The following is a 55,989-nucleotide window of genomic DNA, read 5'->3' as shown; positions in this document are numbered from 1 at the left end:
GCTGGGCTTTCATGAGCCGGTCGGTCGCCAGATTGTGCTGACCGGTGGTGGCGCCGAATTGGCGGGAATCGCGGATTATGCCCAGCAGGCGCTGGGTGCTGCGGTGCGTGTTGGCAAGCCCAAGGGTCTGGTCGCGCTGCCGAACGCGCATAGTGGCCCGGCCTTTTCAACGCTGGCCGGTCTCGCGCGGTTCGCTGCTGCCGACCCCATCGACCTGCGCGCGCTGGAGCCGAGTCGTCACCAGATGGTGACGAAGGCCAGCGCCGGCGCGCTGATGCAGCGGTTGATGGCAGCGTTTAAGGCAAATTATTAAAGAAATGCGTCTGCCCGGTTGCTTTTGGCTAGAGTCGTGGCCTTGGTTCGTGCAGATAAGGATTGAAGAAGGGGGGCGCGTCGCCGCGGTCGCGTCGCCACGGGAGAATTTAGAATGAGTATCGACTTCCTTCCGCCGGACGTGGACGAACTGACGCCCAAGATCACCGTGATCGGCGTTGGTGGCGCGGGCGGCAACGCCATCGCCAACATGATCCGCGCCGAGGTGCAGGGCGTGGAATTTCTGGTTGCTAACACCGACGCGCAGGCGCTGAAGCAATCGAGCGCTCCGCAGCGCATTCAGCTCGGTGCCAAAATCACCCAGGGTCTCGGTGCAGGCTCGCGTCCCGAAATCGGCCGCGCTGCTGCCGAAGAGACGATCGAGCAGGTGCAGAAGGCGCTGGAAGGCGCGCATATGTGCTTCATCGCGGCCGGCATGGGCGGCGGCACCGGCACCGGCGCGGCGCCGGTAATCGCCAAGGCTGCGCGCGACATGGGCATCCTGACCGTGGGCGTGGTGACCAAGCCGTTCGCCTTTGAAGGCAAGCGCCGCTCGCAATCGGCCGAAGCCGGCATCGACGAGCTGCAGAAGTACGTCGATACGCTGATCGTCATCCCGAACCAGAACCTGTTCCTGATCGCCAATGCGAACACGACCTTCAAGGAAGCGTTCGAAATGGCGGACGAGGTGCTGCAGCAGGGCGTGCGCGGTATCACCGACCTGATGGTCATGCCCGGCCTCATCAACCTGGACTTCGCTGACGTGCGTTCGGTGATGCAGGAGATGGGCAAGGCGATGATGGGCACTGGCGAGGCGGAAGGTGACGACCGCGCGCTGATCGCTGCCCAGAAGGCGATCGCCAACCCGCTGCTCGACGGCGTTTCGATGAACGGCGCCAAGGGCGTGATCGTCTCGATCACCGGCGGCGAAGATATGCGCCTGCTCGAAGTCGACGAAGCGGCAAATCACATCCGCGAACTGGTCGATCCCGATGCCAACATCATCTGGGGTTCGGCGTTCAATCCCGAGCTGGAAGGCCGCATTCGCGTGTCGGTGGTCGCCACCGGTATCGACGCGAATGCAGAGAACCGCGCGACCCCGATCGAGCAGCCGCGCGTCTTCTCCTTTGCAACGCCGCGCCGCACGGCGGCCGATCCCGTGGCACCCGCTGCCCCGGCCGCGCCGCTGCCCGAGCCCGAACCGGCTGCCGTCGCACCGATCGAGGAACCGGTTCTCGCGCCGGAGCCGGAGCCGATTGCGCGCGCGCCCGAGCCGGAAGCCGATCTGGGCGATGACGAACTGCTTCTCGGCAGCGACACGATCATGCCCGAACCGGCCCCTGCACCGGCTCCCGCGCCTGCACCCGAAGCGCCGGCAGGCCGACGTCGTTGGCTGACCGGCGCCGAGGAAGAGCCGGATTCGCGTCCGCGTGGCCGCACCGGTGGTACGCTGTTCGAACGGATGGCTGCTTCACGCGGCGCCAAGAGCAGCGACGATGACGACAAGGATCCGCTGGATATCCCGCGTTTCCTGCGCAGCCAGAATAATCAGTAACAGGTTCGTCGACCGGGTGTCTCGCTTTGGCGAACACCCGGCGGCGGTGCATTGGTGGTTCAGCGCCGCAGTGCGCAAGACTGGACCTGCATGACCCCGATTCGACTTTTGGCGCTCGGCGCCGTCGCCTCCGTTTTGGCCCTGGCCGCAGGGCCTGCCGTCGCCCAGACGGAAATCGTCCAGCAAATCAATCCCGATGCCGATGCGCTGGCGACGCAGATCCGCGTCCTTGCCGAAAATCCACGTGACATCGACGCGCTGCTTGCGGCGGGCCAGCTTTCCAACCAGCTGGGGGACACCGCAGGCGCGCTCGCCTTTTTTCAGCGCGCTGAGAGTGTCGACGCGACCAATCCGCGCATCCTGAACGGTCGCGCATCGGTGCTGGTGCGGATGGAACGGCCCGGTGAGGCGTTGCGGCTTTTCGGCCAGGCGGAGGCGCGCGGCGTCGATCCTCGCGAATATGCCGCGGATCGCGGCTTCGCCTATGATCTGGTCGGCCGGCCCTTGCTGGCCCAGCGTGACTATCGGCTCGCGCTGTCGCAGCGGCGCGAAGACGAAGTGATCCGCCGCTATGCGCTGTCGCTGGGTATAAGCGGCGATGTCGAGGAGTCGGCGCGCCAGCTCGATCCGTTGCTCCGCGCGCAGGATCGTGCGGCATGGCGCGCGCGCGCGTTCGTCCTAGCAATGAATGGCGATCTTGCCGGTGCCGAGAAAATTGCGGCGACGGTGATGCCCGGATCGATGGGCAAGGACATGCTGCCCTTTTTCCGACGGCTGCAGACATTGTCGCCGGCCGATCGTGCCTTTGCAGTGCATTTCGGCGAATTGTCGCCCACCCAGGCGCGGCTGGCCGACGCGCGACTGGCGCCTGCCTTGCCGCCATATGTTCCTGCGCAGCGACCGGTGCAGGTCGCGCAGGCGGCGCCTCACAATGCAGCGCCAACGCGCGGCAGCGAGCGTGAGGTTCGCGAGCGGCGCCGGGCGGCACCGGCGGCAGCGCCGGCGGTCGCTCCCCCGGCTGCGCGCGCGCCTGCGCCTGAGCCAGTTGCGCCGCATGCCCCCGCTCTGGTCGCCGCCGCGCCGCCGCCGGAGCGGAACACGGTGGTGCCGGCGGCAACGCAGGTTGTGGCCGCTCCGGCGCCTGTGACACAAAGCGCACCGCCCCCCGTGGCGATGGCGGCCACCGCACCGGTGCAATCCGCACCCGTTGCCGCTGCGCCTCGCCCGAGCGCGCCGGTCCGCGTCGGCCGCGAAGATGCGCACCTGGCGTCGATCATCGCGGGCATCACCATTCCCGCCAGCGAACTCGACGCGGTCAATCGCCCGAACGAGGAAGTGGCGCCTGCCGCGCCGGTGGCAGAGCCGGTGCATGCGAAGCCAAAGCCGGAGCCGACTACCGAGGCCGAGACGAAGAAGCCCGAGCCGCGCAAACCCGAGCCCAAAAAACCCGAGCCGAAAAAGCCGGAACCGAAGAAGCCCGAGCCCAAAAAACCTGAACCCAAGAAGCCCGATCCGGCCAAGGCCGAGCCCAAGCGCATCTGGGTGCAGGTTGCGGGCGGTGCGAATGAAGAAACGCTGCCGCGCGCGTGGAAGGCGATGGTCGCCAAGGCACCGGCCTTGCTCAAGGGGCATTCGGGCTGGTGGACGCCGCTGCGCGCCACCAACCGGGTGCTGACGGGGCCGTTCAAGACCACCGAGGCGGCGCAGGCGTTCGTCAACAGCCTCGCCAAGGAAGGCGTGTCCGGTTTCGTCTTCACCAGCGAACCCGGCCAGAAGGTGACCAAACTCGCGCCCTAGGCGGGGATTTCATCGATCGGACTTCGACAAGCGATGGCGAAGCGGATAGAGGCGCGCGCGTGAAACTGCATTCCTCCTGGGCCTGTATGCCGGGCCAGACGCGCGGCCGTCGCCATCCTGAAGCGGGTGGCGGTGCGCGTGGCCCCCGCGATGCGTTCCAGCGTGACCGCGACCGTATCATTCATTCGATCAGCTTCCGTCGCCTGCGCCACAAGACTCAGGTCTTCATGGCGCCGGACGGCGACCATTTCCGCGTGCGCCTCACCCACAGCCTGGAAGTCGCCCAGATTGGCCGCGCCGTCGCGCGCGCGCTCGGCCTGAACGAGGATCTAACCGAGGCACTTTGCCTGGCGCACGACATCGGCCATCCGCCCTTCGGCCATGCCGGCGAGGATGCGCTGGAAAAGGCGCTGGCGGGGAAGGGCGGCTTTGATCACAACGGCCATACCCTGCGCACGCTGACGTTTCTGGAACGCCCCTATCCCGGCTGGGACGGGTTGAACCTGACCTGGGACACGCTGGAAGGGCTGGCCAAGCATAACGGACCGATCGCCGAACCCGAATGGGCACTGGCGGAGACCGACGCAGCGTTTCCGCTGGAGCTCGACAGCTGGCCGTCGCTGGAGGCGCAGGTCGCGGCAATCGCCGACGATATCGCCTATGACAATCACGACATCGACGATGGCCTGCGCGCAGGGTTGCTGACGTTCGACCAGCTGATGGAAGTGCCCATGATCGCCGCCGGCTGGCGCGACGTGGAGGCACGCTTTCCGGGCGTCAGCGCGAAGCGGCTGACGGGGGAACTGATCCGCTCGCAGATCGGCGCGATGGTCAACGACCTGATGGCGGAGACGCGCGCGCGGGTGGCCGATGCGGGTGTCGAGACCGTGGCGGATGTGCGCGCGGCAGGGCGTTGTCTTGCGGGCTTCTCCGATGCGATGCGCGAGGCGGAGCGCGGGCTCAAGCGCTTCATGTACGCCAATCTCTATCATCACCCCAGTCAGCTTGCTGCCGCCGGTTCGGCGCGCACCGTTGTTGCAGGGCTATTCGCGGCCTATGCCGCCGATCCGATGCTGATGCCGGCAGAATGGCGAGAAGCGCTGCCTGTCGAGGAGCCGGATCGCAGTCGCCACATCGCCGATTTCATCGCCGGCATGACCGATCGCTATGCGATCGCGCGGTACCGGGAAATCTGCGGGACGATCGATCTGCCCGACGGATTTTGACGGCCCCTGCGGGACATACTTCGTTACCAAAGAGCAAGCGACGCGAAAACTCGACTCTTTATCTGCGGCGGCCATGCAATGCTGATAAAAAGAGAGGACCGTCCGCGATGTTGAAATATCTCGTTGTAGCGCCGGTGCTGCTGATTGCCGCCCCGGCCGCTGCCCAATCCCTTCATGAAACGCATGAGCGCGTCTGGATGCCTTCGGGAAAAAGCCCCGTCGTCACCTGGCGCATACGCGACCGCGCACCGCAGCTGGCGCAGTCGCATCATCAGGCGGGAAAAGGCATGATGCCGGCCCGCCGCGAAGAGGCCCGGGCCGAGGCGCCGCGCCAGCCCGGCGCACAATCACCGGTGGGCAGCGACTGACCTGCCACTTTCGCTGTTCAGCAAAACGTAAAACCCCGCAGCTGCATGGGCAGCTGCGGGGTTTTTTATGCCGGGAAGGCGCGAAGCTTAGCGCTGAGCCAGTTCGACCTGGCTGGTCTTCGGCACGCGGAACGACACGCGCACGCCGCCGGTGTCGCCATCGACCCAGCCGTTGCGCACGACCAGATGGAACTTCTGGTTGGTCTGCTTCACGACGCCTTCGAGAATCTGGGCGTCGCCCTTTACCGTCGACGTATAGACATAGGTCATGCCGTCGCGCGTGAAGCTGCGCTCGGCTTGGTCAGCGGCAATGGCGGGTGCGGCAACAAACAGCGAGGCCGCGAGTGCGATAGTGAAACGGGTCACGATCTTTCTCCTTCGAGTTCGAAAAGAGCCAGATCAGCATCCTTCTTGTGTTCTTGGCGCCAAAATGTTGCATCGCAGCATGAGGCGCAATCGCAAAAATCGAAGTTGCTAATTGCAGTTTTTGCAATCGAGCGGTGAAAGGGCGTTCATCGGCGGTCAACCGAGTCTGTGAAAAATTCTTGCGACAAACGGAAGCTATGCCTGTGTCGCAGGCATGAGGGTCGCCATGACAGACAAGAGCATCGCGCTGAACCGCTTTGGATATGGAGCAAGGCCCGGAGAAGATCCCGGTGGGGATCCGAAGCAATGGCTGCTTCGCCAGCTGGACCATTATGTCGCGCAGCCGCCGGTTATCGCGGCCCTACCAGGGTCTTCGGCGACAGTCGTGCAATTGCTGGAATATCGCGCGCAGGCAGAGGCGCTGCGCAAGGCTGCTGCCTCGGCGGCTGTTGCTGCTAAACCGGCGCAGCCCACGCAGCCGGCTATGTCGCCGGGCGCTCCGGCAGCGCCCGCATCTGCAGGGGCGGTGCCGATGGCGGCTGCGCCGACCCAGCCACCGCCGCCGCCGGCCAATGGCAGCGAGGCGGCCGAGACGCTGCGCAAACAGATCAGCAAGCAGGTAAGTGACGGGCATAGCCAGGCGGTGACCGCCCGCGCCGTTGCCGCCATCGACTCCCCGGCTCCCTTTGCCGAGCGGCTGGTGCATTTCTGGGCCAACCATTTCGCGATCTCAGCCGACAAAATGGAATTGATCGCGCTGGCGGGCACGCTGGAATTCGAAGCGATCCGCCCGAACCTGATGGGCAGTTTTCGTGACATGCTCTTCGCCGTGGAGCGGCATCCGGCGATGCTGCTCTATCTCGACCAGTCGGTGTCGGTGGGACCGAACAGTCCGCTCGCCTCGCGTCAGCGGCCTAACCAGCGTAGGTCGCTGGGCCTCAATGAAAATCTCGCCCGCGAAATCATGGAGCTCCACACGCTCGGCGTGCGCAGCGGCTATACCCAGGCAGATGTCACCGAATTCGCCCGGGCAATGACCGGCTGGACGATAGCCGGCTTCGGTCGCGGCCCGCTCGGCAAATGGACCCCGGCAGACGGGGCGCCCGGCCAGTTCGTCTTCGGTGCCGAGATGCACGAGCCGGGCACGCGTACGATTCTCGGCAAGAAATGGCCCCAGCCGGGCGAGACGCAGGCTAGCGCGGTGCTCGCCACGCTAGCCACGCATCCGGCGACGGCACGGCACATCGCCACCAAACTTGCGCGCCATTTCGCCGGAGACGATCCGCCCCCCAGGCTGGTGGCGCGGCTGGAGGCGTCGTTCCTGAAGACGGGCGGCGACTTGCCCAGCCTGTATCGCACGCTGGTCGCCTCGCCCGAATGCTGGGCGCCGGCACCGGTAAAGTTCAAATCGCCCTGGGAATGGACGGTGTCGGCGCTGCGCGTGCTCGACGCGCAGCAACTGCCGCTCAATTTCGTCCCCGGGCTGATGGTGCAACTGGGGCAGCCGGTGTGGAAACCCGGATCGCCCGCAGGTTGGGACGATATTGCGCCGGCCTGGGCGGCGCCGGACGCAGTGCTGCGCCGTGTGGAAGCCGCGCAGCGGATTGCGCAGCGGGCGCGCGACGTCGTCGATCCCCGCCAGCGTGCCGAACTGATTTTCCCTGCCTCGCTTAGCCAGAGCACCGAGCAGGCCATCGCCCGTGCCGAAAGCCCGGCGCAGGGTGTGGCGCTGATGCTCGTATCGCCCGAATTTCTGCGGAGATAATCCCATGTATCTCAACCGCCGCAATTTTCTGAGCGTCGGCGCTACCGGCCTGATGCTGTCGCCGCTGGGCGCCCGCATGGCCTTTGCCGCCGCGCCGACCGAGCGCCGCTTCATCTTCATCATTCAGCGCGGCGCTGCCGACGGCCTGCATACCGTCGCACCGGTCGGCGACCACGCCTATGCCGGCCAGCGCGGCGATCTCGCCGCCGATTTCGCAACCGCGCCGAAGCTTGATTCGATGTTCGCGCTGCACCCGTCGCTGCAGAATGTCTGGGGCCTGTACCAGGCGAAACAGGCATTGTTCTTCCATGCCGTGGCATCGCCCTATCGCGACCGCTCGCATTTCGACGGCCAGAATGTGCTCGAGACCGGCGGCGTCTCTGCCTATCAGTTACACGATGGCTGGATGAACCGCCTGTTGCGGCTGCTGCCAGCCGACGACAAGGCGATCGCGATTTCGGCGTCGGTGCCGATGGCACTTCGCGGACCGGTGGAAGTGGCGAGCTACGCACCTTCGTCGCTGCCCGGCGCATCGCCCGACCTTATCGCACGGGTTTCGGCAATGTATCAGGCCGACAAGCAGCTCCACCCGCTGTGGCAGGAAGTGATGGCGACTCGCTCGCTCACCGACGAACTCGCCGCCGAGAACGGCAAAAAGGCTGTCGATACCGGCACGCTTGCGGCCAAAATGCTGTCGGCGCCGGGCGGCGCGCGGATCGCGATGATCGAGACCAATGGCTGGGACACGCATTCCGCCCAGCGCGGCCGCCTCGGCAACCAGCTCAAGGCGCTCGACGGCATGATCGCGGCGATGAAGGCCGGCCTCGGGCCGCTCTGGGACAATACGCTGGTCGTGGTGGCGACGGAGTTCGGCCGCACGGTGAAGGCAAATGGCACTGGCGGTACCGACCACGGCACCGGGTCGGTGGCGATGCTGCTCGGGGGGGCCGTGCGCGGCGGGCGCGTGCAGGCCGACTGGCCGGGGCTGGCCGACGCCGCGCTTTATGAGGCGCGGGATCTGAAGCCGACGACGGCGCTGGACACTCTCATCAACAGTGCGGTCTCCCAGCATTTTGCCCTGCCGCCCGAACGCAGCGCGAAGGCGTTGTTCCCGGCGATGGACAAGGTGGCGGTGCTCGACGGGCTGGTGCGGGTGTAGATCGGGGAGGGGCTGCCTCGCATCACGCGACGGCGGTACCCGCCGCGTCGGCACGGCGGAACTGCTTGCGATAGAGGTTCGGCGGTATCCCGACCTGAGCCGTGAAGTGCAGGCGCAGGTTGGCCGCCGTTCCCATACCTGCGTGCTCGGCGAGGCGTTCCATCGGCAGGCTCGTGGTTTCGAGAAGCTCGCGCGCCAGTGCGATCCGCTGCTTGATGAGCCACGCCATCGGACTCTCCCCTGTTTCTTGCTGGAAGCGCCGCGCCAAAGTGCGCTCGCTCATGGCCGCTGCACGCGCCATTTGCTCGATCGTCCAGGGATGGCTGGGATCGCTCCGCAACTGATCGAGCAGTCCCTGAAGCCGGCTGTTCGCTCCCGTGAGCACCGGGCGTTCGATAAACTGGGTCTGCCCCCCGCTGCGGTGCGCCGCAACCACCAGCCGGCGCGCAACGCTGTTGGCTGCATCCGGTCCAAAGTCCATGCGAACGAGGTGGAGCAAAAGGTCTATTCCCGCAGCTGATCCGGCAGAGGTGAAGAGGCCATCAGCTCCCGTGTACAGGGTATCCGCATCGACGAGGATTGTCGGGTATGCGGATTGGAGGCGCTCGGCGTACCGCCAGTGTGTCGTCGCACGACGACCGTCCAGCAGCCCGGTTGCTGCTAGCAGAAAGGCACCCGAGCAGATGGAGACCAGTCGCGTACCGCGCTGATAGGCGGCGACCAAGGCGTCCAGCAATGCTTGCGATGGGGCTGTGCCATCCGATCGCCAGCCGGGAATGACGATCGTTCCGGCTTCGCCCAGCATATCGAGCCCGTTCTCGACGTGCACTGACAGCCCCGAATTTGTCGAAAGCTTGCCTGGGCGTTCCGCACAGACTGCGAATCGATACCAGTCGGCGCCCATCTCCGGTCGAGGGAGCCCGAAAATCTCGCCGGCGATCCCGAGCTCGAACGTGCAAAGCCCTTCATAGGCGAGGGCAATGACAAGGCGGTTCGCTGGTACAGGTGGTGGCATGATTCTTACGATAATCGGCAATTCGGCCGATAGCCACCTTATGACTTCTCCGTCACAAAGCGCCGTCACCAAAGGAGAAGCCCATGTCCAACCCGGTCACCAGCATCGCCGCCGCACCGTCCGCTGAGGCTGAAGCGCGTTTTGCCGACAGCTTCCGGTTTGAAACCGATTGCTGGGACGTGCATGAGGCGATGGCCCATCCGGAACCCGGCTTCGTGCTGCTAGACGTACGTGGCCCCGAGATGTTCGCCAAAGGACATGTGCCTGGCGCGATCAACCTTCCCCATGGCAAGATCATCGAATCCAAACTCGCGAATTGGCCAGCGGATACGCTGTTTGTAACCTATTGCGCAGGGCCACATTGCAACGGTGCGGCCCGCGGGGCGCTTCGACTGGCGCGGCTGTCGCGGCCGGTGAAGATCATGACTGGCGGCATCACCGGCTGGATCGATGAAGGGTTCGTTCTGGAACGCAGTCAGCCAGGTGCCTGATCTCGCGGAGGTTGCCATCGACGGCGTCGGCTTCCGCGTCCGGCCCGCCAGCGGATCGGACGCGGAGGCGATGCTGGCATTGATCCAAAGTCACGCTGCCTATGAAGGCGGTGTGGCTGTTGCTACGCCAGAGGTACTTCGATTTGCACTGGAGCGGCAGCCACCACTTCTAATGGCATGGGTCGCTGAGGAGGGTGGTGCGCTGGTCGGCTACGCAACCGCCACCCTCGACTTCTCTACCTGGTCGTGCCGGCACTTCTTCCACCTCGACTGCCTGTTTGTCGATGCGGGCGCGCGCGGCTGCGGAATCGGATCGGCGCTTTTGGGCGCGGTACGAAGGCGCGCAGCGCAGTTGGGCGTAAACGAACTGCAATGGCAAACCCCCGCCTGGAATGAGCGGGCGATACGCTTCTATCGTCGCGAAGGGGCCTGCGCCCTTCCGAAGACGCGATTCTTCCTTCGAACGATCCCGCCGGATTAGATCGCGAACCTTGTAGTCCCGCCCAACGCACCCCAATAGGGATGACGCCGCCGCGCCGCTGCGCTACAGGCCGCCGTTCCCATTCCCCATTGGATTGCTCAATGACGCTCTACGCACGTTTCGCCGCGCATCTGAACCTTGCCCTGGATGCGCTTGTCCTCGTCGGCGATCTGCCTGCGGGGCTGGAGCGACGTGCGATTACGGTGGAGCCGCCGCGCGATCCGAGCCATGGCGATCTCGCCACCAACGCGGCGATGGTGCTCGCCAAGCCCGCCGGCACCAATCCGCGCGCGCTCGCGGAGAAGCTCGTCGCCGAACTGGAGAAGCTGGACGAGGTAGCAGCCGTGTCGGTCGCCGGGCCAGGCTTCATCAACCTGACGCTCACCGAAGACACGTGGCGCGGCGAAGTCGCCGAGATCCTGTGCGCGGGCGCGGACTATGGCCGCTCGTCGCTGGGCACGGGCACGACCGTCAACGTCGAATATGTCTCGGCGAATCCGACCGGGCCGATGCATATGGGACATTGCCGCGGCGCGGTGGTGGGCGATGCGCTGGCGAGCCTGCTCGAATATGTCGGGCACAAGGTTATCCGCGAATATTATGTCAACGATGCAGGTAGCCAGGTCGATGTGCTCGCGCGGTCGGCGCATCTGCGCTACCGCGAGGCGCTGGGCGCGACGATCGAGATCCCTGAGGGGCTCTATCCGGGCGACTATCTGAAGCCGGTCGGCCAGCAGCTCGCCGCCGAGTTCGGCGACAAATATGTCGACGCGCCCGAGAGCGAATGGCTGGCGCTGTTCCGCAAGACGGCGGTTGCGGCGATGCTCGTCATGATCAAGGACGATCTGGCGCTGCTCGGCATCCATCACGACCTGTTCTCGTCCGAGGCCGAGCTGCAGGCCGCCGGCAAGCCCGAACAGGCCGAGGCATGGCTGCGCGAGCGCGGGCTCGTCTATGACGGCGTGCTGGAAGCCCCGAAAGGCGAGACGCCCGAGGATTGGGAACCGGTCGAACTGCCGCTGTTCCGCTCGACGCAGTTCGGGGATGACCAGGATCGCCCGATCAAGAAGTCGAACGGGCAATGGACCTATTTCGGCGCCGATCTCGCCTATCACTTCCAGAAGGCGCAGTCGGCCGACCAGCTGATCGACATCTGGGGCGCCGACCATGCCGGTACGGTGAAGCGGATCGTCGCTGCCGTGCAGGCGCTTACCGGCGGCAAGACGCGGTTCGACGTCAAGCTGGTCCAGATGGTCCGCCTGCTCCGCGCCGGCGAGCCGGTGAAGATGTCGAAGCGGGCGGGTAATTTCGTCACGCTCGCCGATGTCGTGCGCGAAGTGGGCAAGGACGTGGTGCGCTTCACCATGCTCACCCGCAAGGCCGATGCGCAGATGGACTTCGACTTCGCCAAGGTGCTCGAGACGTCCAAGGAAAACCCTGTCTTCTACGTGCAATACGCCCATGCCCGCGTCGCGTCGGTGCATCGCCGTGCCGCAGAGGCCGGTATTAGCACGGAAGAAGCAGCCGATCTGTCCCTGCTTGATACACGCGAGCTGGCGGTGGCGAAGCTTGCCGCCCAGTTCCCGCGGGTGGTGGAAGCGGCGGCAAGTGCTCGTGAACCGCATAGAATCGCCTTTTATCTCTATGACTTGGCCGCGGAGTTCCACGCGCTCTACAATCTCGGCAACGATTCTGCGGAGCGGCGCTTTCTCATCGTGGAACAGCCGGCGCTTACCCGCGCGCGGCTTTTCCTCGGGCGCGCGATCGGGCAGGTTATCCGAAACGGTCTCGCCCTGATGGGCGTGGAGGCCGTCGAGGAGATGTGAGGCGATGGGCAGCGCTGCCGAAGACGGGTACGATCACGACGAGCGTCTCCCCTGGCTGGAGACGGTGGAGGACGAGTATCACGAGCCGCGCCGCGGCCGTATCGCGTTGCTCGTTCTTCTCGCCCTTATCGTGCTCGCTGCCGTTGCCGGCGCGCTGTATTGGCAGCGCTATCACGGGCTGCAGGGCGGCGATGGCGCGCTGATCAACGCCGAGGAAGGCGATTACAAGGTTCGCCCGGACGACCCCGGCGGCATGAAGGTGGATGGCGAGGGCGATACCGTCTTCCGCACCAGCCAGGGCGCGTCGAGCAACGCCAGCATCAACGTCGCTGCCTTGCCCGAGGCACCGGTGGACGCCAAACATGCGCCCAAGCCTGCCGCCAGCCCGACCGGGGCCAGCAAGGCCGCCACCCTGGCGCTGCCCGCGGCGAGCCCCACGCTTGCGGCAAAGCCCGCCGCACCGGCGGCTGCGGCGGCGGCTTCGGCCAATGGCGGCGCAGGATCGCTGGTTCAGCTGGGTGCCTTCCCCAGCGAAGGCGGTGCGAACGTCGCGTGGCTGCGGCTGTCGAAGCGGTTTGCCTATCTCGCGCCCCTCGGCAAGTCAGTCGAGCGGTTCGTCACGCCCGATGGCAAGACGGTCTATCGCCTGCGCGTCAACGCCGGCAGCAACGGGCAGGCGCGCGAGATTTGCGGCAAGCTGAAGGTGGCGGGCGAGAACTGCTTCGTCGCAAGCTGATACGCTTTCGGCATCCGCGGCTTCCCCGCGCGGGTGGCGTCGGCTAGGCAGGCGGCATGAAGCCCGTCATTTTTGGCGTCTCCGGCCTGCAGCTTACGGCCGAAGAGCGCGATTTCTTCCGCGATGCCGATCCCCTCGGCTATATCCTTTTCAAGCGCAATTGCGAAAGCGTGGCGCAGATGCGCGCGCTGACCGACAGCCTGCGCGATCTTTCCGGCCGAGCCGATCTGCCGATCCTGATCGATCAGGAGGGTGGCCGTGTCGCGCGGATGCAGCCGCCCGTCTGGCCGGCCTTCCCGGCAGGGGCAGCGTTCGACGCACTCTATGAAAAGGCGCCGATCACCGCGATCGAGGCAGCGCGCGCCAATGGCCAGGCGCTGGGCCTGATGCTCGCCGAAGTGGGCGTGAACGTCGATTGCGCGCCGTTGCTCGACGTGCGCCAGCCCGATGTGACGGAGGCGATCGGCGATCGCGCGCTGGGCGGCGAGCCGATACGCGTTGCTGCGCTGGGCCGGGCGATCCTCGACGGCTTGCGACGCGGCGGCGTGGTCGGCGTGGTGAAGCACATGCCGGGCCATGGCCGGGCGCTGGTCGACAGCCACCTGACCCTGCCGCGCGTGACTGCCGATGCGGCGGCCCTGGAAAGCGACATCGCGCCTTTTCTCCGGCTCGCGGACGCGCCGATGGGGATGACCGCGCATGTCGTCTATGAGGCCTGGGATGCCGAGCATCCCGCGACGCTGTCGCCCAAGGTGATCGGCGAAGTCATTCGCGGCCGGATCGGTTTTGACGGGCTGTTGTTCAGCGACGATATCGACATGAAGGCGCTGTCCGGAACGCCGGGCGAAAAGGCGCTGGGGGCGCTGGCAGCGGGCTGCGATGTGGTGCTCGATTGCTGGGCACGCATGCCGGAAATGGTGGAGATCGTCAGCCTGTTGCCCGATGCGGGCGAGGCCTGTCTGCGCCGGCTGGAACGGGCGATGGCCACGATCGCCGGCGGCCCCGAACCCGCCGACCGCGCGGCGCTGATCGCCGAACGGGATGCGTTGCTGGCACTGGTGTGACGCACGGGGACATGACAGCCGCGCGCGGCTCTGCTTAACTCCCGTCGATGGGCGAGGGGGAAGAGATACTCAAGGTGGAGGTCGAGGGTTGGGAAGGCCCGCTCGACCTGTTGCTGGCGCTTGCCCGCAACCAGAAGGTCGATCTGCGCCAGATTTCGATCCTGCAACTGGTCGAGCAATATCTAGCCTATGTGAACGAGGCGCGGGCGCTTCGGCTGGAACTCGCTGCCGATTATCTGGTGATGGCGGCGTGGCTTGCCTATCTGAAGTCCGCTCTTCTTCTGCCGCGCAACCCCGAAGAGACGCCCAGCCCCGAGGAACTGGCGCTGCGGCTGCAATTGCGGCTGGAGCGACTGAACGCGATGCGCGAGGCAGGGGCGCGGCTGGTTGCACGCGACCGGCTGGGCCGCGACGTGTTCTTTCGCGGGGCGCCGGAAGGGCTCCGTGTCGTGCGGCAGGCCCGCTGGGAAGCCGAAATCTATGACCTGATCGCCGCCTATGGCCGGATCAGCGCGCGCACCCGCCCGGTCATGCATGTCGTCGCCCAGCGCGACGTAATGACGCTGGAAGAGGCGATCGAGCGCGTGTCGGAACTGATCGGCACGACGATCGAGTGGAGCACGATCGAGAGTTTTCTGCCAGAGGGGGCCAGCGGCACCTATCGCAAGTCGGCGCTGGCATCGTCCTTTGTCGCGGCGCTCGAACTGGCGCGGCAGGGGCGATTGGAGTTGCGGCAGAAATCGCCCTTCGCACCCTTGTATCTCAAGGCGGCGGAAGCATGAGCGCCATCGCGCCTGACGATCCCGTTCGCGCCGTAGAGGCGGTGTTGTTCGCGGCCGAAGCACCGATGACGGTGGACGAAATCCGCGCCCATGTCGGTCCGGGGCTCGATGTTCGCGCGGCGCTTGCCAGTCTGGAGGAGCATTATGGCGGGCGCGGCGTCGAACTGGTGCGGCGCGGCGAACGCTGGCATTTCCAGACGGCTGCCGATCTTGCCCATCTGCTGCGTCGCGACCGGGAAGAGAGCCGCAAGCTGAGCCGCGCGGGTATCGAGACGCTGGCGATCATCGCCTATCACGAGCCGGTGACACGCGCCGAGATCGAAGCGATTCGCGGCGTACAGATTTCCAAGGGAACGATCGACGTGCTGATGGAGGCAGGCTGGGTGCGGCCCGCCGGGCGGCGCGAAGTGCCTGGGCGGCCGCTGATGTATGCCACGACGCCGGGTTTCCTCAGCCATTTCGGGCTGGCCAGCCGACGCGACCTGCCGGGGATCGACGATCTGAAGGCGGCGGGCCTGCTCGATCCCGTTGATCTGGCGTTCGAGGCGCTGGAGACCGAGGGTGACGAAGAGCGCGGGACCGAACCGGAAGGCGAGGAAGAATAAGTGTTTTCACCGGCAGGGTTCGGCCGGGGGCGATCAAACCGTTGCCGTTGATGCCTGCGGAGCCTAGATAGGCCGGGATACAAGGAGAATTCTCATGGGTAGCTTCAGCCTGATGCACTGGCTGGTGTTCGGCGTCATCGCGATCCTGGTGCTGGGTGGCGGCCGCTTCTCGAACATGATGGGCGACGTCGCCAAGGGCATCAAGAATTTCAAGAAGGGCATGGCGGAGGACGACGACAAGCCCGTCCAGCCGACCCGGATCGAAGGCAAGGCAGCACCCGAACCGGGCTATACTGCCGAGCAGGAACGCGCGCACGAAGAGAAGCGCTGAGCGATAGCCGGCGCGGACCGCAAGGGTACCGCGCCGCTGCATGAACCGGCCGGGATCGGCCGCTGCGCGCCGGCCAGCCGGCAGCATGGTTGCGAATGGGTACGCCGAAGGAATGTTCGACATTGCGCCGAGCGAGCTTCTGCTCGTGGCCATCGTAGCGCTGGTTTTCATTGGTCCGAAGGATCTTCCGCGGGCGATGCAGTTCGTCGGCAAATGGGTCGGCCGGGCGCGGGGCGTCGCGCGTCAGTTCCGTTCGGGTCTCGACGCGGTGGTGCGCGAAGCCGAACTGGCCGAGCTGGAAAAACAGTGGGCGGCCGAGAATGAGCGCATCATGCGCCAATATCCGCCCCAGCCGCTGCCGGCGCCGGAGGAGCATCCGGGCGCGCCCGCTGCCGATGCCGTTACCCATACGGTGCAGCATGACGAGGCCACGCCAGTCATGACGCCCCAGCCCGCGCTGCGCAGCGACCCCGCGCCGCATGATCCTGCGCCGCACGATCCGGTGCCGCATCCCACCGACCCCAAGGCCGCGCCGCTGCCGCCGACCGACGAAGCCAAGCCGTGAACGATATCGACGATACCCAGGCGCCCTTGCTCGAGCATCTTATCGAGCTGCGCCGGCGGCTGATCTGGTCGATTCTGGCGCTGCTCGTGGCGTTCGGCGGTTGCCTTTATTTTGCGCGCCATATTCTTGGTTTCCTGGTCGCGCCGCTGAAGGTCGCGGGACAGGCGAAGATCATCAATACCGATGTGTTCGGCGGCTTTCTGGTCGAAGTGAAGGTGGCGTTCTTCGCCGGGCTGATGATCGCCTTTCCGATCATCGCCAATCAGTTGTGGCGGTTCGTCGCGCCCGGCCTCTATCGCCGCGAGAAACAGGCGCTGCTGCCGTTCCTGCTGGCGACACCGCTGCTGTTCACTGCTGGCGCTGCAATGGCCTATTTCGTTGCGGTGCCGGTAGCACTGAAATTCCTGCTCGGCTTTCAGGGCGATCTGGGCGGCGTGACGCAGGAAGCACTGCCCGATGTGAACAGCTACCTGAAGTTCATCATGCAGTTCATCTTCGGCTTCGGGATTTCGTTCCTGTTGCCGATTTTGTTGATGCTGCTCGAACATGCCGGCATCGTCACCTATGAGCAGCTGAAGGGCGCATGGCGCTATGCGATTGTCGGGGCCGTGGGCATCGGCGCAATTCTGGCGCCGCCCGATGTCGGCTCGCAACTGCTGCTCGCGGGTCCGCTGATCGTGCTCTATTTCCTGTCGCTGGTGGCGATCTGGTTCACCCGCCGCCGGCGTGAAAAGGCGGCTCCGGAAGAAGCCGAAGCCGCCTGATATTCCCTGTGCCTGATCGGGCGTTACTTGGATTCGTTCGCGGCGTTGGCGACGGTATCGCCTGCTGACGCGACGTCCTTGCCGGCGCCTTCAATGGTGTTGCACGCCGCGACCAGGAACACACCCGTCAGCGCTGCACATGCGATGATCTTGCGCATTGGAACTCCTCTATTCTTCGCCCGCTGCGGGGCCGCCGGATCAATGCGCGGCGGCGCAGAAACGTTCCTTGCGCGCTCACGCGGACGGGGCGGTCACGAAGAGAGAAGTCGCTGATTCTGAAAAGATTTAGGCCCGGAAGCGCCACCGGGGGGGGAGGGTTGACGCTTCCGGGCCCATGTCTTGGACAGCGAGAGCGGGGGGGCAAAAGGTCGCTATCCGGGGATGAAAACGCTGGTCACACGGCTGGGTTCCGCCTGCGGGACGAAAATTTTTCGGAATTACGGGCGACCGCTCACCGCGATCGTCGCCTCATAGACGCCGATCAGAGGATCGTGGTGGAGCTGCGTCCGCAACTGTCGCGCGAGGCCCGTCAGAACCCGGCCATAGCGCTTTTCGAGCAGCGCCTCCAGCGCGGGGCCGCCGGTCAGGGCCGGGGAAGAGGCGCGCAGAATCGCCCGGCTCGCATCTTCGGATGCCTTGATCGAAATGCGAATCTGCGCACTTTCATTGCAGGTCATCGCCAGTTCAACGAGCTCGGTAAGCAGGAAGGCGACGGCAATCGCCACGTCCTGCGTCACCAGCAGCGATTCGATTTCCAGCGTGATGCCCAGTCCTGCGGCACGATCGGGCGCCGTCGCGCGGAGGTTGGCAGCAAGTTCGCCGATCACCGAGCGCAGTTCCAGCCCGCGTGTCTCTTCCATTTCGGCATAATGGTGGCGGTGGACGACCGCGAGGGCATCTACGCGGCGCTGGATCGAGGCATAGGCGTCGGCAGCTTCGGCGCCCTTCGCCGCACGGGCGTGGAAGTTGATCAGACTGGAAATGACCTGCAGATTGTTCTTCACTCGGTGGTGCACTTCGCGCGTCAGTTTGGTCTGGCGCACCAGCCCCTGCGCCAGATCTGCCTCGTGAGCCTGGACGGTGCGGCTGATCTGGCTGAACGTGTCGCCCAGCTCGCGGATTTCCTGCGCCGGGATCGCGCCGAAGCGGCGCGTGTCGATCACTTCGCCCGGCCGGTAATTGGCGACGTTGCTGCGCAGCTGGCGGAGTGGCCGGATCAGCAAGATATCGACGACGAACCAGCCGATTGCCGCGGCCGCGATCCACATCAGGACCAGCAGGACGGTGGCGATCATCAGCGGTGAGGTGATCGGCGTGCCGGGCATTGCCATTTCCAGCCGCAGCCCATCGATGCCGAGCGCATTGACGACTGCTTCGCGCCGCTCCAGCGGGCCGCCGTTCGACAGGGTACGCAGCGTCAGCCGCTCGCCGTCGTGCACCAGTGCAGCGCCATAATCGGGCACGAAGCCCCTGGGGCGGGCGACAGTCGCGAGCAGGTCACGCGGATAGAGCGCAATCGCGCGCATGCCGCCGATGCCGTCGATCCGGAGCAGGAGGGCGTCGCCCGCAAAGGCAACCAGTGTCTGCCCGGGCTTGGCGACAATGCGCGGCTCCGGACGGTCGAAGCGCTGGCCGCACAGCGTCTGCCCGCGCGCGTTCAGGATGACGAACCGGGCCTGGGGCTGGGTGGCATAGGTGCCTGCCAGCCGCGTGCAGCTGGGGGCATCGTGCGGATCGCGTTCCAGCGCGACCAGCGCCTCGCCCAGTTGCGACAGATGGTTCGCGAGCAGGTTTTCCAGAACGCTGGTGCTTTCGCGCGCAACCACCTGCAGGCGTTCGCGTGCCTCCGAATCGGCGTTACGGGCAGTCTGCAGCGTCGTGAACAGCGCAATCAGGGCAAGCGGAAGCAGGGCACCGACCAGGATGAGGAAAACCTTGGCACCGGTGGGCATGCGAGCCATCGCAACCGACAAAGCCCGGCTGCGCGGCGCTGAGTCCGTGCTGTCCATGCAGCGTGGATTAGTCGAGCTTTTTCAGCAGGTCGAGCAAATCGTCGGGCACGACTTCATGAAGCGTTTCGTCATAGGCCTGGCGTAAGGCATCGCCGAGGTTGCGGACGGGGCGACCCGCTTCCGCATCTCCGTTCGACTTCGGCGACTTGCGAGGATCGTCTTTTTCGGAACGCACCAATTCCCCCCTGAAGGCCCGGAGTGTCCGGGGCCCCGGACCATGAACGACACATCAACCGCGTTCGCCGAATACCGACAACGCAGCCGAGCGCAAGCGCCCGGCAATTCCCGCGATTGAACGATGAAACAAAAAAGCCGCTCGATTGTTCCACAGCCGATGCGAAATCCGGGGAGGGGTTCCTTCGGGTGACGGAATCGATTGAAACAAGGCTGCGCGGGGGTGAAACAGGTTCCCGCACTCGATGGAGAAAAAACAGGTCATGTCGCTTGGTCAGCAACTCGCGCCCCATCTTCCGCTCCTGCGTCGCTATGCCCGTGCCCTGAACGGCAGCCAGGCAGAAGGCGACCGCTACGTTCGCGCCGCGCTCGAAGCCATCGTCGCGGCGCCCGACCAGTTTCCGCGCGAAGTCGATCCCCGGCTGGGTCTGTACCGCACGTTTCAGGCGATCTGGCAATCCACCCAGGTCGATGAGAGCGCGGGCGCCGACGATTCAGTCAATGAGAGCGAAGCCATTGCCCGCAAGCGGCTGGCGCGGCTGACGCCGCTGTCGCGGCAGGCACTGCTGCTGACCACGGTGGAGGGCTTTACGCCCGAAGATACGGCTTATCTGATCGGCGAGGAGACTGGGCGCGTGACCGAACTGGTGGCGGAAGCCGTGAGCGAAATCGAGCGCCAGACCCGCACCCGCGTGATGATCATCGAAGACGAGCCGCTGATCGCGATGGACCTCGAACAGATCGTCCGCGATCTGGGCCATGATGTTACGGGCGTGGCGGTCACTCGCGACGAGGCAGTGGCGCTGGCGATGGAAGATCGTCCTGGGCTGGTGCTCGCCGACATCCAGCTGGCCGACGACAGTTCGGGCATTGACGCGGTAAAGGACATCCTTGCCGAATTCAGCGTGCCGGTGATCTTCATCACCGCTTTCCCGGAGCGGTTGCTGACCGGCGAACGCCCCGAGCCGACCTTCCTGATTACCAAGCCTTTTCAGCGCGAAACCGTGAAGGCGACCATCAGCCAAGCGCTGTTCTTCGATGAAGCGACAGTTCCCGCCTGAAAAAAGTTCAGGCGGGTTCCACCTGATACGGACCCAAAACGGTACTCAGCTGTTGTTCATGCATGGCTGAGCAAAACGAACCCGCCCCCATCTCCACGGATCGGGCCCGTGCCGGCACTACGCCGCACGTTGCGCGCTATGTGCTGGGGGGCGGTTTGTTGCTCGTGATCGTCGCTTTCGCGATCATTCTGTGGGTTTGATCATTTGTATTCGGGGGGACGCTTGGTTGAAAACTTGGCCGCGGGCCCCAGCTCTGATTCACCTCGCGTATCCGTGCGCGCAAAAGAACGGGACCGCATGACTGACTCCAATCCGTCGGAAGAAGAAGGCGTCGCGACCAGTGCGGTGCCGGCGGAGCATGTTTCGCTGTCGGACCCCGAGTTCAAGACGCAGCTTGCCCAGGTCATTCCGCACCTCCGCGCCTTCGGGCGCTCGCTATCGGGCAGCCGCGATCTCGCGGACGATCTGGTACAGGAAACGCTGCTGAAGGCGTGGGCGGCGCGCAAGCGGTTTCAGGCCGGCACCAATATGCGCGCCTGGACCTTCATCATCCTGCGCAACCTGTATCTCAGCCAGATGCGCCGTGCCCGCTTCAAGGGCGAGTGGGACGATCTGGTGGCCGACCGGCTACTGGCAGCCCCCGCCAGCCAGGATCGTCACGTCGAGCTCTCCGACATGCAGCGCGCGCTGCTCCATTTGCCGCAGCCGCAGCGCGAGGCGCTTATTCTGGTCGGTGCCGGCGGCTTCGCCTATGAGGAAGCAGCGGAAATCTGCCAGGTAGCGGTGGGCACGATCAAGAGCCGCGTGGCACGCGGGCGCGTCGCGCTGGAGGCGTTGCTTTCCGAAGGCCAGCTGCCCTCTCGCCGTGACAGCCATATCAACGAGGACGGCCGCAGCGCGCTCGACACGATCATGGGCGAGGTCGACGATTTGAGCCGCGACCGCTAATTAATCGGTTTCGACCTGTGGCCCTTCGCCGAAGGCGAGGGGCCAATTTTTATAGCGATTTCAGTATCTGCGGTTGCTCGCTTGCGCGCCCAGCTGCGCCAGCAACTGCGCCATGTCCTCGGGCAGTCTCAATTCGCGCGCATAGGCATCGCGGAGCGCCGACCCGATCGCGTCGCCCGCGCGCGGTGCTTCGATGCGGAACATCGTCGCAGCTTGTGCCTCGGGGGCGTCGTTTCGCGCAGGGCGTGTCACATCGCTGAAACGGCCCTGCATTGCTTTCGTTGCCCGTTTCGTCGCAATTGTGCCGCGCCCTGAGACTGATGGAAGGTCGTTTGCCCTTGTCTTCCCCTTCGCTGGACGCAGCGCTGGCGCGCGCAGATGCGCATTCGCCCTTCCTAGCGATGGTAATGGCGCGTGAGGCCGCCCTGCTGGGGCGGCTGGATGTCGCCCTTGCCGATCCGATGGCCGCCGCGGCAGCCGATCTGCCGGAGGAAATGCCGGTCGGGCAGCGGCTGCGCATCGAACGGCGTCGGCTGGCGCTGTTGGCTGCGCTGGGTGATCTGGCCGGCCTGTACGACTTTGGGCGCGTCACGCGGCTGCTCAGCGACTTTGCCGATGGCGCTGTGGATCGCGCCATTGCCGCGGCCATTGCGGAGCGCACCCCCGGCGCCGAACCGCGCGGGTTTGCCGCCATTGCACTGGGCAAGCAGGGCAGCCGCGAACTCAACTATTCCTCGGACATCGATCCGATTCTTTTGTTCGATCCGGCCACGCTGCCATGCCGGCCCCGCGAGGCACCGGAAGAAGCGGCGGTGCGGATCGGGCGGCGGGTCGTCGAACTGCTGCAGGCGCGTGACGGCGACGGCTATGTGCTGCGCGTCGATCTGCGGCTGCGGCCCTCCCCGGAAGCGACCCCGATCGTGCTGCCGGTCGAAGCGGCGATTTCCTACTATGAAAGCCAGGCGCTGCCGTGGGAGCGGGCAGCCTTCATCCGGGCCCGCGCCTGCGCCGGCGATCTGGCGTTGGGCGAAGGCTTCCTGTCCGCCATCCGCCCGTTCGTGTGGCGCCGCGCGCTCGATTTCGGGGCGATCCGCGAGATACGCGAAATCTCGCGTCGCATTCGCGACCATTACAGCCAGGGCCAGCGCTTCGGCCCGGGCTATGATTTGAAGCGCGGCCGTGGAGGCATCCGCGAAGTCGAGTTCTTTGCGCAGGTGCATCAGCTGATCCATGGCGGACGCGATGCCACGCTGCGCGTCCCCGCGACGCGCGACGCGCTGGCGGCGCTCGCGCAGGCCGAACGGATCGATCCCGCAGACGCTGCTGCACTCGACCAGGCCTATGTGCAGCTCCGCACGATCGAACATCGCCTGCAGATGGTCGATGATCGCCAGACGCATACGCTCCCGGCCGACCCGGCTGCGCTTGCCAATGTCGCGCAGTTGCACGGGCTGTCGGACGGCGATGCGCTGATTGCGCTGCTCCAGCCGCATGTCGAACGGGTGGGGGCTATTTACGACTCGCTGGCAGGGGAAGGGGAGGGGACCGTTCCCGGCGATCCCGATCGGCTCGCCACATGCCTGGCCGAAGCGGGATTCGCCGATACGGACACGCCCTGCCGGCTGATCGAGAGTTGGCGCGGCGGCGCCTATCCGGCCTTGCGCAGTCCTGCTTCGCGTGAGGCGCTGGAGGCGGTGTTGCCGGGGCTGGTGGCAGCGTTCGGCGGTGCGCCCGATCCGCAGCATGCCATAACCCGCTTCGATGCGATGCTGTCGCGCCTGCCCAGCGCCATCAACATCTTCCGCCTGCTGGAGGCGCAGCCGCCGCTGGCCCGGCTGTTGAGCGCGATCCTCAGCCATGCGCCGACGCTTGCCGAGCAACTGGGGCGGAGCGCAGAACTGCTCGATGGTTTGATCGATGCGACGGCGCTCGCGCCGGTTGCGAGCGTCGCGGATCTGGCGGCCGAAATGGGCGCTGCCGAGCGGGGCGCTGATTATCAGTGGCGGCTGGAGTTTGTCCGGCGGCTGGTGGGCGAGAAACGCTTTGCGCTGGGGGCGCAGATCATCGCCGGGGTGAGCGACCCGCTGGAAGTCTCAACCGGCTATGCCTGCGTTGCAGAGGCGGCGATCGAGGTGTTGGCATCGGCCACCATTGCCGAATTCGCGGAAGCGCATGGCCGCGTTCCTGATAGCGAGATGGTGATTCTGGCGCTCGGCCGGATGGGTGGGCAGGCGCTTACCCATGCCTCGGACCTAGACCTGATCTACCTGTTCACCGGCGATTATGCTGCGGAATCGGACGGGCGGCGGCCGCTTGGTGCCGTCACCTATTACAACCGGCTGGCACAGCGGATAACGGCTGCCCTTTCTGTGCCGACGGCGGCGGGGCCGCTGTACGAGGTGGATACGCGGCTGCGGCCTTCGGGCATGCAGGGCCCCTTGTCGGTCTCGCTGGAAGGATTCCGTCGCTATCAGGAGGAGGAGGCCTGGACCTGGGAGCATATGGCGCTCACGCGCGCGCGTCCGGTGTTCGGTTCGCCCGCAGCGCGGGCGGCCGTTTCACAAGTGGTGGCGGAGGTGCTGCAAGGCGCGCGGCCGGTGCGCGACATTGCCGCCGATGCGGCACACATGCGAACGGAAATGGCGACGCACAAGCCGCCGGCCGGGCCGCTTGATGCCAAGCTGCTGGACGGCGGTCTGGTCGATCTGGAATTCGCCACCCATGTGCTGCAGCTGGTGCATCGCACCGGCTTCGATCCGCATCTCGGCCTTGCGATCGACGCGCTGATCGGCGCCGGGTTGATGCCGAAGACGATGCGGCCGGCGCATGACTTTCTCAGTCGGCTGCTGGTGACGATGCGGCTGGTCGCACCCGATGCCCAGCCGCCGGGCCCGACCAGCCGGGCACTCATCGCCCGCGCGGTCGGCCTTCCCGAATGGGAAGCGGTGGTTGCGACGCTCGATCAGACGCGGCAGGAGGTCCGCCAATGTTGGGCCGACATCCAGGCCCGTAGCTGACGGAGGCGAACATGGCACTGGAAGAAGGCGGCAAGCTGCCCAAGGCGGAACTGGTGGCGGCGGACGGCAGCACGATTGTGCTGCCCGAATGGGCGGCGGGCAAGCCGTTCGTGCTCTATTTCTACCCCAAGGACGATACCTCGGGCTGCACGCGCGAGGCGCAGGATTTCTCAGGTTTGATGGACGACTTCACCGCCGCCGGCGCGCTGGTGCTCGGCGTGTCGAAGGACCCGCCCGCCAAGCACCAGAAGTTTACCGCCAAATATGATCTGACCGTGCCGCTCGCCACCGACGAGAGCGGCGCGCTGATGGAGGCGCTTGGCGCCTGGGTCGAAAAGTCGATGTACGGCAAGAAATATATGGGCATCGAGCGCTCCACCTTCCTGTTCGGCGCGGATGGCACGCTGGTGCGCGCCTGGCGCAAGGTGAAGGTGCCGGACCATGCCGAGGAAGTGCTGGGCGCCGTGAAGGGGCTGGCCTGACCTACATGCGCAGCGTTGCCGAAGCCGCGCGGGACGTACTCCAAGCGGGCGACCCCATCGCCAAGGTGATGGCCGCCCGCGCTGCCGCGCGCGACTGGCGGCTGGGGCGGCTGGCGCATCGCTTCGATGTGGCGATGCCCGATCGGCCGGCGCGGCCGGCCCGGCCCGAGTTGTTGCCGCCCAACCGCATGCCCAAGCGTGGGCGGGGCGGATCGGAGCAGGGGCGGATCGCGCTGATCCATGCGCTGGCCCATATCGAGTTCGTCGCAATCGACCTGGCCTTCGATATGGTTGGCCGTTTCGGTGGCCAGTTCCCGCGTGGCTTTGTCGACGACTGGATGTGCGTAGGCGCGGATGAAGCGATGCATTTTGCGTTGCTCGAACGGCGGTTGCGCGGTCTGCATAGCCATTACGGCGCCTTGCCTGCGCATGACGGGCTATGGGACGCCGCCGTCGTGACGATGCACGATCCGCTCGCCCGGCTGGCGGTGGTGCCCATGGTTCTGGAGGCGCGGGGCCTCGACGTCACGCCCGCGACCATCGCGCGATTCGAGGCGTCCGGCGACGCCGTAACGACCCGCATTCTGCAACGAATTCTGGAGGACGAGGTGCGCCATGTGCGGGCGGGAACGCGCTGGTTCGAATCGGCCTGCAAGCAACGCGATTTCGCACCCGCAACGACCTGGCAGGAACTGGTGCGAACCTATTTCCGGGGGCTCATTAAGCCGCCGTTCAACGACTCGGCGCGCGACTCAGCCGGTTTGACGCGTGAATATTACCAAGCGCTTGTCGGCGGCTGATAATCGTCCAAAAGGCAAGGAAATGTTCCGGACGCGAAGGGGCTGTCGCTTCGGGACGTCTTCCATCTCGAAGCCAACGCCGGGTCGCACGGTGTAGCTTCATGACTTGCCGGGGACTCATGAGCGAACCGTTCAAGGCCGAAAACGTGAAGCTTGCGCAGAAGTTCCGTTCGTTCTTCACCACGCGCGATTTCATTTTTCACGACGGACAGGCGCTGCGCCGGTTCAGCGTCGGTGGACGCAACCAGGCACTGTTTGCGGGTGTCGCGGCTGTCACCGTGCTGTTCTCCGGCTATGGCGTGTCGCAGGCGATGGCTGGCGCGATTACGTTGGCCGGCGCTGTCGCCAAGCCCGGCTCGCCGGCGGAGCAGGTCGCCCGCATGCGCGCCGAAGTGGCGAAGTTGCAGGCCGATGTCGCCGCCGCCAAGGAAGCCGCAAAGCTCCATGCCGCCAGGGTCGAACAGCGTCAGGCGTTGCTGAACGCGGTCGTGTCCGGCAAGGGCGACCGCTCGCTCATCGAGCGTGACCTTCCCGACGCGGCGGCGCGCACGAGCGCGCTGGGCGAGGAAGTCACCGCACCGCTGCGCCGGGTCGAGGCGCGCCAGCTTGCGCTTGCCTCCAAGGCGATTGCTGCGGGTGAGGCGCGCTATCGTCTGGTTGCCGGTCATCTGAAGCGCCTCGGCATTACGCCGGACCGTTTCGTCCGGACCAAGGTGGCGATGGGCGGTCCCTATGAGCCGGTAAGCGATGACGACAACTCCACCGCTTCGGCGGCCACTGCCGATGCCGATGCGCAGTTCCGCGCGCTGTTCCTCACCTGGAAGAAGCTCGATTCGCTGGAGCAGACGGTGATTTCGATCCCGTCGATGCAGCCCGTGCAGCATGTTACCTTCACGTCGCTGTTCGGCGTGCGCTCCGATCCTTTCCGTGGGACGGCGGCTATGCATCCGGGCGTCGATATTCCGGGCGCCATGGGCACGCCGATCTATGCTACAGCCGATGGCGTGGTGTCGCATGCAGGTCGGCAGGGCGGCTATGGCAATCTGGTTGAAATCAACCATGGCCGCGGCCTTGAAACGCGCTACGGCCATCTCTCGAAGATCCTCGTTGCTGATAACACGCGGGTCCATCGCGGCCAGATCATCGGTCTGATGGGGTCGACCGGCCGCTCGACCGGCACGCACCTGCACTATGAAGTGCGGATCGACGGCCGCGCCGTAAACCCGATCCCGTTCCTCCAGACGGGCGAATATGTGGCCCAGAATCAGGTCAATGCGCAGGGTGGTGTCGGCGGTCCGCGCTGACGCATTGCCTGGCGGTGCGGGGCGCACTATCTCCGCACCATGACTGTGGTTAGCGCTTCCGAGATCGGCTTTTCGCCTGCAGCCGCCGCGCGCGTTGCGGCGATCGCTGTCAAACAGGGCAAGCCGGCAATCCTCCGCCTCTCGGTGGAAGGCGGTGGCTGTTCCGGTTTCCAATATCGTTTCGGACTGGCTGAAGCAGTCGACAGCGATGACCAGGTGACGGAAACAGATGGTGTGCGACTGGTCGTCGATTCAGTCAGCCTCGATTTCGTGCGCGGCGCTACGGTAGACTTTGTCGACAATCTGGGTGGCGCCCATTTCAGCGTCGCCAATCCGAACGCTGCATCCGGCTGCGGCTGCGGCACCAGCTTCTCGGTCTGAGCGCGCGCCTTGAAAATCGTTACCTACAACGTCAACGGCATCAAGGCCCGTCTCGAGCGTCTGCTCGAATATCTGGACGAGGAAAAGCCGGACATCGTCTGCCTTCAGGAACTGAAGGGCGCCGACGAGACGCTGCCTGTCGCGGCGATCGAAGGCGCCGGCTATGGCGGCGTGTTCCACGGGCAGAAGGGCTTTAATGGCGTCGCCGTGCTCGCGCGCGGGCAGCAGCCCGTAGAGCGGCAGCGCGGCCTGGCGGGCGATCCTGAGGACGCGCACAGTCGCTATGTCGAAGTCGAAGTGGGCGACCTGATCGTCGCCTCGATCTATCTGCCCAACGGCAATCCTCAACCTGGGCCGAAATTCGACTATAAGCTGCGCTGGATGGAGCGGCTGCAGGACCGCGCCCGCGCGCTGCTGGCCGAAGAGCGGGCGGTGGTGCTGGCAGGTGACTATAACGTCATCCCGAACGATGACGACACCTTCTCGGTCCGCGCCATGGCCGAGGATGCACTGATGCAGCCCGAATCGCGCGAGCGATACCGCGCGCTGCTGGCCCAGGGGTGGACCGACGCGCTGCGTACCCGCTACCCGGCCGGGGGTATCTGGACTTTCTGGGATTATCAGGCGGGCGCCTGGCAGCGCGATGCGGGCTTTCGCATCGATCATTTGCTGATGAGCCCGCAGGCAGCCGATCGCTTCACCGGTGCCGGCGTCGACAAGGCATATCGCGGTCGCGAGAAGGCGAGCGACCACGCGCCGACCTGGATCACGCTACGCTGAACCGCGCCGGGGGCGGTGTTGCTTGCCGGTATACGATGCCGCGAAGTGGTGTGCCGTGCTACGCCTTGGTGTGTATTGCTGATATAATACGGTATGCCTGGGGTGGTGTTTCCCGTAATGCGTTGTATATAAACAAAAAGATTTTTGGCACGATGGCTGCAATGCCGGAATTGCCGGCGAAAACGAAGGAGCGTCGGCTTGATCCGCTAACAAGGGAATCCAGCCATGACTGCTATTCGACAAAAGTCTTCCCGTCTCGCCATCGCTTTTGTTGCCTGTGCGATGACGATCTCGGCACTGGGCGCGGCGCCCGCCAGCGCCGCCGCCTTCGATCCTGACGTTACTCAACCCGCCGCGAAGCCCGTCAAGAAGGATATCGCGACGCTCAGTTTGCCGGAGCGGAAGTTAGTCTGGTGTGTCAGTCGGCGCCCGGTCGGCGAAAAGACCGCATGGAAAACGCGGTGCAAATCCCGCGAAGCCTGGATCAAGGAAGGGCAGGACCCGTTCCGTCAATATTGACCAGCTGAAGCTCCCGCAGCGCAATGCCGCGGGAGCCTTTCCGGATCAAAGCGCCTTTTGGTAGATAAGATATTCCCGATTGATGCGGCTTTCGATCGCGTCGGCAATCGCGACCATTCCCTGATTATCTTCGAGGATCCAGCCGATTTCGCCGCGCGAAGCGCCGTAGTGCGCAACCGAGGCACGGCGGATATATTCGATCATCATGAAAGCTAGCTGGCTGGCCATCCGCGACGATTGCAGCCGCTTCACCACGCCCATCAGCGGCACGCGCATCGTGCGCGAGCGCGGCTTGCGCAACCAAAGCAGCAGCTTGGCCCAGCCGAACGGAAGCAGGGATCCCTTGAGCGGCTTCAGCGGTTCGTTGAGGTCGGGCAGGGTCACCATGAAGGCGACCGGCTCACCATCATATTCAGCAATGCGGATCAGGTCGTTGAATACGAGAGGTTTTAGCTTCTTGCCGACATCGTCGACTTCGGGTTGGGTTAGGGGTACGAAACCCCAGTTATCGGACCATGCGTCGTTGAGGATGGCGAGGATGATCGCTGCTTCCTCGGCGAATTTTGCCTTGTTTACCTGGCGGATACGGATCCGCGGGTTCTTTTCGCCGCTTGCGACGATGCGTTGCACGATCGGCGGAAATTCTTTCGTAATGTCGAGTTCATAGGTGACGATCTTCTTCGCCGGGCCATAACCCTGCGCCTCGATCCAGCCCTGATAGCGCGCCGGGTGATGCCCCATCAGCACGGTCGGCGAATGGTCATGCCCCTTCACCAGCAGGCCGGGCTCTTCCCAGATCGACAGGCTGACCGGACCGATCGCTCGGGTCAAGCCCTTGGCGCGCAGCCAGTCCTCGGCCTGGGCGATGACCGCGGCGGCGACTTCGGCATCCTCCGCCTCGAACATCCCCCAGAAACCGGTGCCGGGGCCAAAGCCCTGCTCGGCCGGCATTTCCAGCGCCAGCCGGTCGATATGCGCAGAGATGCGGCCAACCACCCGACCCGCCCGCTCGGCGAGGAACAGTTGGCCCTCGGCATGGCTGAACCAGCCATTCTTCTTCGGACTGATCGTGCCCGCCACTTCGTCGCGCAGCGGCGCAACCCAGTGGGGATCGTCGCCGTTCAGGCGATAGGCGAGTTCGATGAATGCCTTGGTATCGGCCTTGCCCGAAACCGGGCGGACCGTGAGGTCGGTATTGGCCATGCTGCGGATCCCCAGAAAAACTTGATACGGCGCAATGCAGTCTTGCGTCCGAAGGCGCCTGTCAAGCGACAGGTGTGCACCGCAGCGACTTGCCTCCCATGGGCCCTGTATTGCCACCGTATAGCCACTATCTAAGGCCAATGGCAGAACCTATGACCCAATCGCTAGCCTTCGATCTTCCGGACGCCGACGTCTCGGCGACGATCGCACGTATCCGGCTTTCGGGCGTTCCGGACGACCGCGCGATGTTGCGCGCCGCCGTGGAGCTGACCCGCGACCTGCACACTCCCAAGCAATGGCTCTACTGGACCGACTGCCTGCTTTCCGCGGCTATCGGCTATGCCGGCATGGCGGCGGCGATGTTCGCTGCCTCGCCCTGGGTGGCGGTGATCGGCGGCATCATCGCGGTGCTGGCGCTCTATCGTGCCGAGCTGTTCATCCACGAGATCACCCATGTGAAGCATTCGCTGCTGCCGGGCTTCCGGCTGGGGTGGAACATGGTAGTGGGCGTGCCGCTGCTGCTGCCCTCGTTCATGTATGAAGGCATTCACAGCCTGCATCATGCCCGCACCCGTTACGGCACCGATCTGGATCCGGAATATCTGCCGCTCGCGCGGATGAAGCCGTGGACGCTGCCGCTGTTCCTGCTCGTCTCGGTGTTGATGCCGATCGGTCTGCTGATCCGTTTCGCGGTGCTGGCGCCGCTGTCGCTGGTCTTTCCGAAGCTGCGCCGGCTGGTTGTCGCGCGTTATTCCGGGCTGCAGATCAATCCGTCGTTCGAGCGGCGGATGCCCGAGGGCGCGTTCCGCCGCCAGTGGTTCTGGCAGGAACTGGGTGCCAGCCTGTTTGCGATCACGCTGATCGGCATCACCGTGGCGGGCATCCTGCCGCTGCGCGCTTTCCTTGCCTATATCGCCATCGTGGCAGCGTCGGCCGTGATCAATCAGGTGCGCACGCTAGTTGCCCATCTCTGGGAAAATGAAGGCGAGCCGCTAACCGTCACCGCCCAGTATCTGGATAGCGTCAACGTGCCCGAACCCGGCTTCCTCCCTTATCTCTGGGCGCCGGTGGGCTTGCGCTATCACGCGCTGCACCATCTGCTTCCGGCCGTTCCCTATCATTCGCTGGGTGAGGCGCACCGGCGGCTGGTCGCGGCGCTCGATCCTGACTCGGCCTATCACAAGGCCAATTATCCCACGCTGTCCGGGCTGGTGGTAAAGCTGGCACAGGGAACGCTGCGCCAGCGCTGATCGTCTCGCAAATGCTGTCGACAAGGGCCGGGGCAGGGATGCTCCGGCCTTTTGTTTTGGTGCGTCGCGTTTCTGCTTTGCGAGAGCCGCCCCGACAGTGCCTGCCCGGCGATTGTCACAGACAAGCCATTCCTGTAGCGACGGCCAGTCGCGAAAAACGGCTGTTTGGATGAGTAATCCTCCTCCACAAGCGGCAGCGTACACACCTTTCCGCGCACTCGCACGGATGGCCGGCGTCTCCCCCTGCAATTGCCAGCATCGAAGGATGCCGCGAACCAAGGAGCGCTTTCATGCGACCAATCGCCATTATCGGCGCCGGCCTTGGCGGCAGCGATATTTTCGTACCTGCACGAATGGCAAAGTTTAGGAAGTTTAGGCTCACGCGCGTAATTGCGGGAGGCGCGTGGTTTGATCCGACGATTCAAAGAGCGGCGCACCTTTTTGGGGGTGTTTCCGAACATATGGGGAACAGGTGGTGCCTGGCAAGAGGGCCGCCAGAAAGCTAGCGGACGCAACCGTCCCCGCTATTCCTCCGTCCGCAACAGTACCGCTTCGCCGATCATCAGGAACAGCAGGAAGGGTGCCCAGGCGGCGAGAAACGGCGGGTAGGCCCCCAGATTGCCCATGGCCAGCGCGAAATTGTCGGCGACGAAATAGAGGAAGCCCAGCGCCATGCCGATGACGATGCGGATGAACAGCTTGCCAGACCGGGCAAGGCCGAATGCCGATACGGCCCCCAGCAATGGCATCAGCAGCGCTGATAGCGGCCCTGACAATTTGTGCCACAGCGATCCTTCCAGCGCCTTGGTGGGGCGGCCGGCCGCCTTCAGTTCGCCGATTGCTTCGCTGAGGGCGCCGAAGGACATGGTGTCGGCATCGACGTGCGACAGGGTGAACTGGTCGGGCCGCACGCCCCGGCCCATGATCGCCGGTGGCAGCGGGGCGATCGTGCCGGTGGCGACATCGAAGCGCTGGGCGCCATCGACGCGCCAGCCATCGCCCGAGCGCTGGCCATGCTTGGCGGTGAGGATCGAGATCAGCGAGCCGCCCTTGCGCTCATAAACGGTAATGCCAAACAGCTGCGTTGCCGCGCCCTTGCCCTTGATCTGGCGTACCTCGGCAAGATGGGTGCCGTCGCGCACCCACACATTGGTGCGGTCGCCACGGTCGATCGGCAGCGGGGCGAAATCGACCTTCTTCCATTGTTCGAGCGCGGCGGTCGCACGGCTGACGATGCGGTCGTTGAAGCCGAAGGAAAACAGCGCGATGCCGAAGCCGACGACGAGCAGCGGCGCCAGCACCTGATGCGCGGAGAGCCCGCCGGCCTTGAGCGCGATGACTTCGCTGTTCTGGTTAAGCTGCGCCATGGTCAGGATCGCGCCGCCCAGTACCGAATAGGGCAGGAACGTCGCCATGATCTGCGGCGCACGCATGCCGACATAGCGCCATATCTCCGCGCTGCCATTGCCCGGATAGGCAAGGATGTTGGCGGATTCGGTCAGCAGGTCCAGCGACTGCAGCACCAGCACCAGAGCCCCCAGAATCGCAAAGGTGCGAAGCAGGAACATGCGGCCCATATAGACCGACATGGTGGGTGAGGGGAAAAAGGCCGACAAGTTCATTCGGCCGGCTCCGGTTTCGGCCGGCGGCGGCCGGGCAGCAACTTGCCCAGCAGCTTGCCGGCTTTGGCGAACACCCGCTCCAGCGCGCCGATCGGCTGGCCGCCGGGCACATAGGCGACGGTGTGATACATCCAGATCGTCATGCCGGCGAAAATGGCAAAGGGAACCCAAAGTGCGATGATGGGGTCGATCCGTCCCAGGCTGCCGAACCCCTGCGCATATTCGTTCACCTTGTGATAGGTCACGATGATGAAGATGGAGAGGAAGACACCCAGCGCCGAGGTGGAGCGCTTCGGCGGAATCCCCAGCGCCACCGCCAGCATCGGCAGCAGGAACATCGAAGTAACTTCCGCCATGCGGTAATGGAAAGCAGAGCGGCTGGTTTCGCGCTCTTCCTCATTCGAATGCGGATCGTGGCCGGTCACCACCAGCTCGGGCAGGGTGCGCTCGACATTCTTGTCCCCGCGCTTGCGGAACTGCTCATATTTGGGGAGCGGGATCGGCAGGTTGTGGGTGCTGAAGGTGAGCACGCGCGGCACCGGCGAGCTCTTGTCGTAATGGACCAGCGTGCCGTTGGTCAGGTGGAAGATGATCGTGTCCGGATCGTCGGCGCGCAGGAACTGGCCGCGCTCCGCCGTCACCGCCAGCGGCGTGCCGTCCTTGGTCATCATCTGCACGAAAATGCCGCGCAGGTCGCGCCCTTCATTCTGGCTCGATTCGATGCGCATCGTCATCTTCGAGCCGAAATTGGTGAACTCGCCCACCTTGATCGAAGCGCCCAACGCACCCGAGCGCAGCTCGAACCGCAACTGCTCGTAATTGTAGCGCGAGGTGGGCTGGAGGAAGCCGACGATGCCGAAATTGATGACTGCCAGCACGATGGCGTACATGTAGGGCACGCGCAGCAGGCGGGTATAGCCGATGCCCACGGCGCGCAGCACGTCCAGTTCCGATGTCGTGGCCAGCTTGCGGAAGGCGAGCAGCACGCCCAGCATCAGCCCGATCGGAATGCCGAGGCCCAGATATTCGGGCAGCAGGTTGGCGAGCATGCGCCACACCACGCTGACCGGCCCGCCCTCGGTCGCGACGAACTCGAACAGACGCAGCATGCGGTCGAGCACGAGCAGCATCGCCGAGATGATAAGCGTCGAGATCAGCGGAACCGCGATCAGCCGCGCCATATAGCGATCGATCGAATTCATGCGTCCGCCGAAGGCCCTCAATCCTGTCATCGCGCCTTGCCATTCTTCGTTACGGCGCGAACGATCGACCGCCTATAGCCGTGCTGAACGCCGATGCCACCCGGAAAGTGGCATGTACTGCGCAACATGCCGCAGTGGCAGGGCAACTGGGGGTGACGGAATCGCTCCAACCGTTTATGGGCCCGCGATGCATTTCCTCGATCAAGCCAAGATTTTCGTCCGTTCCGGCACGGGCGGCCCGGGTGCGGTTAGCTTCCGGCGCGAAAAGTACATCGAATATGGTGGCCCCGACGGCGGCGACGGCGGCAAGGGCGGCGACATCATTTTCGAAGCCGTGCCGGGCCTGAACACGCTGATCGATTTCCGCTACACCCAGCATTTCCGGGCACCCCGCGGCACAGGCGGGGCGGGATCGAACCGGACGGGCGCGGGCGGCAAGGATCTGGTGATCCAGGTGCCGGTCGGCACGCAGGTGCTGGCCGATGACGAGGAGCGCACGCTGCTGCTCGACCTGACCAAGGAAGGCGAGCGCGTGGTGTTCCTGCGCGGCGGCGACGGCGGGCGCGGCAATGCCAGCTACAAGACCTCCACCAACCGCACGCCGCGCCAGCACGGCACCGGCTGGCCGGGTGACGAGGCATGGGTCTGGCTGCGGTTGAAGCTGCTGGCCGATGCCGGACTGGTGGGGCTGCCCAATGCCGGCAAGTCCACCTTCATCAATGCCGTCACCAATGCGCAGGCCAAGGTGGGTGAATATGCCTTCACCACCACCCGGCCGCAGCTGGGCGTGGTGCGGCATAAGGGCAGCGAATTCGTGATCGCCGACATTCCCGGCCTGATCGAAGGCGCCGCCGAAGGGGCGGGCATCGGCGACCGGTTCCTGGGGCATATCGAACGCTGCCGGGTGCTGCTCCATCTGGTCGACGCGAATGACGAGGATGTTGCCACCAGCTACCGCATCGTCCGCGACGAGCTGGAGGCCTATGGCGCCGGGCTGATCGACAAGCCGGTGGTCGTCGCGCTCAACAAGATCGACATGCTCGACGACGAGCTGATCGCCGCGCTGTCCGCGGAACTGGAAGAAGCGAGCGGGGCGCCGGTAATCCCCATTTCAGGTGCGGCGGGCACGGGCGTCGACTGGGTGCTCGATCAGTTGCTGGAAGCCATTGGCCCTGCCGAACAGCGGGCGCGGGCAGATAGTACCGATGAGGATGAAGAACCCGTGGAATGGTCGCCGCTCTGACGCATTTCTAGGGCAAGGCAGCGCTCCTGATTCGTGATGGGAGAGTGCCATGGGTGCGTTCGGCTGGGTTCGGGGACTGTTCGGGGGCAAGGCTTCGCCCGAGCCGGCGCCGATCCTGCCGGTGGCGGAACCCGGCGTCATCGAGCGTTCCGCGCTGGTGCGCGCGCGCTTCTGGGCGGGGCTGGGGCAGGCCGGCGACCGCATCCTCTCCTCGGCGCCGGCGGCATCGATGTGGCCGGGCGGGCACGAGGCCTATCGTCTGGTCCATCGCGACAGCGCCATCCTGCTCGCCACCGACGGGCTTTCCGACCCGCTTGACGAATCGGCGGGCGTCAACGGCTTTGAGATCGAACTGTTCGTGGAAGGCGCGGGCGAGGGCACGCCTTCGCCGGTAGCCGGCGACGGCTGGATGCTGGAGGTGCTGCGCCGCGTCGCCGCGATCGTGGTGGAGGAGGGCGGCATCCTGCGCACGCTCGATCGTCATGGCCCGATTCCGCTTGAGCTGACGAATGTCTCCAGTTCGGCTGCGATCACCGCGCGCCTGCCCGAACATTTCATCACTGCCGACGATGTGCTGGGCGTGATGATCGGCGCACCCGAGCCTGATTTCGATACCCGTATCAGCGACATGCCGCTTTCGCCGGTGCGCGTCGTGCCGGTGGTGCTGCTGACGGCCGCAGAGCTGGGCGAGATCCGCGCCGGCGACAGCGAGACGCGCGATGCGGTGGTGGCGCGGCTCGCCCAGTCGGGTTCGGGCCATCGCAGCGACCTGCAGCGGGAATCGCTCGTCTGAGCGCTTGGCATACCCCGACAGCGGCCGCTAAGAGCGCGTCCATGTCTGCGCCCGCCCCTGCTGCCGATGCGATCGGCTTTCTGCCCGCGCAATGCGCGCGGCTGGTGGTCAAGGTCGGGTCGTCGCTGCTCGTCGATCCCGAAGGCAGCGTGCGTCGCGACTGGCTGGCGGGGCTGGTCGCTGACCTGGGCGAGCGCGCCCGGGCGGGGCAGCAACTCGTGATCGTATCCTCCGGCGCGATTGCGCTGGGAGCGCGGCGCCTCAAATTGCCCAAGGGCGGCCGCGCCAGCCTGGAGGACGCGCAGGCCGCCGCAGCGACCGGGCAGATCGCGCTGTCGAGCATCTGGGCGGAACTGCTCCATGGCGAGGGGCTGACGGCCGCGCAGATGCTGGTGACGCTCGACGATCTCGAGGATCGCCGCCGCTATCTGAACGTGTCTGCCACGCTGGACCGGTTGCTGCGGCTGGGCGTGGTGCCGGTGATCAACGAGAATGACTCGGTCGCCACCGAGGAAATCCGCTTCGGCGATAACGACCGGCTCGCTGCCCGCGTCGCCAGCGCGGCCAATGCCGATGGCGTGGTGCTGCTGTCGGATGTCGACGGTCTGTACACCGCCAATCCCAACACCAATCCCGATGCGGCGCTGATCCCGCTGGTCCACAATATCGACGACCGCATCGAGAATATGGCCGATCGCGAATCGCGTTCCGGCATGGGATCGGGCGGCATGGTCTCGAAGGTGGAAGCAGCGCGTATCGCGACCAGTGCCGGGGCGCATCTCGCCATCGCCGATGGCCGGGTGGCGAACCCGCTGGCGCGACTGGCGCAGACGCGGCACGGCACCTTGTTCCTGGCGCAGAGGAGCGGGGCGGCGCGCAAGGCGTGGTTGCGCGGCGGGCTGACTGCCAAGGGTACGATCCATATCGATGCCGGTGCGGCGCAGGCACTGCGCGAAGGGCGCAGCCTGCTATCGGCCGGGGCAACCCGCGTCGAAGGGCGCTTCGCCCGTGGCGACCTGGTGGTAATCGTCGCGCCGGACGGCAAACATGTCGCTCGCGGGCTGGCCGAATATGGCCATGTCGACGCTTCGCGCATCGTCGGCCGGCGCAGCGAGGAGCTGGTGGAAATTCTGGGCTATGCGCCGCGCGCGGCGCTGGTCCACCGCAGCCATATGGCGCTGCTGTGAGCGTGCTGGCGATCACCGGCGGCACCGGCTTTGTCGGGTCGCGGCTGATAACGCTGGCGGTGGAGGCCGGCCATCAGGTGCGCGCGCTCGCCCGGCGCGACCAGCCGGCGCGCGAAGGCGTTAGCTGGGTGCGCGGCGATCTCGATGCGGCGGATGCGCTGGCGGCACTGTGCGCCGGCGCCGATGCGGTGATTCATGTGGCGGGAGTGGTGAATGCGCCCGACCGCGAAGGCTTCGCACATGGCAATATCACCGGCACGGCGAACATGCTGGCGGCGGCGAAACAGGCTGGCATCCGCCGTTTCGTCCACGTCTCTTCGCTTGCCGCGCGCGAGCCGGCGCTGTCGGCCTATGGCTGGTCGAAAGCAGAGGCGGACAAGCTGGTCGAAGCATCCGGGCTCGACTGGACGATCGTATGCCCGCCGGCCATTTACGGCCCCGGCGACAAGGAATTGCTCGAGCTGTTCCGGCTGGCGCAGCGCGGGCTGGCGATCGGCCCCGCCGGCGGGCGCTTCTCGGTTATCGAGGTCGGCGATCTCGGTCGGCTGTTGCTGGCACTTGCCGCGACCGATGCGCTGCCCGGCTATCTCGACCCTGATGATGGCGCCCCGGGCGGCTGGAGCCATGGCGATTTCGGCCGGGCGATCGGCAAGGCAGTGGGCAAGCGTGTCGCCGCGATCGGTCTGCCCAAGGCGGTGCTGATGCTGGTCGCCTGGGGCGACAAGCTGGTGCGTGGCAAGGGCGCCAAGCTGACTCCCGATCGCGTATCCTATTTCTGTCACCCCGACTGGGTTTCCGATCCGGCGCGACGGCCGCCGACCAATTTGTGGGTGCCGGAGGTTGAGACCGGCGAGGGGCTGGCGCACACCGCCGCCTGGTATCGTGTGAACGGGCTGCTGTAGCCGCCGCCGTCCTACAATAGGGGCATGTGGAACGCCCCGATCAAGCTGATCATCTGGGATCTAGACGACACGCTGTGGCTTGGCACGCTGGCCGATGGCGAGGCGGTGGTGCTGGATGCTGGCCGTGCCGAGCTGATCCGCGCGTTCAACGCGCGTGGCGTCGTGTCGTCGATCTGTTCGAAGAACGACTTCGCCGCCGCCCGGGCGCAGCTCGAGGCGTTCGGTATGTGGGATGCCTTCGTGTTCCCGCACATTGCCTTCACGCCCAAGCCCGATGCGGTGCGGGCGATCATCGACGACATGCAGTTGCGAGCCGCGAATGTGCTGTTCGTCGACGATAATCCGCAGAACCTCCACGGCGTGCGCCATGCGCTGCCCGACATCCACACGCTCGACGCCACTGCCCCGGATGCCGACGAGCAGCTCGCCGGGCTGCTTGCGCTGCAGACCGGCCGGCGCAGCCGCGTCGAGGAATATCGCGTTCTGGAGCGCAAGCGCGCCGATCGCAGCGCGGCGCCGGCCGCTTCGCACCAGGATTTCCTGCGCGCGTCGGAACTACGAGCCTGTGCGCCTTTCCTGATGGACAATCTGGAATTCGCGCCGCGCATCGCCGAGCTGATCAATCGCGCCAACCAGCTCAACTATACCAGCTCGCGCGTTGAGACAGAAGCGCTGGAGCGGGCGATCATCGACGTGAAGCGGCACGAATGCTGGTCGATCTTCGCCTGGGACAAATACGGCCGATATGGTCTGGTCGGCTTCGTGATGGTCGACCGGCTGGAGAAGCGCTTCGTCCATTTCACCTTTTCGTGCCGGGCGATGCATATGGGGCTGGAGGCCTGGGCGCTGGACAAGGTCCGCGTGCTGCATCCGGAACTGGACGGCAGCGCGTGGGCAGGGCGGTTCGATGCCGGTCCCCCCGACTGGATCACCGATTGCGACTTCCACGATCCCGCTATCCGTGCCGCAGTCCGCGCCGATCTCGCCGTAGAACCGGTCGCCGATCCGGCGATCCGCATCATGTTCGATTGCCAGTCGGGCGGCATCGCCCATTACAGCCGCTTCCGCACCGTGACTGAGTTCGACAACCGGCCCCGAGTGTTCCGGCTGGGGATGATGGAAGACGGCAGCCATGCCGGGCAGCATTTCCCCCCGTTTCTCGTCTATGGCGCGACGGTCGACTATCTCGATGTGCAGTGGCCCGATCGGTGGCATCTGCTCGAACGCGGCGTGTACGAGAAATGTGTGCTGCGGCTGTGCATCCACCTGATCGAGCATGACCTGAAGATGCTGGTGGTGTTGCCGCCCGAGAACGCGCCGGACGCGAAATATCGCCACGGACTCAATCATACGCCCGAACGTGCCCGGCTGTTCAACGCGCTGTGGCGGCGGATCGCACGCGAGAACCCCCGGCATGTCTGGATACTGGAAGTCGCGCACCTGCTCGACGATCCCGACGAGATGGCCGATGTGACGCATTATCGCCCCGCACTGCTCCAGAAGATCGCCGATCAGATGGACCTGTGGGTGCATCAGGTGCTGGCTGAAGCAGATCTTGCCAGCACCGGCTGACCGGGCGGGCCCCGCATCGCCCCGTCTTGGGCCTGTTTCCGCCGCATTCGCTTGGCACTCGGGCGCGATCACTCTAAGGACCGCTCGCATGACTGATCGTGCAGAAATCTTCGAAGCCGTCACCGCCCAGATTGCCCCGTTCAACAAAAAGGGCGTCGCGCTGACCGATACCACCACCTTCGCCGGCGACCTGGAGTGGGACAGCCTGACGGTGATGGATTTCGTCGCCGCGATCGAGGACGAATTCGACATCCTCATCACGATGAACATGCAGGCCGAGATCGAAAATGTTGGCCAGCTCGTCGATGCCGTGCAGAAGCTGAAGGGCTGAGCGCGATGACCGACCTGATGAGCAAGTTCGACGGCCTGATCGCCGAGCGGCAGAAGCTGCTCGACAGCGGCGTCACCGATCCGTTCGCGATCGTGATGGATCAGGTCAAGTCGCCGACCGAGGCAGTGATCAAGGGCAAGGACACGATCCTGCTCGGCACCTACAACTATATGGGCATGACGTTCGACCCGGACGTGATCCAGGCCGGCAAGGACGCGCTCGACCAGTTCGGTTCGGGCACCAATGGCAGCCGGATGCTCAACGGCACCTTCCGCGACCATATGGAAGTCGAACAGGCGCTGCGCGATTTCTACGGCGTGTCCGGCGCGATCGTGTTCTCGACTGGCTATATGGCCAATCTGGGCATGATCTCCACGCTTGCCGGCAAGGGCGAGTACATCATCCTCGACGCCGACAGCCATGCCTCGATCTATGACGGCTGCAAGCAGGGCTATGCCGAGATCGTCCGCTTCCGCCACAATGATGTGGCCGATCTCGACAAGCGGCTGGGCCGCTTGCCGGCCGATGCGGGCAAGCTGGTGGTGCTGGAGGGCGTCTATTCGATGCTCGGTGACATCGCCCCGCTGAAGGAAATGGTTGCCGTTGCCAAGAAGCACGGCGCGATGGTGCTGGTCGACGAAGCGCATTCGATGGGCTTTTTCGGCCCCAACGGCCGCGGCGTGTACGAGGATCAGGGCCTGGAGGATCAGGTCGATTTCGTCGTCGGCACCTTCTCCAAGTCGGTCGGCACGGTCGGCGGCTTCTGCATTTCGAACCACCCGAAGTTCGAGGCGATCCGGCTTGCCTGCCGCCCGTATATCTTCACTGCCTCGCTGCCCCCCAGCGTGGTGGCGACCGCCGCAACCTCGATCCGCAAGCTGATGCACGCGCATAACAAGCGCGCGCATCTGTGGGAAAATGCCCGCAAGCTGCATGGCGGCCTGACCGCAATGGGCTTCAAGCTCGGCACCGCCACGCCGGAAAGCGCGATCGTCGCGGTGATCCTGGAGGATCAGGAGCAGGCGGTGGCGATGTGGCAGGCGCTGCTCGACGGCGGCCTGTACGTCAACATGGCCCGTCCGCCGGCAACCCCCGCCGGAACCTTTCTGCTGCGTTGTTCGCTTTGTGCCGAGCACACCGCTGAACAAATCGACCGGGTTCTTGCGATGTTCCGCGCAGCGGGACAGGCCGTGGGCGTGCTCGGCTGAGAGCGCTTTAAAAGCGCGGCGCGGTCGCATAGACTCGCGACCCGATGAACGAGGCAAACCCAGCCCTGGAGCGGTCAGTTCACTTGAAGAACTGGCGCTTTCTGGTTCTCGGCGCCCTGGCGTTGCTGGGCGTCGTGGTGCTGGGTGCGCTGATCCTGATCCAGCAGCGCACCGACAGCGCACGCGACCGGGCGCTGGTGTTGCAGCAGCACAGCTTTGAAGTCATTCTGCGCGCCAACCAGCTTTCCGGCGCGGTTTCGGCGGCGGAAGCGGCGCTGGGCCGCTATGTCGTCAGCGCCGACCGCAATCTGGGCCAGGAATTTTCCGAGCAATGGGGCAAGGCCGGCGAGCAGTTGCAGCGGCTGCGGCAACTCACCGCCGACAACCCCGACCAGCAGCGCCAGATCGAGCGCCTGCAACGCGCCTTTGAAAAGCGCGGTGCCGAACTGAACGAAACGGCGCTCTATTCGACCTACAAGCGTCACCGCGATGCGTGGGGCAGCTATTATCAGGTGCGGCAGAGCGCGGCACGCAGCCAGGTCGAGCGGTTGCTCGATGCGATCGCCGAGCAGGAACGCGGCATCCTGAATACCCGCACCCAGGCGGCGGCGCGGCTGGTCGAAAACTCCAGCTTCGCTTCGCATGTGCTGAGCGGCTTCGGTCTGGTGATTGCGCTGGCGGCGGTAGTGCTGGGCTGGCTGGCGATCGAGGCGCAGGGCGAGCGCGCGGCGGCCGCCGCCGATGCGCTGGCGGAGCGTGAGCGCGCGGCCGAGTTGCGCGCAGCGGTGGAAGCGGCGACGGCGCAGCTTCGCCAGGAAGCACGCGAGCGCGAAGAAGCCGAGGCCAAGCTCCGCCAGGCGCAGAAGATGGACGCCGTTGGCCAGCTTACCGGCGGCATCGCACATGATTTCAACAACATGCTGGCGGTGGTGCTGGGCGGTATTGAACTTGCCCGCCGCCAGATCGGCGGCGATGAAGCCGAGGCTGCGCGTCACCTCGACAACGCACTGGAAGGCGCCAACCGTGCGGCGGCGCTGACGCGCCAGTTGCTCGCCTTTTCCCGGTCGGAGGCGCTGGAGCCCGAGGCGGTGGAGGCTGGCGCGCTGATCGGCGGGATGCGCGACCTGCTCGACCGCACGCTGGGCGACGGCATCGTCGTGACGGCGCTGGATCAGGGCGCCGGCTGGCGCGTCTGGGCGGACCGCCATCAACTTGAAAACGCGGTGCTCAACCTCGCCGTGAACGCGCGCGATGCGATGAACGGCCGCGGCGCGCTGGTCATCACCACCGGCGCGGCGTCGCTCGCCTCGTGCGAAGTGGGTAGCTGCGCGCCGGGTGAATATGTCACCATTGCCGTATGCGATGAGGGCTGCGGCATGACGCCCGAGGTGCTGGAGCGCGTGTTCGAGCCCTTTTTCACCACCAAGCCCGTCGGCAAGGGGACGGGGCTGGGGCTCAGCCAGATCTTCGGCTTCGTGCGCCAGTCGGGCGGCGAGATCGCCATCGACACCGTGCCGGACAGGGGCACGACGGTGACGCTGTACTTGCCACGCCACGCCGATGCTGATGCGGCGCGACCGGCGCCCACGGCGGTCGTCCATGCCGCAGCGCCCGAGCCTGTGACGGCGGGCCAGTACGACATCCTCGTCGTCGAGGACGATCCGCGCGTGCTAACCGCCACGCTCGCCGCGCTGCACGAACTTGGCCACCGCGCCACGGGTTGCGGCGATCCGCTCGCTGCTCCTGCAGCGATTGCCGCCATGCCGTCGCTCGACCTGATCATGACCGACGTGCTGATGCCCGGCCAGACCGGCCCGGAAATGATCGCCGCAGTCGAAGAAAGCATTCGCGGCGTGGGCGTATTGTTCGTCACCGGCTTTGCGGGCGAGGCAAGCGCCGAACTGCTCCGCGACCGCCCGGTACTGCGCAAACCGTTCACCATCGCCGCGCTGGAGCGCGCGGTGCGTGAGGCCGTCGACGAAGAGGGGCGGCGGGTGGCGCAGGCGGCGGAGTAGGGGGGCGCCGGCATATGCGGCCTCCGACGCAGTGTGCGAAGTTTAGGAAGTTTAGGGTGCGGCGCGTTTCGCGTGCCGGTGCATTTGGCCCCCGACGCGGCGTGCGAAGTTTAGGAAGTTTAGGGTGGGGGCGCATTGATGCGGACTCATCCCGCTTCCCGTCGTCATCCCGGCGGACGCAGGGATCCATTCGCCTCTCGTTTTCAGCAAGAGCCGATGGCGGAGCCCCAATGGACCCCGGCTTTCGCCGGGGTGACGGCTTGCGGAGCAGCGATGGGTTCTTATCGACGCAGCGCGGTATCAGACCGTCGGCCGCGTTTCGTGTGCTGGATCTACATGTTCAAAGAGCACTCCCCCGCGAGAGGGTGTCAGGAACATGTAGTGAACAATACTGCCTGCGCAAGGTGGCGCGAAGCTGACATCGAAAGCGGCGCGTTGTGGCCACTCGGTGAAAGTTATGCGCCGATCTCGATCCGTGCCTTCAGCATCTGTACGCCCAGCGCGCGTGCCTTGTCGCGCGGCAGGCCGAGCGCGCGGGCCATGGGGGCGCCGAGCAGTGCATCGCCCAGTGCCATCAGCGTCAGTTGCAGCGTTTCCTCGCGCAGCGATTGCTGCTCGTCCTCGCCTTCGCTGATCCGGTCGACCAGCCGGTGGATCGCCTCCAGGATCGGGTCCAGCGCATCCTGATTGCCGGTCAGGATCATCCAGCTTGCCAGCGCACCGGCGCCGCCGCTGTCGAAGGCGTCGAAGGCCATGTCGACCACTTCGCGTGGATCATGGTCGCCGCTGCGGGCGCGCAGCACCGCCTCGCCGATGCGCGCAGTGACGCCTTCGGCGATGCTGGCGGCCAGCGCCTTTTGCAGCCCCGCCGCCGAGCCGAAATGGTGGAGCAGATTGGCGTGCGTGCGACCAATCCGCGCCGCGACGGCCTTCAGCGTCACGGCCTGCGGGCCGGCTTCGATCAGCAGGGCACGCGCGGCTTCGAGCGCCGCATCGCGCGATTCTTCGGGAGACAGACGCTTGCGCGCCACTTTTGTCGTCAACGGTTCGGCCTTGTTGCTATTCCGTGACGGCTTAGTCGAGCTTCGTCGCGGGGGGAAGCGGGTGCTGCCTTCCCTTTTGAGCAGGGCACTGCATTGGCTCAACTGCCCCCTGCTTGAAAGCAGGGTAATCGCATTCGAGCCCGAGCCCCTCACCCTTCCGCCGCTTCGCGGCTCCCTCTCCCCCTGTGGGAGAGGGAAGGGGCCCGCCGCCGAAGGCGGTGGGAAGGGTGAGGGGGATGGAGGATCAAACGCGATTCCCCCTCCCCGCGCGGGGAGGGGGAATCGATGACTTCCAGCCGCGTATCGGGAGCAGCGGGTCAGGCCGCCAGGCGCGGTTCCGGATGCGGTCGGCAGTCCACCGCGTCGAGATCCAGCTCGAACCGCGCGCTTGCCACTTCGCAGCCGCGCCCCTTCGACCAGATCGGTTCGACCTGGCCGGTCGGGCGGAATCCCAGCTTGCGCAGCACGCGGCCCGATGCGGGGTTGTCGACGAAATGCCCCGCCGTCACCCGGCGGATGCCGCGCGCGCATGCGGCGTGCAGCGCCCCGCGAGCGGCTTCGGTGGCATAGCCCTTGCCCCAGGCATCGGGCGTGAACCAGTAGCCCAGCTCATGCGGCTCATCGCGCGCCGCATCGATGCCGACGCAGCCGATCAGCGCGATCCTTGGCCCCTGATGCTCGAACACCAGGAACCGGGTGTCGAGCGGGTTCGCCCAGCTCGCCAGAAAGGTCTCGGCCGCCTCGACCGGATAGGGCCAGGGCGCGCGCGACAGGTTGCGCACCACGGCTTCGTGCCCGATCGCCTGGGCAAGGGCAGGTGCGTCCTCCGGCCAGCCGGGACGTAATGTCAATCTTTGGGTCCGCACGAACATGACCACTCTCCTCGGTCCTGCGGCTTTTCTGGCCATGCCCGTATGGCAGGCCTGTTTCACCGCGGTGTCAGGGAGCAATAAAAAAGGGAGACCGGGGCGACCCGTCTCCCTTTTGCGTTGGTTCGTTCGCCGAACCCGGGTCGCCCTGGTGGGCAACCCGTACGGTCACCCGATGTTACTCGGCCGCCTCGGCAATCATGTCTACGGAGCAGAACTTGCGACCAAGCTTGCCTTCCTTGAACGACACGCGGCCGTCGGTGAGCGCGAAAAGGGTATGGTCCTTGCCCATGCCCACGTTCACGCCCGGGTAGAATTTGGTGCCGCGCTGACGCACGAGAATGTTGCCGGCGATAACGGTTTCGCCGCCGAACTTCTTCACGCCAAGACGACGGCCAGCAGAGTCGCGACCGTTGCGGGACGAGCCGCCTGCCTTCTTATGTGCCATTGTCTATACTCCTCGTGTCTCGTCAGTCGCTTACTTGGCCGCGCCGATCGCAGTGATCTTCAGGATCGTGTGCTGCTGGCGATGGCCGTTCTTGCGGCGATAGTTGTGACGACGACGCTTCTTGAAGACGATGACCTTCTCGCCCTTCGCCTGCGCGAGGATCTCGGCAGAAACGGTCAGGCCGTCGGTCGGCTTCAGCTCACCGCCTTCGCCGGCCAGCAGGACGTCGCCCAGCGTCACCGTCGAACCGGCTTCGCCGTCGAGCTTCTCGACGACGATCTTGTCTCCTGCGGCAACGCGATACTGCTTGCCGCCCGTGCGCACGATAGCGAACATCGGTCTCTTCTCTGGTTCAAATGCATGTGCCCGCCAGGGTGTACCCCGGCAGGAGGAAGGGCGCAGCTATGCGATACGGGGGCGGATGTCAACTGCCGCAAGCGGGTTTCCGGCAGGTAAATTCGGCGGGAAACCTTGCCCGGGCCGGTCAGTGCCGATGGGTCGGCTTTAATTGATAGCGGCCGCCGGCGAATCCTTCGAACAACCCGCTGATTCCCGGATGGTCGACCGGCTCCTCGCTGTCATCGGCCACCAGATTCTGCTGGCTGACATAGGCGATGTAGCTCGATTCGGCATTTTCCGCGAGCAGATGGTAAAAGGGCTGGTCCTTGCGCGGGCGCGCGTCTTCGGGAATCGAGTCGTACCATTCGTCGCTATTGGCGAAGACGGGGTCGACATCGAAGATCACGCCGCGGAAATCGAACATACGGTGGCGAACGACATCGCCGATCGCGAAACGCGCCTGTGCAACGGGAGGCAGCGGCACGCCGGCAGGGAAGGGAAGGGTGGCGCCTTTGGCTTCTGACATGCTTGCCAATTTAATGCGGCGCACAAACTGTACAAGGCCGCTTGCAGTCCGCCAAACCTTGGGCTAATGGCCGCGCCTCACATCGACCGGCATGTGGTTCGGGGGCTTCCCCGCTGCGTGTCGCCCCCCATGCGGAGAGGTGCCGGAGTGGTCGATCGGGGCGGTCTCGAAAACCGTTGTGCGGGTAACCGTACCGAGGGTTCGAATCCCTCCCTCTCCGCCACGGGCCTTTCCGGACACGTCCGCAAAGGTCCGACGGGATCGACTTTTTTCTCCTGAAATCCAACACTTAGCAGGCCGGTTCGGCCTTGGCCGTCCGTACCCGTGCGTGCCTGTCCGATATGCTCGGCTTGGTATTTCACATGGTACGCGCGGTCGAAAAAACATGGTATTTTTTTGAGACCGGTCGGTGCTCACCGATGCCAGGATCCGGGCGGCGAAACCCCGCCCCAAGCCGTACAAGCTTACCGACGCCAACTGCCTCTTCCTGCACGTCACGCCCGCCGGCGGCAAACTCTGGCGGTGGAGCTGCGTGTGCGGCGTGGTCGTGCCGTATCGGTGTCAATAAACTATCATAATTGATAATTATCAAAAGCGAGTCGACATAAGATATTCGAATTTTCGCCCGGAGCCCGCGGTCCGTGGCGTAGCTGACGTTCGCCACTTTCACTCCAGAACAGGGAACCGCCCCATGTCGCCTCCTCTTCCGGCGAAAGCGCAGCGATGCGCCGCCCCTTCGCTCGTCCTTCTCACGTTGCTCGCCGGCGTGTGCCTCCCGGCCGTCGCGTCGGCCACCGCGCCGAGCGATAATGACGATCAGGACAAGACCATCGTTGTGGTCGGCTCCAAGCTCGGCCGTAGCAAGCCGAACGATGCCAGCCATACGACCACCATCTCTGCCGCCGATATGCAGGCGGCCCCCAACACCAATGTCGTCGAGGTGCTTGCCCGTACGCCCGGCATTTCGGTGAGCGCCACCGAGGGCCTTTCCCCGTCGGAAGGCAATCACGGCGGCATCGACGGCGCGGCCCGCGGCACCAGCAACTTCGTGTCGATCCGGGGGCTTTCGGGATCGTACAACGTCAACTTGCTTAATGGCATCAATGCCGCGCAGGGCATGCCCTATAGCCGCAACATCTCGCTGGGTCTGCTGCCGCCGATCGGCCTGAAGCAGATCGCAGTGTCCAAGACGTCGACCGCCGACATGGACGGTGACGCGGTCGGCGGCACGCTCGATTTCCAGACCCCGACCGGCCATGACTTCGGCAAAAGCCTCAACCGCATCTATCTGCAGGGCAGTTTCTCGCAGCTCGCGCACGACTATAACGCACCGGCGGGGTCGTATCTCGGCCAGGCGGAATTTGCTCGCCAGTTCGGCGCCGACCACGCGTTCGGCATCTATGCCACCGCTTATTATGGCAAGCGGCGCTTCGCTGCGACCCAGCTCGATTTCCAGGGCGGACAATGGGGCTATGCCGTGTCGGTCGGCAAGCAGGGGACCAATCCGGACGGCTTCAGTCGCGAGGACAATCTGATCCTCAAGAGCACCAATGCCCAGTTCAGCCGCGGCGAGGAAAAGCGTTATGGTGGCGCCATGTCGCTCGACTGGCACAGCGACGCGACCAGCATCTGGCTGAAGGCGACCCACGCCCGATCCGATATTCAGCAGCAAGTCTATCAGAAGGGCATTCAGGCGGGCAATTATCCCGCCGCGGTGTTGCGCCCGGACGGTCTCTACCAGAATGTCGAGAGCGACGGCGAATATCATTACTGGTTCGAAACCGCGCCGTCGAACTCGCAGTTATCTTCGGTGCAACTCGGCGGCGAGACGCAGATCGGCCGGCTGAAGCTCAGCTCGACCAGCTTCTACAGCTACGGTCTCAGCGCCGCGCCCGACCATGCCGAAATCACCTATCTCGCCAGCCCGGCGAACGACCTCAACGGCCCGTTCCAGGTGACGTACCGCAACCATTATCCGATCCCGCTGCTCAGCGCGGCGCAGCTCGGGCGCCTCAACGACAACAGCCTGTTCGCCTATCAGGTGGGCAGCGGCGAATATACCGCCGCTACCTCCTCGGCGAAGGTTTATGGCTCGAAGTTCGATGCGGTCTACGAATTGGATGGGCTGTTCGAGGAAATCGCTGCCGGCGCCAAGTTCAACCGTACCGAGCGGAGCAGTGACAATGTCGATTATTCCAATATCGACTTCGTGCCGCTCAACTCGACGCTTGCCACCAGTTCGCTGTTCACCGGCCAGGTGATCGCCGACAAGACCTATTACCCTTATACGCTGCCGACGGGCGATGCGGCGGAACTGACGCGGCTGGCGGCTGCCGCAGCAGCGGCGGTGACGCTATCGCCCGATTCCCGCTACAAGAACGTGCTGGCGGGCAATGAGAATGTTGCGGCCGCCTATGCGCTGGCGCGGATGCAATGGGGGGCGCTGGAGATCCAGCCGGGCATCCGTTATGAAAACACCGTCATTCACAATCGCTTCTGGTCGAAGGCGAGCAGCGCGGGGCAGGTCTCCGGCTTCCAGACCAATCGCAGCGACTATCATATCTTCCTGCCGTCGCTGCACTTCGTGCTTCGCAACGGCGACAACAACGTCTTCCGCGCGGCGATCTGGCGCAGCTACTCGCGCCCGGCCTTCTTCCAGCTCGGCGGTGGCCGCACCGTCAAGCGCAACTCTGACGGCACCTATTCCGTCACCGAAGGCAACCCCAATCTTCGGCCGATGACCTCGACCAATTACGACCTGTCGTGGGAGCGCTCGGGGACGGTGTACCGCGTGTCGGTCGCGGCCTTTTACAAGGACATGAACGATTACATGTACGACCGGGGTACCGATTATCGCAGCACGCCGGCCGTCCTCACCAACGATACGACGGTGAGCAAGCCCACCAATGGCGGCCATGCGCATGTCTATGGCCTGGAACTCGATGGCGAGTTCCGCTTCCGCGATCTGCCGGGGGCGCTGTCGGGGCTGGGCGTCGCCGGCAATGTGACGCTGCAGCGTTCGGCCGCGCGGCTGCTAGACCCGACCACCGATGCCGTGCAACCGATGCAGGGTGTGCCCCAGACGCTCTACAATGCCGCGATCTTCTTCAACCCCGCGCGGTTCGAAACGCGGCTTTCCTATCATTTTAACGGTCGGCTGCTGAGCAAGTATAAGTTCGGCACCACCGGCGGTGCTTTGATGAGCGAATGGACGCAGGCGACCAGCTCGCTCGATGCGTCGATCGCCTATATGCCGACCAAGTCGATCCGGCTGGTGGCGACGGTCAGCAACTTGCTCGACAATGTCAGCTTCTATCGCACCGTCGGCAAGGATGCCGAAACCGTCCCGCAGATCGTCAATGCCGGCCGCCAGGCGGCGTTGTCGTTGTCGATCGGGTTCTGACAACACCGGGGCGCGGATGTTGCCGCGCCCCCAAAACCGCCTAAGAGAGGTTCATCATCAGTTTTGATTATGGACCCCCCCATGGCAGGCACCGATTCTTCCTCCGACCGCGTTCCTCGCCGCCGCGAAGGGAGTGGTCTCTCGATCGGCGCGCTGCGCGCCTTTGTCGGGGTGGTCGACCATGGTTCCTTTTCGCGCGCGGCGGTGGCCATGGGCGTGTCGCAACCCAATATCTCCAACCAGATCAACGCGCTGGAACAGGCATGCGGTGCCCGGTTACTCAACCGCCGGTCGCAGGACCAGAGCCTTACCGATGTCGGTCGCGAGCTCTATACACGGGCCCGGCTGGTGATCAGCCGGATGGACGATTTCGAGGCCACCGCCCGCCTGTTCGGCGGCATCAAGCGCGGCCGGCTGGTGATCGGCTTTTCGACGCCGCCGGTCGCGATGCCACTGATCGCCGAATATCGCCGCACCTATCCGGACATCGAAATCGGCTCGCGGCTCGGCAATACCCAGTCGCTGATGCGCGACGTGGTGGAATGCCGCATCGACGTGGCAATTGCCTCGCTGCTCGAACCCGATCCGGGTCTTGCGTGCCATTTGCTGCGCGAACAGGGGCTGAACCTGATGGTGCCGGTCGAACACCCCTTCGCCCAGCGTGAGGCGATCGACGTCAAGGATCTCGGCGGGCTCGCGCTGATCCTGCGCGAGGAAGGCTCGGTCACGCGCGCGCTTACCGAACTGGCGCTGGCATGGGGCGGCGCGACGGCGGCACCCGCCTTCATCGCCGAAAGCCGCGAGGCCGTGAAGGAAGCGACCGCGTGCGGCATGGGATTCGGCTGCGTTCTGGACGGCGAGACCGGCAGCGATGTCCGGCTAAAGGCGCTGCCGATCCGTGGCTTCCGTCGGATGGCCGGCGTCTATGTCGTTTCGCTGCGCGAAAGTGCAGAAATTCCTGCGCTGGGCGCCTTTCTGGGGCTTGCCGGGAACACCGTTGGAATATAATAAATTCGCATCTGTAATAAGATCGGATTTCTAAAAATTATGAATACGGTGTCACCGGAGGCGTTGCGGGTGGAAATCCGCGACCTGTATCTTGGTAATGGTGAGCGCGCCTATGGGCTGTACGCGCTGACCCAGCTGGCGCACGCGCTGCAGTCGGCCGCACATGCCGAGGCGCAGGGGCTGTCGTCGGCGATGGTAATCGCCTGCATGCTCCACGATGTGGGTCATATGGTGCACGATCTGGGCGAGTCGCCGGCCCAGGCCGGGGTCGATGACCGGCACGAGGAGCTCGGCGCCGACTGGGTGGCGGCACGCTTTCCGGCGCCGGTCAGCGGTCCAATTCGGTTGCATGTCGCAGCAAAACGCTATCTGTGCAGTGCTGAGCCAGGCTATCTCTCCACACTGTCGCGGGACTCGCTGCTGTCGCTGGTGCTGCAGGGCGGGCTCATGTCCGCAGAGGAACAGGCCGCGTTCGTGGCCGAGCCGCACGCCGAGGCGGCAATGGCGCTGCGCCGCATCGACGAACTGGCGAAGGACAAGCACGCCCGACCGGACGATATCGATGCCTTTCTCGATCGTCATCTCGCAGCGGCTTTGACGGAGGCCGCCTGACGTTCGCCGTCACCATAATATCATATTTTCTGATTATTATGGTTGGGGTTTTATAACTTGATTTGTGGAGCGCGCGAGGGCGTCGCCGGTTTGGGGGCGCGCGCTCCCCGCATCCTGTCCTGCCGACTACCGGGGAAACCGCCATGCCATCGCCACTATCGCGGATGCTCAGCCGGGCCGGCCCCGCCTGGATCGCCGCTTATGCGCTGACTACCAGCTTCACCACCTATTTCTGCATGTATGCGTTTCGCAAGCCCTTCGCGGTGGCCAGCTATGCGGCGGTCCCTGGCTGGTTTCCGGCGCTCGACTTCAAGGTTACGATCGTGATCGCCCAGGTGATCGGCTATGCCCTGTCGAAAGCGATCGGCATCAAGCTGATCAGCGAGGCGCGCGCCGGCGATCGCGCGCGGATGATCCTGGCCTGTATCGCCTTTTCCGAAGCGGCACTGATCCTGTTCGCGGTGCTGCCCGCGACGCTCAAGGTGGTGGCGATCTTCCTCAGCGCGTTGCCGCTGGGCATGATCTGGGGGCTGGTGTTCGGCTATCTTGAGGGGCGGCGCAGTTCGGAATGGCTGGGCACCGGGCTGTGCCTCAGCTTCATCGTATCGTCGGGGGTCGTGAAATCAGCGGGGCGCGCGCTGATCGACAATGCACATGTGCCCGAATTCTGGATGCCGGCGGCGACCGGCGCGCTGTTCCTGCCGCTGCTGATGCTGTCGGTGTGGCTGCTGGCGCAGACGCCGCCCCCCGATGCACGCGACCGGGCCGAGCGGATGCCGCGCGGGCCGATGCCCGCCGCGGAACGGCGTGCCTTCTGGGCGCGTGCCGGCGTCGGGCTCGTCTTGCTGATCGTCGCCTATGTCGCACTGACCGCGCTGCGCGATTTCCGCGACAATTTCGCGGTCGAGCTGTGGCACGGGCTTGGGTCTGACGGGAATCCGGCCCTGTTCACCCTCTCCGAACTGCCGGTCGCCGCGTTCATCCTGCTGCTGTTTGGCGTGACCGCCTGGATCCGCAGCAACCAGGTGGCGGTGATCGGCTATCTCTCCATGATCCTGGTCGGTGCGGTGCTGATTGCTGCCGCCACCTTCGCCTGGCAACTCCACTGGATCGGCGCGATGCCGTGGATGATCGGCGTGGGGGCGGGGGTATATATGGGCTATATCCCGTTCAACGCAGTGCTGGCTGACCGGCTTACCGCGGCGATGGGCATTCCCGGAAACGCCGCCTTCTTCATGTATCTCACCGACGCCTCCGGCTATGGCGGCAGCGTCGGACTGCTGCTGGTCAAGAGCCTGGGGGTGACGCTCAGCTGGCTGAGCTTCTTCGTCGTCGCCTGTTATCTGGTCGCGCTGACGGTGGGCGTCACGACGCTACTGGCGCTGCTCCATTTCCATTTCGATACCTTCCGCCGTGCTGCACGTTCGCCCCGCGCGGCGGCGCCGACCTTTGCCTGAGGAGACGAATGCCATGTCGTTCGATCGCCGCGCCTTTCTGAAGACCGCCGCCGGCGGGCTCAGCGCCGCCACGCTAGCCACGCTCAACCGCGCGCTCGCCACCCCGGCGAACCACCGCACCGGAACCATCCGCGACGTCGAACATGTCGTGATCCTGACGCAGGAAAATCGCGCGTTCGACCATTATTTCGGCACGCTGCCCGGCGTGCGCGGCTTTGGCGATCCGCGGCCGCTGCGGCTGTTCAACGGGCACAGCGTGTGGCGCCAGCCGAGCGACCAGCATCCGGACGGGTTCGTCCAGCCCTTCCATGCGGATTCGCGTACCGCCAATGCCTACGTCGTCGACGGCGCCGACCAGCACCACACCGCCGCCACGCTGCTGGTGAATGGCGGTCGTTACGATCACTGGGGCGAATCGCGGCAGATGGAACGGCGAATGGCCTATTACACCGCCGCCGACCTGCCCTTTTACTATGCACTGGCATCGAGCTTCACGGTGCTCGATGCCTATCACTGCTCGACGCTGACCCAGACCTATCCCAACCGCATGCACATGATGACCGGCTGCAATGGCGGCGGCATGGTCGGCGGCGATCCGGTGATGTCCAACTATGGCCATGATGAAACGCCTTGGGCGGACATGGCGGCGGACCAGCCGATCACGCCCTATCGCTGGACTACCTATCCCGAGCGGCTGGAACAGGCCGGGATAAGCTGGAGAGTCTATCAGGAATACGACAATTATTGCGACAACATCCTCTCGGTTTTCGCGCCGTACCGGCCGTGCTCCAGGGATTCGAGCCTCTACCGCCGGGCACGCGCGTGGGTGTCGGAAGACCGGCCGGAGCCCGATCGCAGCCGCTCCGACGGCAAGCAACTGGTCGAGGCGTTCCGCCGCGACATCGCGACCGGGCAATTGCCGCAGATTTCGTGGATCGTCACCGCGCAGGCGCTGTCCGAACATCCCGAAGGCGTGCCGGCCGAGGGCGAGCATCTGACGGCGGCGCTGATCGCCGCGCTGGTTGACCATCCCGAGGTTTTCTCGAAGACGGTGTTCCTCATCAACTATGACGAGGCTGGCGGCTTTTACGACCATATGCTGCCGCCGATGCCGCCGGCCGATCCCAGCCGCGGCCATAGCGGGGTGAGCGTTGCCGGCGAGTTTAAGGACTATCGCGACCATCCGCACCCGATGGTACGCGGCATCCAGCCGATCGGCATGGGCATCCGGGTGCCGGCGATCATCGTTTCGCCGTGGACGCGCGGCGGCTATGTCTGTTCGCAGTTGTTCGATCACACCTCGACGCTGATGTTCCTGGAGAAGCGGTTCGGCGTGCGCGAACCGAATATCTCGCCTTGGCGGCGGGCCGTTGCGGGCGACCTGACCGCGTGCTTCGATTTCCGGACCCCCAATGCCGAAACCCATTCGCTGGGCCTGCCCGACACGGCCGACTATCTGGAGCGCATCGCCCATGCCGCGCGCCAGCCCAGCCTGCGCATTCCCGACGTGCAGGTGCCGGCGGTGCAGGATGCGGCGCGGCGCCCGGCGCGGGCCTTGCCTTATCGGCTGAGTGCCGATGCCGTGATTGCGGGCGGGCGCTTTCAGGTGGTGCTCGGCAACCAGGGCAGCGTGGGTGCGGTGTTCACCATCCATGACTATGCCAGCTACGCCCCTTCGGCACCGCGCCATTACACGCTGGTGCCGGGCGAGCGGCATGTTGCCGATCAGTTCGCGATGCAAGACGTCCACGACTATGATCTGGTCGTGCATGGCCCGAGCGGCTTCTATCGCCGGTTTCGCGGCCACCGCGAACAGACCGGCCGGCTGGCGGTGACAGTTACGGCTGGGGAGGGGGGGCTGCTGACGGTGCAACTCCGCAACGACCATACGAAGCCGCTGGAAGTGCGGCTGGAGGGCGACGCGGCCTATCCGTTCCTGTTCGTCGAGGGCCGGACGCTGGTGACGCTGGCGCCGGACGGGGAGGCGCGGCTGGTACTCGACCCTTCCGCTAGCGACCAGTGGTACAGTTTCCGCCTGCACTACGATGCGGATACGCGGTGGCAGGCAAGCTTTGCCGGCCATGTCGAAACCGGACGACCGAGCCGTACCGACCCGGGGATCGGGGCCATGGTGCTGACCGTCTAGCCGAGGCGAGTTCTCCCGAACCTCGTCACGAAACCGACCCTTGGCGCTGCTAGGGTCAGGGCTCGTTGATTACAGCCAGAAGAAGACGGTTGCGGGGAGTGCGATGGCGGAGAAGAAAGCCGTAGGGCAGCGGTCGTAGCGGGTGGCGACGCGGCGGCAGTCTTTCAGGCGGCCGAACATGATCTCGATGCGGCTGCGTCGTCGGTAGCGTCGTTTGTCGTATCTGATTGGTTCGTCGCGGAATTTTCGGCCGGGAATACAGGGCTGGATGCCCTTGGCGTTGAGGGCATCCCTGAACCAGTCGGCATCGTAGCCACGGTCGCCGAGCAGCCACTGCGCTTTCGGCAGATCATCGAGCAGCGCTGCCGCGCCGGTATAGTCGCTGACCTGGCCAGCGGTCATGAAGAAGCGCAGCGGGCGTCCGTTCGCATCGGCGACGGCATGGAGCTTGGTGTTCATGCCGCCTTTCGTTCGCCCGATCAGGCGGCCAAGATCCCCTTTTTAACCCGCAGGCTGGATGCCGTGCGGTGCGCCTTCAGATAGGTCGCGTCGATCATGACGGTCTTCGGCTCGGCATCCGCCGCAGCCAGACCTTCCATCATCCGGGTAAAGACCCCGGCCTCACCCCAGCGCTTCCAGCGATTATACAAGCTCTTGTGCGGGCCGTAGTCCCTGGGTGCGTCCCGCCAGCGCAGCCCGTTGCGATTGACGAACACAATACCGCTCAGCACACGCCGGGCATCGACGCGCGGCTTGCCATGGCTTCTGGGAAAGAACGGCCGAAGCCGCTCCATCTGCTCGTCCGTCAGCCAAAACAGGTCGCTCATCTCTGTCTCCTCACAGAGCTTGATGATGTGGACGCCCCCGCACCGGGCGGCAGCTATGCTGTTGCCCGGCATCTGCAGAGGAGTGTTCACGATGACG

At 65.1% G+C, this 55,989-nt stretch carries 56 protein-coding genes and 1 tRNA gene (1 of these 57 only partly in view); 42 read left to right on the top strand and 15 right to left on the bottom strand.

Going from position 1 to position 55,989, the window contains the following annotated elements; all coding sequences use genetic code 11:
* The 5 genes from ftsA to ACT53M_RS13180 all read left to right on the top strand — a co-directional run.
* A protein-coding gene (ftsA, locus tag ACT53M_RS13200) for a cell division protein FtsA (RefSeq protein ID WP_476233909.1) crosses the window boundary here: on the top strand, window positions 1-313 show its 3' portion. The gene continues 950 nt to the left of window position 1, outside the view; the window shows 313 of its 1,263 coding nt (coding positions 951-1,263); its start codon lies beyond the left edge, outside the window; it ends in the stop codon at window positions 311-313.
* Between the two features lie 114 nt (window positions 314-427).
* Window positions 428-1,867 carry a cell division protein FtsZ gene (gene ftsZ, locus ACT53M_RS13195; RefSeq protein WP_476233908.1) on the top strand — a complete coding sequence of 480 codons (1,440 nt, stop codon included), beginning with the start codon at window positions 428-430 and terminating at the stop codon, window positions 1,865-1,867.
* A 90-nt stretch (window positions 1,868-1,957) separates the two neighbouring features.
* Window positions 1,958-3,664 carry an SPOR domain-containing protein gene (locus ACT53M_RS13190; RefSeq protein ID WP_476233907.1) on the top strand — a complete coding sequence of 569 codons (1,707 nt, stop codon included), beginning with the start codon at window positions 1,958-1,960 and terminating at the stop codon, window positions 3,662-3,664.
* A 59-nt stretch (window positions 3,665-3,723) separates the two neighbouring features.
* The gene (locus ACT53M_RS13185; RefSeq protein ID WP_476233906.1) at window positions 3,724-4,890 is read left to right on the top strand and encodes a deoxyguanosinetriphosphate triphosphohydrolase; all 1,167 of its coding nucleotides are present in this window, start codon (window positions 3,724-3,726) and stop codon (window positions 4,888-4,890) included.
* 107 nt (window positions 4,891-4,997) lie between these two features.
* Window positions 4,998-5,258, top strand: a complete 261-nt coding sequence (locus tag ACT53M_RS13180) for a hypothetical protein (protein WP_476233905.1) — start codon at window positions 4,998-5,000, stop codon at window positions 5,256-5,258.
* Window positions 5,259-5,345: 87 nt separating this feature from the next.
* On the opposite strand, the gene ACT53M_RS13175 is transcribed toward ACT53M_RS13180, so the two are convergent.
* On the bottom strand, window positions 5,346-5,624 hold the full coding sequence (locus ACT53M_RS13175; RefSeq protein WP_476233904.1) for a hypothetical protein: 279 nt from the start codon (window positions 5,622-5,624) through the stop codon (window positions 5,346-5,348).
* A 226-nt stretch (window positions 5,625-5,850) separates the two neighbouring features.
* On the opposite strand from ACT53M_RS13175, the gene ACT53M_RS13170 reads away from it, so the two are divergent.
* Together ACT53M_RS13170 and ACT53M_RS13165 are read left to right on the top strand one after the other, a co-directional pair.
* Window positions 5,851-7,389: a DUF1800 domain-containing protein gene (locus ACT53M_RS13170; protein WP_476233903.1), complete on the top strand. Its 1,539-nt coding sequence runs from the start codon at window positions 5,851-5,853 to the stop codon at window positions 7,387-7,389.
* A 4-nt stretch (window positions 7,390-7,393) separates the two neighbouring features.
* Window positions 7,394-8,548: a DUF1501 domain-containing protein gene (locus ACT53M_RS13165; RefSeq protein ID WP_476233902.1), complete on the top strand. Its 1,155-nt coding sequence runs from the start codon at window positions 7,394-7,396 to the stop codon at window positions 8,546-8,548.
* Window positions 8,549-8,570: 22 nt separating this feature from the next.
* On the opposite strand, the gene ftrA is transcribed toward ACT53M_RS13165, so the two are convergent.
* Window positions 8,571-9,584, bottom strand: a complete 1,014-nt coding sequence (gene ftrA / locus ACT53M_RS13160; RefSeq protein WP_476233901.1) for a transcriptional regulator FtrA — start codon at window positions 9,582-9,584, stop codon at window positions 8,571-8,573.
* 62 nt (window positions 9,585-9,646) lie between these two features.
* Here ftrA and ACT53M_RS13155 point away from each other — a divergent pair, with 62 nt between their 5' ends.
* The 10 genes from ACT53M_RS13155 to tatC all read left to right on the top strand — a co-directional run bounded on the left by ACT53M_RS13155 (window position 9,647) and on the right by tatC (window position 17,208).
* Window positions 9,647-10,054: a rhodanese-like domain-containing protein gene (locus ACT53M_RS13155; protein WP_476233900.1), complete on the top strand. Its 408-nt coding sequence runs from the start codon at window positions 9,647-9,649 to the stop codon at window positions 10,052-10,054.
* Window positions 10,014-10,535 carry an N-acetyltransferase family protein gene (locus ACT53M_RS13150; RefSeq protein WP_476233898.1) on the top strand — a complete coding sequence of 174 codons (522 nt, stop codon included), beginning with the start codon at window positions 10,014-10,016 and terminating at the stop codon, window positions 10,533-10,535. The genes ACT53M_RS13155 and ACT53M_RS13150 overlap by 41 nt, the downstream gene beginning before the upstream one ends.
* 101 nt (window positions 10,536-10,636) lie before the next feature.
* On the top strand, window positions 10,637-12,361 hold the full coding sequence (gene argS, locus ACT53M_RS13145; protein WP_476233897.1) for an arginine--tRNA ligase: 1,725 nt from the start codon (window positions 10,637-10,639) through the stop codon (window positions 12,359-12,361).
* Window positions 12,362-12,365: 4 nt separating this feature from the next.
* On the top strand, window positions 12,366-13,097 hold the full coding sequence (locus ACT53M_RS13140; RefSeq protein ID WP_476233896.1) for an SPOR domain-containing protein: 732 nt from the start codon (window positions 12,366-12,368) through the stop codon (window positions 13,095-13,097).
* Window positions 13,098-13,153: 56 nt separating this feature from the next.
* Window positions 13,154-14,161, top strand: a complete 1,008-nt coding sequence (gene nagZ, locus ACT53M_RS13135) for a beta-N-acetylhexosaminidase (RefSeq protein ID WP_476233894.1) — start codon at window positions 13,154-13,156, stop codon at window positions 14,159-14,161.
* Between the two features lie 47 nt (window positions 14,162-14,208).
* Window positions 14,209-14,943, top strand: coding sequence for a segregation and condensation protein A (locus tag ACT53M_RS13130; protein WP_476233893.1), 735 nt, complete (start codon window positions 14,209-14,211; stop codon window positions 14,941-14,943).
* Complete coding sequence (gene scpB, locus ACT53M_RS13125) at window positions 14,940-15,548, top strand: SMC-Scp complex subunit ScpB (protein WP_476233892.1); 609 nt, start codon at window positions 14,940-14,942, stop codon at window positions 15,546-15,548. The genes ACT53M_RS13130 and scpB overlap by 4 nt, the downstream gene beginning before the upstream one ends.
* Before the next feature lie 94 nt (window positions 15,549-15,642).
* Window positions 15,643-15,879 carry a twin-arginine translocase TatA/TatE family subunit gene (locus tag ACT53M_RS13120; protein ID WP_476228107.1) on the top strand — a complete coding sequence of 79 codons (237 nt, stop codon included), beginning with the start codon at window positions 15,643-15,645 and terminating at the stop codon, window positions 15,877-15,879.
* Between the two features lie 112 nt (window positions 15,880-15,991).
* On the top strand, window positions 15,992-16,444 hold the full coding sequence (gene tatB / locus ACT53M_RS13115; RefSeq protein WP_476233891.1) for a Sec-independent protein translocase protein TatB: 453 nt from the start codon (window positions 15,992-15,994) through the stop codon (window positions 16,442-16,444).
* On the top strand, window positions 16,441-17,208 hold the full coding sequence (tatC, locus tag ACT53M_RS13110) for a twin-arginine translocase subunit TatC (protein WP_476233889.1): 768 nt from the start codon (window positions 16,441-16,443) through the stop codon (window positions 17,206-17,208). The genes tatB and tatC overlap by 4 nt, the downstream gene beginning before the upstream one ends.
* A 23-nt stretch (window positions 17,209-17,231) precedes the next feature.
* Here the strand turns inward: tatC and ACT53M_RS13105 are convergent, their stop codons facing one another.
* From ACT53M_RS13105 to ACT53M_RS13095, 3 genes are all read right to left on the bottom strand, one after another.
* Window positions 17,232-17,366 carry an entericidin A/B family lipoprotein gene (locus ACT53M_RS13105; RefSeq protein WP_476233887.1) on the bottom strand — a complete coding sequence of 45 codons (135 nt, stop codon included), beginning with the start codon at window positions 17,364-17,366 and terminating at the stop codon, window positions 17,232-17,234.
* 279 nt (window positions 17,367-17,645) lie between these two features.
* Window positions 17,646-19,160 (bottom strand): sensor histidine kinase, encoded by a 1,515-nt coding sequence (locus ACT53M_RS13100; RefSeq protein ID WP_476233886.1) that lies wholly within the window; start codon window positions 19,158-19,160, stop codon window positions 17,646-17,648.
* Window positions 19,161-19,227: 67 nt separating this feature from the next.
* Window positions 19,228-19,395, bottom strand: a complete 168-nt coding sequence (locus tag ACT53M_RS13095; RefSeq protein WP_476228103.1) for a NepR family anti-sigma factor — start codon at window positions 19,393-19,395, stop codon at window positions 19,228-19,230.
* Between the two features lie 262 nt (window positions 19,396-19,657).
* Here ACT53M_RS13095 and ACT53M_RS13090 point away from each other — a divergent pair, with 262 nt between their 5' ends.
* Both ACT53M_RS13090 and ACT53M_RS13085 read left to right on the top strand, forming a co-directional pair.
* Window positions 19,658-20,455, top strand: a complete 798-nt coding sequence (locus ACT53M_RS13090; RefSeq protein ID WP_476233884.1) for a response regulator — start codon at window positions 19,658-19,660, stop codon at window positions 20,453-20,455.
* Between the two features lie 297 nt (window positions 20,456-20,752).
* Window positions 20,753-21,403, top strand: coding sequence for a sigma-70 family RNA polymerase sigma factor (locus tag ACT53M_RS13085; protein ID WP_476228100.1), 651 nt, complete (start codon window positions 20,753-20,755; stop codon window positions 21,401-21,403).
* Window positions 21,404-21,463: 60 nt separating this feature from the next.
* On the opposite strand, the gene ACT53M_RS13080 is transcribed toward ACT53M_RS13085, so the two are convergent.
* On the bottom strand, window positions 21,464-21,676 hold the full coding sequence (locus ACT53M_RS13080; protein ID WP_476233882.1) for a hypothetical protein: 213 nt from the start codon (window positions 21,674-21,676) through the stop codon (window positions 21,464-21,466).
* A 47-nt stretch (window positions 21,677-21,723) separates the two neighbouring features.
* Between ACT53M_RS13080 and ACT53M_RS13075 the strand changes: the two genes are divergently transcribed.
* From ACT53M_RS13075 to ACT53M_RS13045, 7 genes are all read left to right on the top strand, one after another.
* On the top strand, window positions 21,724-24,420 hold the full coding sequence (locus tag ACT53M_RS13075) for a bifunctional [glutamine synthetase] adenylyltransferase/[glutamine synthetase]-adenylyl-L-tyrosine phosphorylase (protein WP_476233880.1): 2,697 nt from the start codon (window positions 21,724-21,726) through the stop codon (window positions 24,418-24,420).
* A gap of 11 nt (window positions 24,421-24,431) precedes the next feature.
* Window positions 24,432-24,902, top strand: coding sequence for a peroxiredoxin (locus tag ACT53M_RS13070; RefSeq protein ID WP_476233878.1), 471 nt, complete (start codon window positions 24,432-24,434; stop codon window positions 24,900-24,902).
* 5 nt (window positions 24,903-24,907) lie between these two features.
* On the top strand, window positions 24,908-25,702 hold the full coding sequence (locus ACT53M_RS13065) for a ferritin-like domain-containing protein (protein ID WP_476233876.1): 795 nt from the start codon (window positions 24,908-24,910) through the stop codon (window positions 25,700-25,702).
* 119 nt (window positions 25,703-25,821) lie between these two features.
* Window positions 25,822-27,006 (top strand): M23 family metallopeptidase, encoded by a 1,185-nt coding sequence (locus ACT53M_RS13060; protein ID WP_476233874.1) that lies wholly within the window; start codon window positions 25,822-25,824, stop codon window positions 27,004-27,006.
* 39 nt (window positions 27,007-27,045) lie between these two features.
* Window positions 27,046-27,387: an iron-sulfur cluster insertion protein ErpA gene (erpA, locus tag ACT53M_RS13055; RefSeq protein ID WP_476233872.1), complete on the top strand. Its 342-nt coding sequence runs from the start codon at window positions 27,046-27,048 to the stop codon at window positions 27,385-27,387.
* Between the two features lie 9 nt (window positions 27,388-27,396).
* On the top strand, window positions 27,397-28,167 hold the full coding sequence (xth, locus tag ACT53M_RS13050) for an exodeoxyribonuclease III (protein WP_476233871.1): 771 nt from the start codon (window positions 27,397-27,399) through the stop codon (window positions 28,165-28,167).
* Window positions 28,168-28,392: 225 nt separating this feature from the next.
* Window positions 28,393-28,686, top strand: coding sequence for a hypothetical protein (locus ACT53M_RS13045; protein WP_476233869.1), 294 nt, complete (start codon window positions 28,393-28,395; stop codon window positions 28,684-28,686).
* Between the two features lie 45 nt (window positions 28,687-28,731).
* Here ACT53M_RS13045 and ACT53M_RS13040 read toward each other — a convergent pair whose 3' ends face one another.
* Window positions 28,732-29,889, bottom strand: a complete 1,158-nt coding sequence (locus tag ACT53M_RS13040; RefSeq protein ID WP_476233867.1) for an N-acetyltransferase — start codon at window positions 29,887-29,889, stop codon at window positions 28,732-28,734.
* Between the two features lie 152 nt (window positions 29,890-30,041).
* Here ACT53M_RS13040 and ACT53M_RS13035 point away from each other — a divergent pair, with 152 nt between their 5' ends.
* Window positions 30,042-31,139: a fatty acid desaturase family protein gene (locus tag ACT53M_RS13035; protein WP_476233866.1), complete on the top strand. Its 1,098-nt coding sequence runs from the start codon at window positions 30,042-30,044 to the stop codon at window positions 31,137-31,139.
* A gap of 524 nt (window positions 31,140-31,663) precedes the next feature.
* Here the strand turns inward: ACT53M_RS13035 and lptG are convergent.
* Together lptG and lptF are read right to left on the bottom strand one after the other, a co-directional pair.
* A complete protein-coding gene (gene lptG / locus ACT53M_RS13030; protein ID WP_476233865.1) occupies window positions 31,664-32,761 on the bottom strand; it encodes an LPS export ABC transporter permease LptG in 1,098 nt (365 codons plus the stop codon).
* Window positions 32,758-33,963 (bottom strand): LPS export ABC transporter permease LptF, encoded by a 1,206-nt coding sequence (gene lptF / locus ACT53M_RS13025; RefSeq protein WP_476228088.1) that lies wholly within the window; start codon window positions 33,961-33,963, stop codon window positions 32,758-32,760. The genes lptG and lptF overlap by 4 nt, the downstream gene beginning before the upstream one ends.
* Window positions 33,964-34,150: 187 nt before the next feature.
* Here lptF and obgE point away from each other — a divergent pair, with 187 nt between their 5' ends.
* The 8 genes from obgE to ACT53M_RS12985 all read left to right on the top strand — a co-directional run bounded on the left by obgE (window position 34,151) and on the right by ACT53M_RS12985 (window position 43,214).
* Window positions 34,151-35,206: a GTPase ObgE gene (obgE, locus tag ACT53M_RS13020; RefSeq protein WP_476228087.1), complete on the top strand. Its 1,056-nt coding sequence runs from the start codon at window positions 34,151-34,153 to the stop codon at window positions 35,204-35,206.
* A gap of 49 nt (window positions 35,207-35,255) precedes the next feature.
* The gene (locus tag ACT53M_RS13015; RefSeq protein ID WP_476233864.1) at window positions 35,256-35,999 is read left to right on the top strand and encodes a hypothetical protein; all 744 of its coding nucleotides are present in this window, start codon (window positions 35,256-35,258) and stop codon (window positions 35,997-35,999) included.
* Window positions 36,000-36,040: 41 nt separating this feature from the next.
* The gene (proB, locus tag ACT53M_RS13010) at window positions 36,041-37,186 is read left to right on the top strand and encodes a glutamate 5-kinase (protein ID WP_476233863.1); all 1,146 of its coding nucleotides are present in this window, start codon (window positions 36,041-36,043) and stop codon (window positions 37,184-37,186) included.
* Entirely contained in the window at window positions 37,183-38,088 is a 906-nt protein-coding gene (locus ACT53M_RS13005; protein ID WP_476233862.1) for an NAD-dependent epimerase/dehydratase family protein, read from the top strand. The genes proB and ACT53M_RS13005 overlap by 4 nt, the downstream gene beginning before the upstream one ends.
* Window positions 38,089-38,112: 24 nt before the next feature.
* Entirely contained in the window at window positions 38,113-39,660 is a 1,548-nt protein-coding gene (locus ACT53M_RS13000; protein WP_476233861.1) for a hypothetical protein, read from the top strand.
* Between the two features lie 88 nt (window positions 39,661-39,748).
* Entirely contained in the window at window positions 39,749-39,991 is a 243-nt protein-coding gene (locus ACT53M_RS12995; protein ID WP_476228082.1) for an acyl carrier protein, read from the top strand.
* A gap of 5 nt (window positions 39,992-39,996) precedes the next feature.
* Entirely contained in the window at window positions 39,997-41,199 is a 1,203-nt protein-coding gene (gene spt / locus ACT53M_RS12990; RefSeq protein ID WP_476233860.1) for a serine palmitoyltransferase, read from the top strand.
* A gap of 44 nt (window positions 41,200-41,243) precedes the next feature.
* Window positions 41,244-43,214 carry an ATP-binding protein gene (locus ACT53M_RS12985; RefSeq protein WP_476233859.1) on the top strand — a complete coding sequence of 657 codons (1,971 nt, stop codon included), beginning with the start codon at window positions 41,244-41,246 and terminating at the stop codon, window positions 43,212-43,214.
* A gap of 455 nt (window positions 43,215-43,669) precedes the next feature.
* Here the strand turns inward: ACT53M_RS12985 and ACT53M_RS12980 are convergent, their stop codons facing one another.
* From ACT53M_RS12980 to hspQ, 5 genes are all read right to left on the bottom strand, one after another.
* Complete coding sequence (locus ACT53M_RS12980) at window positions 43,670-44,245, bottom strand: TetR/AcrR family transcriptional regulator (RefSeq protein WP_476233858.1); 576 nt, start codon at window positions 44,243-44,245, stop codon at window positions 43,670-43,672.
* A gap of 329 nt (window positions 44,246-44,574) precedes the next feature.
* The gene (locus tag ACT53M_RS12975) at window positions 44,575-45,129 is read right to left on the bottom strand and encodes a GNAT family N-acetyltransferase (protein ID WP_476233857.1); all 555 of its coding nucleotides are present in this window, start codon (window positions 45,127-45,129) and stop codon (window positions 44,575-44,577) included.
* A 175-nt stretch (window positions 45,130-45,304) separates the two neighbouring features.
* On the bottom strand, window positions 45,305-45,574 hold the full coding sequence (rpmA, locus tag ACT53M_RS12970) for a 50S ribosomal protein L27 (protein WP_459120604.1): 270 nt from the start codon (window positions 45,572-45,574) through the stop codon (window positions 45,305-45,307).
* Between the two features lie 30 nt (window positions 45,575-45,604).
* Window positions 45,605-45,910 carry a 50S ribosomal protein L21 gene (gene rplU, locus ACT53M_RS12965; RefSeq protein WP_476228076.1) on the bottom strand — a complete coding sequence of 102 codons (306 nt, stop codon included), beginning with the start codon at window positions 45,908-45,910 and terminating at the stop codon, window positions 45,605-45,607.
* A 148-nt stretch (window positions 45,911-46,058) separates the two neighbouring features.
* A complete protein-coding gene (gene hspQ, locus ACT53M_RS12960; protein WP_476233856.1) occupies window positions 46,059-46,439 on the bottom strand; it encodes a heat shock protein HspQ in 381 nt (126 codons plus the stop codon).
* 133 nt (window positions 46,440-46,572) lie between these two features.
* On the opposite strand from hspQ, the gene ACT53M_RS12955 reads away from it, so the two are divergent.
* From ACT53M_RS12955 to ACT53M_RS12925, 7 genes are all read left to right on the top strand, one after another.
* Window positions 46,573-46,662, top strand: a tRNA-Ser gene (locus ACT53M_RS12955).
* A 186-nt stretch (window positions 46,663-46,848) separates the two neighbouring features.
* Entirely contained in the window at window positions 46,849-47,007 is a 159-nt protein-coding gene (locus ACT53M_RS12950; protein ID WP_476233855.1) for an Arm DNA-binding domain-containing protein, read from the top strand.
* Between the two features lie 123 nt (window positions 47,008-47,130).
* A complete protein-coding gene (locus tag ACT53M_RS12945) occupies window positions 47,131-49,842 on the top strand; it encodes a TonB-dependent receptor (protein ID WP_476233853.1) in 2,712 nt (903 codons plus the stop codon).
* An 81-nt stretch (window positions 49,843-49,923) separates the two neighbouring features.
* Window positions 49,924-50,850 carry a LysR family transcriptional regulator gene (locus ACT53M_RS12940; protein WP_476233852.1) on the top strand — a complete coding sequence of 309 codons (927 nt, stop codon included), beginning with the start codon at window positions 49,924-49,926 and terminating at the stop codon, window positions 50,848-50,850.
* Window positions 50,851-50,889: 39 nt separating this feature from the next.
* Window positions 50,890-51,462 (top strand): HD domain-containing protein, encoded by a 573-nt coding sequence (locus tag ACT53M_RS12935; RefSeq protein ID WP_476233851.1) that lies wholly within the window; start codon window positions 50,890-50,892, stop codon window positions 51,460-51,462.
* A gap of 143 nt (window positions 51,463-51,605) precedes the next feature.
* Entirely contained in the window at window positions 51,606-52,919 is a 1,314-nt protein-coding gene (locus tag ACT53M_RS12930) for a DUF5690 family protein (protein ID WP_476233849.1), read from the top strand.
* A gap of 13 nt (window positions 52,920-52,932) precedes the next feature.
* Entirely contained in the window at window positions 52,933-55,065 is a 2,133-nt protein-coding gene (locus ACT53M_RS12925) for a phosphocholine-specific phospholipase C (RefSeq protein ID WP_476233848.1), read from the top strand.
* Between the two features lie 69 nt (window positions 55,066-55,134).
* Here the strand turns inward: ACT53M_RS12925 and ACT53M_RS12920 are convergent.
* Window positions 55,135-55,892, bottom strand: a protein-coding gene (locus ACT53M_RS12920; protein ID WP_476234164.1) for an IS5 family transposase whose coding sequence is annotated in 2 segments (ribosomal slippage) — window positions 55,135-55,559 and window positions 55,559-55,892 — 759 coding nt in all. Because the reading frame shifts where the segments join, the coding sequence is not laid out codon by codon here.
* Window positions 55,893-55,989: the final 97 nt, after the last annotated feature.

The organism is Sphingomonas sp. DMC6, assembly GCF_056314225.1.
This window is presented reverse-complemented; position numbering and strand designations above follow the sequence as displayed.

Coding starts and splice junctions, on each gene's coding strand:
- ACT53M_RS12995 (WP_476228082.1), top strand. CDS start 39,749: ATGACTGATCGTGCAGAAATCTTCGAAGCCGTCACCGCCCAGATTGCC.
- ACT53M_RS12985 (WP_476233859.1), top strand. CDS start 41,244: ATGAACGAGGCAAACCCAGCCCTGGAGCGGTCAGTTCACTTGAAGAAC.
- hspQ (WP_476233856.1), bottom strand. CDS start 46,439: ATGTCAGAAGCCAAAGGCGCCACCCTTCCCTTCCCTGCCGGCGTGCCG.
- erpA (WP_476233872.1), top strand. CDS start 27,046: ATGACTGTGGTTAGCGCTTCCGAGATCGGCTTTTCGCCTGCAGCCGCC.
- ACT53M_RS13060 (WP_476233874.1), top strand. CDS start 25,822: ATGAGCGAACCGTTCAAGGCCGAAAACGTGAAGCTTGCGCAGAAGTTC.
- ftsZ (WP_476233908.1), top strand. CDS start 428: ATGAGTATCGACTTCCTTCCGCCGGACGTGGACGAACTGACGCCCAAG.
- ACT53M_RS12925 (WP_476233848.1), top strand. CDS start 52,933: ATGTCGTTCGATCGCCGCGCCTTTCTGAAGACCGCCGCCGGCGGGCTC.
- ACT53M_RS13120 (WP_476228107.1), top strand. CDS start 15,643: ATGGGTAGCTTCAGCCTGATGCACTGGCTGGTGTTCGGCGTCATCGCG.
- ACT53M_RS13080 (WP_476233882.1), bottom strand. CDS start 21,676: ATGCAGGGCCGTTTCAGCGATGTGACACGCCCTGCGCGAAACGACGCC.
- ACT53M_RS13165 (WP_476233902.1), top strand. CDS start 7,394: ATGTATCTCAACCGCCGCAATTTTCTGAGCGTCGGCGCTACCGGCCTG.
- ACT53M_RS13150 (WP_476233898.1), top strand. CDS start 10,014: ATGAAGGGTTCGTTCTGGAACGCAGTCAGCCAGGTGCCTGATCTCGCG.
- ACT53M_RS12940 (WP_476233852.1), top strand. CDS start 49,924: ATGGCAGGCACCGATTCTTCCTCCGACCGCGTTCCTCGCCGCCGCGAA.
- argS (WP_476233897.1), top strand. CDS start 10,637: ATGACGCTCTACGCACGTTTCGCCGCGCATCTGAACCTTGCCCTGGAT.
- ACT53M_RS13105 (WP_476233887.1), bottom strand. CDS start 17,366: ATGCGCAAGATCATCGCATGTGCAGCGCTGACGGGTGTGTTCCTGGTC.
- ACT53M_RS12945 (WP_476233853.1), top strand. CDS start 47,131: ATGTCGCCTCCTCTTCCGGCGAAAGCGCAGCGATGCGCCGCCCCTTCG.
- rpmA (WP_459120604.1), bottom strand. CDS start 45,574: ATGGCACATAAGAAGGCAGGCGGCTCGTCCCGCAACGGTCGCGACTCT.
- ACT53M_RS13035 (WP_476233866.1), top strand. CDS start 30,042: ATGACCCAATCGCTAGCCTTCGATCTTCCGGACGCCGACGTCTCGGCG.
- ACT53M_RS12935 (WP_476233851.1), top strand. CDS start 50,890: ATGAATACGGTGTCACCGGAGGCGTTGCGGGTGGAAATCCGCGACCTG.
- tatB (WP_476233891.1), top strand. CDS start 15,992: ATGTTCGACATTGCGCCGAGCGAGCTTCTGCTCGTGGCCATCGTAGCG.
- ACT53M_RS13100 (WP_476233886.1), bottom strand. CDS start 19,160: ATGCCCACCGGTGCCAAGGTTTTCCTCATCCTGGTCGGTGCCCTGCTT.
- nagZ (WP_476233894.1), top strand. CDS start 13,154: ATGAAGCCCGTCATTTTTGGCGTCTCCGGCCTGCAGCTTACGGCCGAA.
- obgE (WP_476228087.1), top strand. CDS start 34,151: ATGCATTTCCTCGATCAAGCCAAGATTTTCGTCCGTTCCGGCACGGGC.
- ACT53M_RS13015 (WP_476233864.1), top strand. CDS start 35,256: ATGGGTGCGTTCGGCTGGGTTCGGGGACTGTTCGGGGGCAAGGCTTCG.
- ACT53M_RS13070 (WP_476233878.1), top strand. CDS start 24,432: ATGGCACTGGAAGAAGGCGGCAAGCTGCCCAAGGCGGAACTGGTGGCG.
- proB (WP_476233863.1), top strand. CDS start 36,041: ATGTCTGCGCCCGCCCCTGCTGCCGATGCGATCGGCTTTCTGCCCGCG.
- ACT53M_RS13130 (WP_476233893.1), top strand. CDS start 14,209: ATGGGCGAGGGGGAAGAGATACTCAAGGTGGAGGTCGAGGGTTGGGAA.
- ACT53M_RS12930 (WP_476233849.1), top strand. CDS start 51,606: ATGCCATCGCCACTATCGCGGATGCTCAGCCGGGCCGGCCCCGCCTGG.
- ACT53M_RS13180 (WP_476233905.1), top strand. CDS start 4,998: ATGTTGAAATATCTCGTTGTAGCGCCGGTGCTGCTGATTGCCGCCCCG.
- rplU (WP_476228076.1), bottom strand. CDS start 45,910: ATGTTCGCTATCGTGCGCACGGGCGGCAAGCAGTATCGCGTTGCCGCA.
- ACT53M_RS13075 (WP_476233880.1), top strand. CDS start 21,724: ATGGAAGGTCGTTTGCCCTTGTCTTCCCCTTCGCTGGACGCAGCGCTG.
- ACT53M_RS13190 (WP_476233907.1), top strand. CDS start 1,958: ATGACCCCGATTCGACTTTTGGCGCTCGGCGCCGTCGCCTCCGTTTTG.
- ACT53M_RS13040 (WP_476233867.1), bottom strand. CDS start 29,889: ATGGCCAATACCGACCTCACGGTCCGCCCGGTTTCGGGCAAGGCCGAT.
- ACT53M_RS13000 (WP_476233861.1), top strand. CDS start 38,113: ATGTGGAACGCCCCGATCAAGCTGATCATCTGGGATCTAGACGACACG.
- ACT53M_RS13065 (WP_476233876.1), top strand. CDS start 24,908: ATGCGCAGCGTTGCCGAAGCCGCGCGGGACGTACTCCAAGCGGGCGAC.
- ACT53M_RS13155 (WP_476233900.1), top strand. CDS start 9,647: ATGTCCAACCCGGTCACCAGCATCGCCGCCGCACCGTCCGCTGAGGCT.
- lptG (WP_476233865.1), bottom strand. CDS start 32,761: ATGAACTTGTCGGCCTTTTTCCCCTCACCCACCATGTCGGTCTATATG.
- scpB (WP_476233892.1), top strand. CDS start 14,940: ATGAGCGCCATCGCGCCTGACGATCCCGTTCGCGCCGTAGAGGCGGTG.
- spt (WP_476233860.1), top strand. CDS start 39,997: ATGACCGACCTGATGAGCAAGTTCGACGGCCTGATCGCCGAGCGGCAG.
- ACT53M_RS13085 (WP_476228100.1), top strand. CDS start 20,753: ATGACTGACTCCAATCCGTCGGAAGAAGAAGGCGTCGCGACCAGTGCG.
- ACT53M_RS13045 (WP_476233869.1), top strand. CDS start 28,393: ATGACTGCTATTCGACAAAAGTCTTCCCGTCTCGCCATCGCTTTTGTT.
- ACT53M_RS13090 (WP_476233884.1), top strand. CDS start 19,658: ATGTCGCTTGGTCAGCAACTCGCGCCCCATCTTCCGCTCCTGCGTCGC.
- ACT53M_RS13140 (WP_476233896.1), top strand. CDS start 12,366: ATGGGCAGCGCTGCCGAAGACGGGTACGATCACGACGAGCGTCTCCCC.
- ACT53M_RS13170 (WP_476233903.1), top strand. CDS start 5,851: ATGACAGACAAGAGCATCGCGCTGAACCGCTTTGGATATGGAGCAAGG.
- ACT53M_RS12975 (WP_476233857.1), bottom strand. CDS start 45,129: ATGTTCGTGCGGACCCAAAGATTGACATTACGTCCCGGCTGGCCGGAG.
- lptF (WP_476228088.1), bottom strand. CDS start 33,963: ATGAATTCGATCGATCGCTATATGGCGCGGCTGATCGCGGTTCCGCTG.